At 38.5% G+C, this 57,671-nt stretch carries 44 protein-coding genes and 2 tRNA genes (2 of these 46 only partly in view); 30 read left to right on the plus strand and 16 right to left on the minus strand.

Annotation, left to right across the window (positions count from 1 at the left end; genetic code table 11):
* Both gltX and OZX61_RS01360 read right to left on the minus strand, forming a co-directional pair.
* Positions 1-126, minus strand: partial view of a glutamate--tRNA ligase gene (gltX, locus tag OZX61_RS01355; protein ID WP_277095066.1) — the beginning only. It extends 1,380 nt beyond the left edge of the window; the window shows 126 of its 1,506 coding nt (coding positions 1-126); the start codon lies at positions 124-126; the stop codon falls past the left edge of the window.
* Positions 127-222: 96 nt separating this feature from the next.
* Positions 223-546, minus strand: coding sequence for a hypothetical protein (locus OZX61_RS01360; protein WP_277095067.1), 324 nt, complete (start codon positions 544-546; stop codon positions 223-225).
* 371 nt (positions 547-917) lie between these two features.
* Between OZX61_RS01360 and rsmH the strand changes: the two genes are divergently transcribed.
* The 7 genes from rsmH to OZX61_RS01395 are packed head-to-tail and all read left to right on the plus strand — an operon-like array spanning position 918 to position 8,931.
* Positions 918-1,844: a 16S rRNA (cytosine(1402)-N(4))-methyltransferase RsmH gene (gene rsmH / locus OZX61_RS01365; RefSeq protein WP_277095068.1), complete on the plus strand. Its 927-nt coding sequence runs from the start codon at positions 918-920 to the stop codon at positions 1,842-1,844.
* Positions 1,841-2,179: a cell division protein FtsL gene (locus tag OZX61_RS01370; protein ID WP_277095069.1), complete on the plus strand. Its 339-nt coding sequence runs from the start codon at positions 1,841-1,843 to the stop codon at positions 2,177-2,179. Before rsmH ends, OZX61_RS01370 begins: the two co-directional genes overlap by 4 nt.
* Before the next feature lie 9 nt (positions 2,180-2,188).
* Complete coding sequence (gene ftsI / locus OZX61_RS01375; RefSeq protein WP_195771218.1) at positions 2,189-4,012, plus strand: penicillin-binding protein PBP3; 1,824 nt, start codon at positions 2,189-2,191, stop codon at positions 4,010-4,012.
* Between the two features lie 10 nt (positions 4,013-4,022).
* Positions 4,023-5,525, plus strand: coding sequence for a UDP-N-acetylmuramoyl-L-alanyl-D-glutamate--2,6-diaminopimelate ligase (locus OZX61_RS01380; RefSeq protein WP_277095070.1), 1,503 nt, complete (start codon positions 4,023-4,025; stop codon positions 5,523-5,525).
* The gene (gene murF / locus OZX61_RS01385) at positions 5,525-6,925 is read left to right on the plus strand and encodes a UDP-N-acetylmuramoyl-tripeptide--D-alanyl-D-alanine ligase (protein ID WP_277095071.1); all 1,401 of its coding nucleotides are present in this window, start codon (positions 5,525-5,527) and stop codon (positions 6,923-6,925) included. The genes OZX61_RS01380 and murF overlap by 1 nt, the downstream gene beginning before the upstream one ends.
* The gene (gene mraY, locus OZX61_RS01390; RefSeq protein ID WP_195771215.1) at positions 6,926-8,044 is read left to right on the plus strand and encodes a phospho-N-acetylmuramoyl-pentapeptide-transferase; all 1,119 of its coding nucleotides are present in this window, start codon (positions 6,926-6,928) and stop codon (positions 8,042-8,044) included.
* A gap of 44 nt (positions 8,045-8,088) precedes the next feature.
* The gene (locus OZX61_RS01395) at positions 8,089-8,931 is read left to right on the plus strand and encodes a putative RNA methyltransferase (protein ID WP_277095072.1); all 843 of its coding nucleotides are present in this window, start codon (positions 8,089-8,091) and stop codon (positions 8,929-8,931) included.
* A gap of 19 nt (positions 8,932-8,950) precedes the next feature.
* Here OZX61_RS01395 and OZX61_RS01400 read toward each other — a convergent pair whose 3' ends face one another.
* Positions 8,951-11,497 carry a PBP1A family penicillin-binding protein gene (locus OZX61_RS01400; protein ID WP_277095073.1) on the minus strand — a complete coding sequence of 849 codons (2,547 nt, stop codon included), beginning with the start codon at positions 11,495-11,497 and terminating at the stop codon, positions 8,951-8,953.
* A 171-nt stretch (positions 11,498-11,668) separates the two neighbouring features.
* Between OZX61_RS01400 and OZX61_RS01405 the strand changes: the two genes are divergently transcribed.
* The 18 genes from OZX61_RS01405 (at position 11,669) to OZX61_RS01490 (ending at position 32,868) form a co-directional block, all read left to right on the plus strand.
* Complete coding sequence (locus OZX61_RS01405; protein WP_195771213.1) at positions 11,669-12,727, plus strand: pilus assembly protein PilM; 1,059 nt, start codon at positions 11,669-11,671, stop codon at positions 12,725-12,727.
* Positions 12,727-13,362 carry a PilN domain-containing protein gene (locus tag OZX61_RS01410; RefSeq protein ID WP_195771212.1) on the plus strand — a complete coding sequence of 212 codons (636 nt, stop codon included), beginning with the start codon at positions 12,727-12,729 and terminating at the stop codon, positions 13,360-13,362. Before OZX61_RS01405 ends, OZX61_RS01410 begins: the two co-directional genes overlap by 1 nt.
* A gap of 3 nt (positions 13,363-13,365) precedes the next feature.
* The gene (gene pilO / locus OZX61_RS01415) at positions 13,366-14,076 is read left to right on the plus strand and encodes a type 4a pilus biogenesis protein PilO (RefSeq protein ID WP_277095074.1); all 711 of its coding nucleotides are present in this window, start codon (positions 13,366-13,368) and stop codon (positions 14,074-14,076) included.
* Positions 14,076-14,600: a pilus assembly protein PilP gene (locus tag OZX61_RS01420; RefSeq protein WP_277095075.1), complete on the plus strand. Its 525-nt coding sequence runs from the start codon at positions 14,076-14,078 to the stop codon at positions 14,598-14,600. Before pilO ends, OZX61_RS01420 begins: the two co-directional genes overlap by 1 nt.
* A 57-nt stretch (positions 14,601-14,657) precedes the next feature.
* Positions 14,658-16,760: a type IV pilus secretin PilQ gene (gene pilQ / locus OZX61_RS01425; RefSeq protein ID WP_195771209.1), complete on the plus strand. Its 2,103-nt coding sequence runs from the start codon at positions 14,658-14,660 to the stop codon at positions 16,758-16,760.
* A gap of 36 nt (positions 16,761-16,796) precedes the next feature.
* Positions 16,797-17,327, plus strand: a complete 531-nt coding sequence (gene aroK / locus OZX61_RS01430; RefSeq protein ID WP_195771208.1) for a shikimate kinase AroK — start codon at positions 16,797-16,799, stop codon at positions 17,325-17,327.
* Positions 17,328-17,356: 29 nt separating this feature from the next.
* Positions 17,357-18,445, plus strand: a complete 1,089-nt coding sequence (gene aroB / locus OZX61_RS01435) for a 3-dehydroquinate synthase (protein WP_277095076.1) — start codon at positions 17,357-17,359, stop codon at positions 18,443-18,445.
* A gap of 2 nt (positions 18,446-18,447) precedes the next feature.
* Positions 18,448-19,176, plus strand: a complete 729-nt coding sequence (locus tag OZX61_RS01440; RefSeq protein WP_277095077.1) for a hypothetical protein — start codon at positions 18,448-18,450, stop codon at positions 19,174-19,176.
* A 389-nt stretch (positions 19,177-19,565) separates the two neighbouring features.
* Positions 19,566-24,041, plus strand: coding sequence for a glutamate synthase large subunit (gltB, locus tag OZX61_RS01445; protein WP_277095078.1), 4,476 nt, complete (start codon positions 19,566-19,568; stop codon positions 24,039-24,041).
* 76 nt (positions 24,042-24,117) lie between these two features.
* Positions 24,118-25,539 carry a glutamate synthase subunit beta gene (locus OZX61_RS01450; protein ID WP_277095079.1) on the plus strand — a complete coding sequence of 474 codons (1,422 nt, stop codon included), beginning with the start codon at positions 24,118-24,120 and terminating at the stop codon, positions 25,537-25,539.
* A 356-nt stretch (positions 25,540-25,895) separates the two neighbouring features.
* Positions 25,896-26,372 carry a pilin gene (locus OZX61_RS01455; protein ID WP_277095080.1) on the plus strand — a complete coding sequence of 159 codons (477 nt, stop codon included), beginning with the start codon at positions 25,896-25,898 and terminating at the stop codon, positions 26,370-26,372.
* 63 nt (positions 26,373-26,435) lie between these two features.
* Positions 26,436-26,903, plus strand: coding sequence for a pilin (locus tag OZX61_RS01460; protein ID WP_277095081.1), 468 nt, complete (start codon positions 26,436-26,438; stop codon positions 26,901-26,903).
* Between the two features lie 388 nt (positions 26,904-27,291).
* Positions 27,292-27,368: transfer RNA gene (locus OZX61_RS01465), tRNA-Met, on the plus strand.
* A gap of 80 nt (positions 27,369-27,448) precedes the next feature.
* A tRNA-Met gene (locus tag OZX61_RS01470) sits at positions 27,449-27,525 on the plus strand.
* 210 nt (positions 27,526-27,735) lie between these two features.
* Complete coding sequence (gene rimP / locus OZX61_RS01475) at positions 27,736-28,248, plus strand: ribosome maturation factor RimP (RefSeq protein WP_277095082.1); 513 nt, start codon at positions 27,736-27,738, stop codon at positions 28,246-28,248.
* 30 nt (positions 28,249-28,278) lie between these two features.
* A complete protein-coding gene (nusA, locus tag OZX61_RS01480) occupies positions 28,279-29,763 on the plus strand; it encodes a transcription termination factor NusA (RefSeq protein WP_195771200.1) in 1,485 nt (494 codons plus the stop codon).
* A gap of 10 nt (positions 29,764-29,773) precedes the next feature.
* Positions 29,774-32,470: a translation initiation factor IF-2 gene (gene infB, locus OZX61_RS01485; protein ID WP_195771199.1), complete on the plus strand. Its 2,697-nt coding sequence runs from the start codon at positions 29,774-29,776 to the stop codon at positions 32,468-32,470.
* Positions 32,470-32,868 carry a ribosome-binding factor A gene (locus OZX61_RS01490; RefSeq protein WP_277095083.1) on the plus strand — a complete coding sequence of 133 codons (399 nt, stop codon included), beginning with the start codon at positions 32,470-32,472 and terminating at the stop codon, positions 32,866-32,868. Before infB ends, OZX61_RS01490 begins: the two co-directional genes overlap by 1 nt.
* A gap of 26 nt (positions 32,869-32,894) precedes the next feature.
* On the opposite strand, the gene OZX61_RS01495 is transcribed toward OZX61_RS01490, so the two are convergent.
* Genes OZX61_RS01495 through OZX61_RS01520 form a run of 6 tightly spaced genes read right to left on the minus strand, consistent with a single transcriptional unit; the run spans position 32,895 to position 39,151 of the window.
* A complete protein-coding gene (locus tag OZX61_RS01495) occupies positions 32,895-33,320 on the minus strand; it encodes a Na+/H+ antiporter subunit G (protein ID WP_195771197.1) in 426 nt (141 codons plus the stop codon).
* Between the two features lie 14 nt (positions 33,321-33,334).
* Positions 33,335-33,610: a monovalent cation/H+ antiporter subunit F gene (locus OZX61_RS01500; RefSeq protein ID WP_195771196.1), complete on the minus strand. Its 276-nt coding sequence runs from the start codon at positions 33,608-33,610 to the stop codon at positions 33,335-33,337.
* Positions 33,607-34,128, minus strand: coding sequence for a Na+/H+ antiporter subunit E (locus OZX61_RS01505; protein ID WP_195771195.1), 522 nt, complete (start codon positions 34,126-34,128; stop codon positions 33,607-33,609). Before OZX61_RS01505 ends, OZX61_RS01500 begins: the two co-directional genes overlap by 4 nt.
* Complete coding sequence (locus tag OZX61_RS01510) at positions 34,129-35,952, minus strand: monovalent cation/H+ antiporter subunit D (RefSeq protein ID WP_196337710.1); 1,824 nt, start codon at positions 35,950-35,952, stop codon at positions 34,129-34,131.
* Positions 35,949-36,320, minus strand: coding sequence for a Na+/H+ antiporter subunit C (locus OZX61_RS01515; protein ID WP_195771193.1), 372 nt, complete (start codon positions 36,318-36,320; stop codon positions 35,949-35,951). Before OZX61_RS01515 ends, OZX61_RS01510 begins: the two co-directional genes overlap by 4 nt.
* A gap of 5 nt (positions 36,321-36,325) precedes the next feature.
* Positions 36,326-39,151, minus strand: coding sequence for a monovalent cation/H+ antiporter subunit A (locus OZX61_RS01520; protein ID WP_277095084.1), 2,826 nt, complete (start codon positions 39,149-39,151; stop codon positions 36,326-36,328).
* Positions 39,152-40,005: 854 nt separating this feature from the next.
* Here OZX61_RS01520 and fbaA point away from each other — a divergent pair.
* Positions 40,006-41,085 carry a class II fructose-bisphosphate aldolase gene (gene fbaA / locus OZX61_RS01525; RefSeq protein WP_195771191.1) on the plus strand — a complete coding sequence of 360 codons (1,080 nt, stop codon included), beginning with the start codon at positions 40,006-40,008 and terminating at the stop codon, positions 41,083-41,085.
* Positions 41,086-41,123: 38 nt separating this feature from the next.
* Here the strand turns inward: fbaA and OZX61_RS01530 are convergent, their stop codons facing one another.
* The 6 genes from OZX61_RS01530 to OZX61_RS01555 all read right to left on the minus strand — a co-directional run bounded on the left by OZX61_RS01530 (position 41,124) and on the right by OZX61_RS01555 (position 47,565).
* Complete coding sequence (locus OZX61_RS01530; protein WP_195771190.1) at positions 41,124-42,602, minus strand: UvrD-helicase domain-containing protein; 1,479 nt, start codon at positions 42,600-42,602, stop codon at positions 41,124-41,126.
* Between the two features lies 1 nt (position 42,603).
* Positions 42,604-43,389, minus strand: coding sequence for a bifunctional phosphoribosyl-AMP cyclohydrolase/phosphoribosyl-ATP diphosphatase HisIE (gene hisIE, locus OZX61_RS01535; RefSeq protein WP_277095086.1), 786 nt, complete (start codon positions 43,387-43,389; stop codon positions 42,604-42,606).
* A gap of 95 nt (positions 43,390-43,484) precedes the next feature.
* On the minus strand, positions 43,485-45,104 hold the full coding sequence (locus OZX61_RS01540) for an AarF/UbiB family protein (protein ID WP_195771188.1): 1,620 nt from the start codon (positions 45,102-45,104) through the stop codon (positions 43,485-43,487).
* 3 nt (positions 45,105-45,107) lie between these two features.
* Positions 45,108-45,779, minus strand: coding sequence for a hypothetical protein (locus OZX61_RS01545; RefSeq protein WP_277095087.1), 672 nt, complete (start codon positions 45,777-45,779; stop codon positions 45,108-45,110).
* A 17-nt stretch (positions 45,780-45,796) separates the two neighbouring features.
* Entirely contained in the window at positions 45,797-46,723 is a 927-nt protein-coding gene (ubiE, locus tag OZX61_RS01550; protein ID WP_277095089.1) for a bifunctional demethylmenaquinone methyltransferase/2-methoxy-6-polyprenyl-1,4-benzoquinol methylase UbiE, read from the minus strand.
* Positions 46,724-46,860: 137 nt separating this feature from the next.
* Complete coding sequence (locus OZX61_RS01555; RefSeq protein ID WP_277095090.1) at positions 46,861-47,565, minus strand: hypothetical protein; 705 nt, start codon at positions 47,563-47,565, stop codon at positions 46,861-46,863.
* Between the two features lie 127 nt (positions 47,566-47,692).
* On the opposite strand from OZX61_RS01555, the gene OZX61_RS01560 reads away from it, so the two are divergent.
* Positions 47,693-49,108: a phosphate--AMP phosphotransferase gene (locus tag OZX61_RS01560; RefSeq protein WP_277095091.1), complete on the plus strand. Its 1,416-nt coding sequence runs from the start codon at positions 47,693-47,695 to the stop codon at positions 49,106-49,108.
* A gap of 15 nt (positions 49,109-49,123) precedes the next feature.
* Here OZX61_RS01560 and OZX61_RS01565 read toward each other — a convergent pair whose 3' ends face one another.
* Positions 49,124-49,633, minus strand: coding sequence for a hypothetical protein (locus OZX61_RS01565; RefSeq protein WP_195771183.1), 510 nt, complete (start codon positions 49,631-49,633; stop codon positions 49,124-49,126).
* A 218-nt stretch (positions 49,634-49,851) separates the two neighbouring features.
* On the opposite strand from OZX61_RS01565, the gene OZX61_RS01570 reads away from it, so the two are divergent.
* The 3 genes from OZX61_RS01570 to recD all read left to right on the plus strand — a co-directional run.
* A complete protein-coding gene (locus OZX61_RS01570; protein WP_277095092.1) occupies positions 49,852-53,526 on the plus strand; it encodes an exodeoxyribonuclease V subunit gamma in 3,675 nt (1,224 codons plus the stop codon).
* A 19-nt stretch (positions 53,527-53,545) separates the two neighbouring features.
* On the plus strand, positions 53,546-57,283 hold the full coding sequence (locus OZX61_RS01575) for a UvrD-helicase domain-containing protein (RefSeq protein WP_277095093.1): 3,738 nt from the start codon (positions 53,546-53,548) through the stop codon (positions 57,281-57,283).
* A 139-nt stretch (positions 57,284-57,422) separates the two neighbouring features.
* Positions 57,423-57,671, plus strand: partial view of an exodeoxyribonuclease V subunit alpha gene (gene recD, locus OZX61_RS01580; RefSeq protein ID WP_277095608.1) — the beginning only. It continues 1,488 nt past the right edge of the window; 249 of the gene's 1,737 nt are visible here — the first part of the coding sequence; it begins with the start codon at positions 57,423-57,425; the stop codon falls past the right edge of the window.

A 57,671-nucleotide genomic window follows, 5' to 3' on the forward strand; every position in this document is an offset into this window, starting at 1 on the left:
TTCTATACGGAGAATAAATTCGCCCCCATGTTGTTTTGCAAAACATAGATTAAATAAGGCGATATATGCAGTTCCGACATGTGGGAAACCAGTAGGGGATGGAGCAATACGTGTACGAACAGTCATAGTTACTTTAATTCAAATAAAAACCATTATAGCGTTAAGTGTAGCGTGAAAAATATATGTCGCAATCGCTGAATTTAACTTTGACTGTGGTTTTTCTTAGGAGTCGTGTGAAAAAAGACTTTGGAGAAAACGAGAAAAGCGGTCGTGTTGAGCTGCAAAGAAGTTTTGAGTGGGTTGTACATGTATTGTGGTTAAAATTTTAATGTCGTCTGAGTTCGAACTGAGCTGGTCGACAGCTTGACGTTGTTTATTTAGTGTTTGCTCAATGAGTGAAATATGAGACCTTTCAGTAAAATTTTGCTTGCTAATCAAATTTGAAGTGGGCTTGCTAGAATGCGCTTTTTCTATAGCATTGGCATAAACAGATGTTGTATTTATTCCAATACACAGGCTTAGTAAAACCAAGCGAAAAACCGTCATTTCTATACTCCCAATACATACAAAATTAATGTTCAGATCCGTTATTGTGACTTTATCGTGATCTTAGTTGTTACTATACCGTATTTTGATAAAAATGAGAGTCATTTTATTTTACAATATGTATACAGGGATAAAAATTATATCCACAGTTGTAATCAATACATCGATAAAACTATACGTTCATGCTGTACTTTGTATTTTCAAAAATAAAATTCTTTGGAATATTGGCTAAGTTTGTATAAAAAATAGATAAAAACATCATTATGCCTTCAATTGGGTTAATATTTTTCTACAAAAAGGTATTTGGTACTTGTGATAAAGCCATAGATAATGTGCAATTACATTTTTAAATCATTTGATGCTTGCTTTTTATGTCACATATTTCTGTACTGCTTAATGAAACCATAGATGCGCTACTTGCTGACCGCGATACAGGAGTATATGTAGATGCAACTTTTGGTCGAGGTGGTCATACAAAGCTTCTACTTTCTAAGTTAGACCAAAACAGTCGCGTTTATGCTTTTGATAAAGATCCTCAAGCTTTAGCTGTTGCTGCTGAGTTGGAGCAACAAGATTCTCGCTTTAAAATTATTCATGCAAGTTTTGCAGACATACAAGCTGAGTTAAATGCAATTGGTATTGAGCATGTAGATGGAATTATGGCCGATTTAGGCGTGTCTTCTCCACAGCTTGATGAAGCAGAGCGAGGGTTTAGCTTTATGCATAATGGGCCACTTGATATGCGTATGGATAATTCTAAAGGTCAAACAGCACGTGAATGGTTGCTTGAGGTTGAAGAAGAGAAGTTAGCAAATACGATTTATCAATATGGTGAAGAGCGTTATAGTCGCCGTATCGCACGTGCAATTAAGCAAGCAGGTGATATTACAACAACAGGTGAATTGGCTGAAATTGTAAAAAAAGCACATCCTAAATGGGAAAAAAATAAACACCCTGCAACACGTGCATTTCAAGCGATTCGAATTGCAATTAATAAAGAACTTGAAGATATTGAAGTTTTTTTACCTCAAGCAGTGGCGTTGATTCAACCACAAGGTCGTCTAGCTGTGATAAGCTTCCATTCGCTTGAAGATAGAATGATTAAACAGTTTATTCAAAAAGAATCGACATTGTCTGAAGATAGCGGTTGGGGGATGCCACAACAACAAGAAGATACAAGACGACTCAAAAAAGTTGCGCGTATTTGTGCGAGTCCTGAAGAAGTAAAAAGTAATCCAAGATCTAGAAGTGCATGGCTTCGTGTTGCAGAAGGGTTTGTAAATAAAGGCAAAAAATGAACTTAGAAGAAGCAATAGCACCTCAGCCTTCTCGGCTGAGCATTACTCATAAAAAAATCATTGCATATGTTGTTCTTATACTTCTTATTTTTGCCAGTGCAACAATGGTTGTATTTGAAGTATTTGAATATCGGCATGACTATAGACAAATGACAACCTATTTACGTGAAGAAGATGACTTAAATGCGGAATGGGGTAGGTTGCTGATTGAACAACAAACTTTTGGATCGACCTCCCAAATTGGAACGCGTGCAGTAACACAGTTAAGAATGTTTTCCCCACCTACTGCAGATACTGTTGTAATTTCTTTACCTTCTTTGGAGCAAAAAAAGTAAGGTTGCTCTATGGCTGAAAAACAAATGAAGCAAACACGTAAACTAAAACGTTCAATTACAGAAAAACCAACCGCTACATTTGATCAATGGCGTTTCTATTTAATTTGGGGTGTTATTCTATTCTGCTTTGTCGCATTGGTATGTCGTGCATTTTATGTTCAGATTATCAATAAAGAATTTTTGCAAAATAAAGCAAATGCTTTAATTCAGCGTGATCAGACCGTAGAACCTATGCGTGGGGTTATTAGTGATCGTAATGGAATTCCATTGGCGATTAGCTCCCCAATTATGAAAATTGTTCTTGATCCAAAAGATTATTTTGAAAATAAAAAATTATATGAATTGATGACAGCACCATCTGCAGATGGTAAGAAACGTAAACCAAAACAAAAGCTTCCAGATAAAGATTTTAATTTAGATGAGTTGGCTGATGCTGTTGGAATGGATCGTGCAACACTAAAAGCACGCATGAAGGCGCATCCAAATTCGCGTTATTTGGTATTGAAAACCGAAGTGCCTCCACCTGAAGCAGATATGATTTTACAGCGTAACTTTCAGGGGGTGTACACTGAAAAATCGTATAAAAGATATTATCCACAGCCTCAGCCAAATGCTCAAATTATTGGTTTAACCAATAATGATGGTAAAGGTGTAGAAGGCTTGGAAATGAAGCTAAATACACAGTTAACAGGGCAACCTGGGTTACAAACCAATATTCGAGATAAATTTGGTAACCGTGTACGCGATCCAGATATCATTCGACCTGTTCAAAATGGTCAAGATTTTACATTAAGTATTGACTCTCGGATCCAATACTTGATGTACCGTGAGTTAACCGCTGCAGGTGTTGCAAATAACGCACGTTCTGCAACAGCAATTGCTGTTGATGTAAAAACAGGTGAAATTTTAGGGCTTGCCAGTTGGCCATCATATAATCCGAATGATAAAGACGATCTAAATAATAAAGATGCGATGCGTAACCGTGGCGCAATTGATATGTTTGAACCTGGTTCGACCATGAAGCCATTTACTATTGCAGCTGCACTCGAAAGTGGAAAATATACGACCAATTCGATTATTGATACACATCCAGGTTCTATGCGGATAGGTTGGCATACAATTCGTGATACACATGACCATGGTGTGCTTACACTTGCAGGTGTCATTATAAAATCTTCGAATGTGGGTGCTGCAAAAATTGCATTGTCTTTACCAGCAACTACCTTACCAACGACTTTTAAGCGTTTTGGTTTTGGTTCTAAATCGGCAGTTCATTTTCCAGGTGAAAGTGCTGGTTTAATTTTGCCTCAAAAATATTTAAATGTTTCTGAAATTGGCACAATGGCATATGGTTATGGCTTAAATGCCACTGTATTACAACTAGCACAAGGGTATGCCATGTTGGCCAATCATGGTAAAGAGCTACCATTATCTTTGTATAAGCTAGATCAACCTGCCGAAGGCAAACAAGTACTAGAACCTAAAATTGCTGATGAAATTGTGAATATGCTTGAGCAAGTCACATTACCAGGAGGGACTGCACCTCAAGCACAAATTCCTGGATATCGTGTTGGAGGTAAAACTGGTACAGCGCATAAATTAAACCCAGACCGTAAGGGATACTCTAAAACGCAGTATCGTGCATTGTTCGCAGGTGTTGCACCGATTAGTAATCCACGCATTGCAATGGTGGTTGTAGTAGAAAATCCACAAGGTGCTTACTATGGTGGTTTAGTTGCGGCTCCAATTTTCTCAAGAATTATGCAAGAGTCTTTACGTCTACTTAATGTTCCTTTAGATAAGCCATTACAATCTACGAATGTTCGGCGATAAGTGAGTTTTTATGTCTATTACGTTGCAAGAAATTTATCCCGTTGAATCTCAGGAATCTTGGGTAAATCAACCTTTCGAAGGTTTTTGTTTAGATAGCCGATATATTCGTTCAGGGCAAATTTTTATTGCATTAAATAGCTATACTCAACCTGAGAAAACACTAGAATTTGCACAAGCTGCTTTAGCTCAGGGCGCCTTAGGTATTATTTCTGAGCAGCCATTAAATATCGAACACAGCATTTATTGCCCAGATGTTCGGTATTTAATGGGTGCATGGCAAAAGCAATACTTAGAAAAAGTACAACCGGTTCAATCTGCACAAATTCTTGCCGTAACAGGTACCAACGGTAAAACGACAATTGCACGTCTGATAGCAGAGCTACTAACCCTACAGCATAAGCGCTGCGCAGTGATGGGAACGGCAGGAAACGGAATCTTACCTCATCTTACACCATCCTCTCATACCACATTAGATGCTTTACATTTACAACGCGAACTTCACCACTATGCTGAACAGGGCGCGCAGTTTGTTGCATTAGAGGCGAGCTCACATGGATTGGTACAAGGCCGTTTAAATGGCTCGAATATTGAGGTTGCTGTTTATAGTAATCTCAGTCGAGATCACTTAGATTTTCATGGAACATTAGAAAGTTATGCACATGCAAAGGCTCAACTTTTTGCGTTTCAGAGTTTGAAAACAGCTGTCATTAATATTGACGATGAATATGCTCATGTGATGTATGAAGCTGCACGAATGAATCCAAGTCAGCCAAAAGTCTTAACATATTCAATGAAAACTGCTACGGCAGATTTTTATGTATCTGATATCTCATTTAGCTTGGAAGGTGCCAAATTTACCTTGCATACAGCAGAGCAGAACTATGCTGTAAATAGCCCATTGTTAGGTCATTTTAATATTGAAAACCTCATTGCTAGCTTAATTGCTGTATCTGAGATGGGTGAGTCGCTTGACGCATTAATAGATTGCTGTACGCAACTAGAAGGTGCACCAGGGCGAATGCAGGTGATTCGCGATGATGAGCGCATTTTTGTGGTTGACTATGCACATACACCAGATGCTTTAACACAAGTGCTTAAAAGTTTGAGACGTCATGTGCATGCTGAGCTTTGGGCAGTATTTGGTTGTGGTGGTGATAGAGATCGCGGTAAACGGATTTTAATGACACAAGCCGCCATAAGTGGTGCAGATCGTATTATCTTAACTTCAGACAATCCACGTACAGAAGATCCAGCACAAATTTTTGCAGATATGAAGCAAGGTTTGACCTTGTCTGAAACATTACAAGAAATTGATGATCGAAGAGAAGCGATTAAGTATGCTGTCAAATATGCTAAGACAGGCGATATTGTGGTCATAGCTGGTAAAGGACATGAAAACTATCAAGAAGTAAGTGGTGTAAGACATTGGTTTGATGATGTGGTTGAAGTGAGATCTGCAATAGAAGCACAACATATACAGCCAAATGCATACTCAGTAGGAGATCATCAGTAATGCATACGTCGACAACAAGCTCTGGAGAGCTTACACCATGGTCAGCAGATGATTTAGTACAAGCAACACATGGCTATTGGTATAAAAATAATAGACCCACGCAATTATTGAAGCGAATACTCACCGACTCTCGTCATGCCGAAAAAGGAGATATTTTTCTTGCATTGAAGGGTGAGCGTTTTGATGGGCATAGTTTTATTTCACAAGTAATTTCAAATGGTTGTACAGTTGCAATTGTTTCTGAACCTATAGATATAGAAAATCTTTGTCAGCTCGTTGTACCCGATACACGTATAGCACTTGGCCATTTGGGTGCATTTCGTCGTCAAAGTTGTCAGAACTTAAAAGTAATTGCACTGACTGGTAGTAGTGGCAAGACAACCACAAAAGAAATGTTAAACAGTATTTTAAGTGGTGTTGCACCTACACTTGTTACACGTGGCAATCTAAATAATGATTTAGGTGTACCCATGATGTTATTAGAGCTATTGCCTGAACATCGTTATGCCGTTATGGAACTTGGTGCAAATCATCAGGGTGAAATTGACTATACATCAAACTTAGTACGTCCTGATGTTGCTGGTATTTTAAATATTGGTACGGCTCACTTGGGTGAGTTCGGTGGTCGCGAAGGTATATGTCGTGCAAAATCTGAGATATATCGTCATTTATCTCAAAATGGTACTGCTATTGTGCCTGCAAAAGATGACTTCACCATCAATATTTTAAATACTACTCAGCATTTAAATACACTTAGCTTTGGTTTAGGTGGTGATATTTTTGCTACAGATATTCAATTAGAAGCACAGCGTTCAATTTTTTGTCTGCATACTCCTCAAGGCAAAGCAGATGTCAGTTTGCCGTTTGCTGGAGAGCATAATGTATTCAATGCATTGGCAGCAGTCGCATTCTCAATGGCATTAAATATTCCACTTCAACAGATTGTTAAAGGCCTTGAGCATGCAGTTGGTGCTCAAGGTCGTTTAAATTTTATTCAGCATCATCAATATACTTTTATTGATGACACATATAATGCAAACCCAAGTTCAATGCTTGCGGCTGCAGATGTACTGTTGAAGCAAGATGGCTTAAAAGTCATGGTGATAGGCGATATTGGTGAGTTAGGTAGTGAAGCAGAACGTGAACACGTTGCTTTAGGCCGAAAACTTGCTGAAAAAGAAATCGACTACATTGTGGCTGTGGGTCAGTATTCAAAAGCGATTAAGTCGGGTGCCTCGGCATCGGATAAAATAATAAATTTTGAGACGCAGGCACACGCGTTGCCTGCTTTAATTCACATGATTGAAAAACATCAACCTCAGTCTATGAACTTCTTGTTTAAAGGTTCTCGCTTTACCCATATGGAGACGTTGATGGCTGACTTGATGGAGAAGCTTTAAATGCTGTTATGGTTGTTTAAACAATTGGCAGGGTTTGATACATCCTTCCTTGTTGTTCGGTATCTGACATTGCGTGCCTTACTAAGTGTAATCACGTCATTGTTAATTGGTTTGGGTCTTGGCCCAATAATGATTCGAAAATTACGTGCACTTAAATATGGCCAAGCTGTAAGTAGTTTTGCCCCTGAAGGTCATGCGCAAAAAATGGGTACACCAACAATGGGTGGTGTGCTTATTCTTATGTCAATTGGTATTAGCACATTATTGTGGGCAGATTTGTCCAACCCATACGTATGGATTGTATTGGGTGTAATGGTCATTTTTGGCGCTGTTGGTTGGGCAGATGACTGGATTAAGATTCGCTACAAAGATAATGCTGGTTTACCTGCACGTAAAAAATTCTTTTGGACGTCAGTTGGTTCACTCGGTGCAGGTATTGCATTGTATTGGATTGCGAATTCACAGGGTAATCCGATTGTTACTCATAACATGTTAGACCTCCTTGTACCTTTCTTTAAAAATATTAGTATTCCACTGTCTGCTATTCCATTTGGTCTTGCATTTTTGGCTTTTACTTATTTAGTCATTAATGGTGCATCGAACGCCGTAAACCTAACAGATGGTTTAGATGGCCTTGCAATTATGCCTGTGGTTCTTGTAGCAGCAGGTTTGGGTGTCTTCTCTTATTTGTCTGGCGATATTCGTTTTGCGAGTTATTTACATATTCCTTATGTGAAATATACCTCTGAGCTTGTCGTGATTTGTTCTGCTATGGTGGGGGCAGGTTTGGCATTCTTATGGTATAACGCACACCCTGCACAAATTTTTATGGGCGATGTAGGCGCTTTAGCACTTGGTGCTATGCTTGGTACAATTGCGGTCATGGTAAGACAGGAAATTGTATTTGCGATTATGGGCGGTGTATTTGTTATGGAGGCAATTTCTGTTTTCTTACAAATTGGCTCACTCCGTATGCGTAATAAACGTGTTTTTTTAATGGCGCCTTTACATCATCATTATGAGAAAAAAGGTTGGAAAGAAACTCAAGTTGTGGTTCGTTTCTGGATCATTACGATTTTCTTAGTAGTTTTAGGTTTAATGACGTTAAAATTACGATAAGCTAAAAAGAAACAAAAAAGCTGGCAATTGACCAGCTTTTTTTTATGATGGAGTCTGAACAAGTGGAAGCAATTGCTAAACCTTATTTAATGTGTCCTGTTTGTCGGGAAGCACTTCTCTTGCAGGAAAAAACTTGGCAATGTGTTCAAAAACATAGTTTTGATGTGGCGAAACAAGGCTATGTAAATTTACATATAGTTCAGCACAAACATAGTAAAACACCAGGAGATACGCCTGAGTCTGTGACTGCAAGACGTGCTTTTTTATCAGAAGGCTATTATGCACCTTTAAAACAAGCGATTACTGTTTGTATAAAAAAGTATGGAGTAAAATACTTACTTGATATTGGTTGTGGTGAGGGGTATTACACCAGTTCGATGCAAGCATCGACGGATATTTGTGTAGGTGTAGATATTTCTAAAAGTGCAGTACAAAGCGCTGCAAAAACAAATAGATCGGTCACATGGATAGTAGGTACAGGCGCTGTTTTACCCGTGCTTGATACATCTATGGATATGTGCACAACACTTTTTAGCCCTATTCCAACTGATGAAATCTTAAGAGTTTTAAAGCCTGAAGGCTATTGCTTGGTGGCTGTTGCAGCATCTAAACATTTGTATGCAATGAGAGAGGCCTTGTTTGGTGAGGTGAATTTACATGATCCCGATAAAATTGAAAAACAACTTGAAGATCACTTTGAACTTGTTGAAAAAGAATGTATTCATGCTCCTTTAAACTTAAACCAACAGGCTTTAAAGAATTTAATTGCGATGACACCTTATGCGTATAAAGCAAAACAAGAGCGTCGTGAACAATTAGAATTACATACCTCTTTTGATGTGGTTGCGAGTTTTCAGCTATATCTATTTAAAAAGAAAGCCGCTTAATTAAGCGGCTTCCCTAATCTTATTGAACTTGATTAATAAGCTGTTCTAAATCATCTTTTTTACTTGATGGCGCTGGCGTAGGTGCAGGATTTGCGACCTTATTTGTCGAGTTGTTTTCATTTTCACTCTCTGGGATAAGACCGGAATCTTCAGGTAAGTTTTCAAAATCTTTATTGATTTTTGGTTTTGCAGGCACAACTGCGCGATAAATAGGATGAGCTAATGGTGGTGATGCTCGATCATCACTTTGAGAAAGACGCTGTTGAGGTGTCATATGCAGATCGGGATCGGAAGCATTTTTATCGAAGCTGACCCATGCATATGGTGTACCATTTAAAGCATTTTTCATGAAATTTGCCCAAATAGGAAGGGCAGCGACACCGCCGTATTCTCTCTTACCTAGCGTTGTTGGTTGGTCGAAGCCTACCCAAGTAACTGTTACTAGCTTTCCATTGAAACCTGAGAACCATGCGTCTCTTGCATCATTGGTTGTTCCTGTTTTACCACCTAAGTCATCTCGTCCCACTGAAAGAGCCGCACGACCTGTACCAATCTGAATAACATCGTGGAGTATATTCGCCATGTCATAAGCTGAACTTGATTTCAAAATTCTTTGTGCTTGACGGTAATCACTTTGGTTTTGATCCACTTGTTTTAGCTTTGGCACATTTTGGTTGTTTTGATGGTGAGTTGTAAATGCTTCATCATCTGGCGTACTTGAAATTTGTCCTGCTTTCTTTGCACTTTCCTCATCTATGCAGGGAATACATGCATAATCTGGATTAGCACGATAGATCGTTTTGCCGTAAGCATCATCAATATGATCAATGAAAAAAGGCTCAATTCGATAACCACCGTTAGCAAAGGTTGCATACCCTGTTGCCATTTGAATAGGTAATACTTCGGGAGTCCCTAATGCAATAGTATAGTTTCGAGGAATTTGGTTTTCTTGTAAGCCAAAATCCATAAGTAGTTGTCTAGCACGTTCAATACCGACGCTTTGTAGCAATCGTACAGATACTGTATTTCTAGAAAGATATAAAGCGGTACGTAAAGGAATCATACCTAAAAAACGACCATCTGAGTTTTTAGGTGACCATTTTCCAATGGTAATTGGATCATCATCTACCATCGTATTTGGTGTCATGCCACGTTCGAGTGCCAATGCATAAATAAATGGCTTGATTGTAGAACCTGGTTGTCTCCAGCCTTGTAATGCTCTGTTAAAGGTTGATTGATAGTAACTGTATCCGCCCACAATTGCTTCTACAGCCCCATTGTTTGGATTTAATGCAACAAGTTGACCTTGAACCTTTGGAATTTGAACAAGTGACCATAACGTTTGGTTAGCATTTGGGCGCAGTCGAACAATATCATTTATTTTAACAATTTGAGATGCTTTTGTTGGTGCAGGGCCAACACTATTTGCATTTTGGTACGGTCTTGCCCATGCCATGCCTTCCCAAGAAACAGTCATTTTCTTACCATCTTTTTGTTCAGCAACAAAACTGGTTTGGTTTACTTCAACCACTTTTGCAGGGTAAGTATTTGCATAAGCGAAAAATTGACTTAATGGCTTGTCGTGTGCTTCTGCACCACGCCATCCGTGACGGCGATCATATTCTTCTAAACCATTTTGAACTGCTTCTTCTGCATAAGCCTGACGTTTGCTATTAATTGTGGTATAAATCTTAAAACCGGCATCTACAGCTGCTGTACCAAATTTGCTTACAATTTCGGAACGAACTAACTCACCAATATATGGGAATTGTGTGGTAATACCTCGATCTGGCATATCTAAATTTAATGATTCTGCAACAGCAATTTGATATTCATGCTGGTTAATATAGCCAAGTTGTAACATTCGACCGAGAATCCAGTTTCTTCTTTCTAGAGCTCTCTCTGGATTTGCAACGGGATTGTATTTAGATGGTGCTTTAGGTAGACCTGCAATCATGGCCATTTGAGCCAAGCTAAGTTGATTTAAATTTTTGTTGTAATAAATTTTAGCTGCGGCGGCAATACCATAAGCATTTTTTCCGAGGAAGATTTTATTCACATAAAGTGATAAAATTTCTTCTTTGCTTAAATTTTGCTCGAGTTTTCGGGCAAGGAAGACTTCTGTAAGTTTTCTCTTTAATGTTCTTTCGGGACTAAGGTAATAATTTTTCGCAACCTGCATGGTAATTGTTGAACCACCAGTTTGCACGTCGGAGCCTGAGATACTCTCGCTAACTGCGCGTCCAAGGCCTTTTAAACTAATACCACTATGTTCGAAAAAGGAGGAATCTTCAGCAGCCAAGAATGCATGAATGAACTGGGGAGGAATTTGCTTGTATTCGATAGGTACTGAAAGCCTTCCACCATATTCACCAATGAGTTGATTATCGGAGGTATAAATTTGAATTGGTTTGAGTAAAGGGGCTTTTTTGATGCTACTCATATCAGGAAGAGATGGTGCAATGTAGAGATACATTCCATAAAAACCGACCGGAACTGCTATAATAATGATAACTAGTAGCAAAAAAAGTGGGTAAATTCGACCTGAGCAATATGAATTTTTCATAATATGTATTAGTTTTGATATATGAATTGGGCAGCAGAATGAAAGTATAGCTTAGAATGTTCGCATAAAAAGTACTATATACGTTATTATATTGGTTATCTTGCGAACAGTAGTTTTAAGTTATCGCGTTTGTTCTTATAAAAATAGATTGTTTTGATTGGGATATTTATTGTGCTTAGGTTAAATAGTAAACCGAAAAAGGGGTTAGTGGGAGTTGATATTAGTTCAACTTCTGTGAAGATTTTGGAACTTTCTGTGAAAGGCGGTCGCTATGAAGTTGTAAGCTATGCGATTGCACCCCTACCAGAAGGTGCCGTGGTAGAAAAAAATATTGTTAATCCGGAAGCTGTTTCGGAAGCAATTCAAGCTGCGATTGAGCAAGGTAATCCTCGCTCAGATGCGGCTGCGTTTGCAGTGCCAACTGCAAGTGTAATTTCTAAAGTCATAGAAATGGATCAGGATATGAATGATGATGAACGTGAAGTTCAAATTCGTTTAGATGCTGAGCAATATATTCCATTTGCATTAGACGAAGTCAGTTTAGATTTTGAAGTGTTATCTGTTGTACCAAACAAGACAAACAAAGTGAATGTTTTATTGGTTGCGACAAGAACAGAAAATGTAGATACGCGTAATGAGGCATTAATTTACGCTGGTCTTACACCTAAAGTAGCGGATGTTGAAAGCTTAACGGTTGAGCGTGCCTTTACTGTTTTTGAAAATACACTACCAATTGCAGCAAAAGTTATTGCACTTTTCGATATTGGTCACTCGATGATGACTTTGTCGATTCTAGATCATGGAAAAATTGTTTACACACGTGAGCATAATTTTGGTGGTCGTCAATTAACGCTCGACATTCAGGACCGATATGGACTGTCTTATGCAGAAGCAGGTCGTGCCAAAAAAGAAGATACTTTACCTGATGATTATGAATCGGAGGTATTGCACCCATTTATGGACTCGCTAGCACAACAAGCCATGCGTTCATTACAGCTTTTTTTCTCAGCATCGCCATATGATGAAATTGACCATGTCTTACTTGCCGGTGGAACAGCAAATCTAGAGGGTTTAGCAAAGTTTTTGCAAAGCACATTAGGTTATCGCGTGACGGTTGCTGATCCTTTCCTACAAATGACCTTTTCTCCTCAAGTTAATATTAAACAGATTAAACAAGATGCGCCGTCGTTAATGGTTGCTTGTGGTGCTGCGTTAAGGAGTTTTGATTAATGTCTAAAATTAACCTGTTACCTTGGCGAGATGAGCTTCGAGAAGCTCGGAAAAAAGCATTTGTCTTTATGTCAGTGGTTGCTGCTTTAATTGGGGTATTTATCGTTGCAGCAACATGGTTCTTCTTTGATCAAAGACTCACAGATCAAAACCAAGCGAATCAGATCATCGTAGATCATAATAATCAGCTTAATCAGAAGTTAAGTTCTTTAGATGGTCTTCAAGAGCGAAGAAAAGAAATTGTAGATCGTATGCATCTGATTCAAAATCTTCAATCTCAACGTCCTGTTATTGTACGCATTGTTGATGAATTACCACGAGTTATTCCTAAAAACGTATATTTAACTAAATTTACGAGAAATGGCGACAGCTTTACATTAGAAGGACGTGCTGAAAGTCCAAATGCAGTTGCGGAGTTAATGCGTCTGATGTCGGCATCTCCTTGGTATCGTAATGTGTTTATGAGTTCTTTCTTAGCAAATGATACAAAGTCAAATCCAACTACACCTGGTTCGGTTGTCCCACGTGACGAAGACAAGTATGGCATGTTCGTAGTGACGGCAAATCTAGGCGAGAAAGCAAAAGATATTAATGCATTAACGACAGTTGATGAAGACAGAGAAGAGGGGGAGTAAACCATGAGTCAAGAAAATGATTTGAATGATGTGTCAACACAACCCCCTAAGTCGAAGATGACACTTAAAAAGTTTACTCAGCAGTTTAACTCACTCGATCCAAATAACTATGGAAGCTGGCCAATTATTGTTAAGTTTACATGCTGGCTGTTCATTACATTTGTCATTTGCGTAGTGGGTTATTTTGTTCTTGTGAGCAGTGTTATCGATCAAATTTCGACAGCACGTGCACAAGAAGAGAATTTGCTGAATGAGTATCGTCAAAAAGAATCTACATTAAGAAACTTAGAGCGTTATGAGCAACAGCTCAAAACAATGCAAGACAGTTTTAATGAACAACTTCAACAATTACCAAAAGAGTCTGAGATTCCTGGGCTGGTTGAGGACATTAACGTTACTGGTGTAGAGTCTGGTTTAAAGTTTAAAAATATCCGTCTTGACCCAGAAATTCGACAGAACTTTTTCTTAGAGCAACCGATTTCGATTGAAGCGACTGGCGATTTCCATGCATTCGGTCAGTTTGCAAGTGATATTGCTTTATTGCCACGAATTGTCACTTTACAAGATTTTTCAATTACGGCACAGCCGAATAGCAATAAAAAATCTGAAATACCTGAGCTAAGCTATATTGTAAATGCAAAAACATACCGCTATTTAGGCAATGAGCTGAGTTCGTTAGGCAGTCAACCGAATTCAAGTACAGGGGCCAAATAATGCGTTATCAATTAACTTGCTTAACTTGCGTTTTGCTTCTTCTTTCTGGGTGTGGATCGAGAACGAGTGTTGTCAATCAAGAAATGGAGTCTATTAAAAATCAACCTCCATTACCTGTAGAAAAAGCACCAATATTTGAAACAACACCCTCTTTTCAATATGGGGCACAAAATTTACGTAGTCCTTTCCTACCAAGCTCTTTGTATACAGAGCTTAAGGTTATGGCAGGTAAACGTGTTTATCCGAATTTTTCTAGAGCACAACAACCGCTAGAAGTATATCCACTTGAGTCGTTAGCGATGAAAGGGACTTTACGCGGTGCAAATGGCAATGATATTGCGCTCATACAAGCACCTGATTCACAAATTTATCGTGTTCAGGTGGGTAATTATATGGGACTTAATCAAGGCCGAATTGTGAAAATATCTCCAACCAAGATTGATTTATTAGAAGTTATCTCTGATGGCAATGGCGGATATGTTGAGCGACCACGAGCTTTAGTTTTATTGGGTCAAACATCTTAATTTTTTGGGGATAATAATGAAAATTGTAATTCAATATTTTTTGGGGATGATCACAGCATGAACTCTATCTCTCGTCAACTTCTTTTAGGTACAGCAGTAGTTGCAATCATGCAAGCTGCACAGGCTGGTGTTGCTGTGACTAATGTTGTGCCAATGCAGTTAAATCAGGGTACTGAAGTACGTGTTATGTTTAATGGTTTGCCTCCGCAGCCAAAAGCATATCAAGTACAACAGGCATCTCAGCTTATTTTAGATTTTCCTGATACGGCAAATTCTACAACACAAAGTCAAATTCCATTCTCAAACGATCAGGTAAGTGCACTAAACTTATCGTCAGACAATGGGCGTACTCGTTTAAATGTTGACTTAAAACAAAATAGTAAGTTTTCTACACGTGTTGAAGGGAATACTTATATTTTAAAGATTGTACCTGCATCGCAAGTAAACGATGTTAAACCTGTATCTACAGTAGCATCGGCTGTACAAGGTGTTTCAAATATCAGTTTCCAAAGAAATGATAAGGGTGCGGGTCAGATCATCATAGATCTTTCAGATCCGAAAACACCCGTAGATGTGCAGCAACGTAATAATAAGATTATTGCACGATTTGCTGGAAATAAAATACCAATGTATTTGGCACGTCGTTTGAACGTGAATGATTTTGCTACGCCTGTTTCTGTTGTAGATAGCTATAACGATGGCAATAATGGAATTGTTGAAATTCAAGCAAACAATAGTTTTGACTATATGGCTTATCAGGCTGAAAATAAGTTAACTATTAATGTAAGTAAAAAGGTTGATCCAAGCCAAAGAGCAACTCAAGCACCTAAATATACAGGTAAAAAGATTTCTCTAGATTTCCAAGATATTGAAATTCGAAGAGTTCTCCAGTTGCTTGCAGATTTCTCGGGCGAGAATATCGTTGTTGCAGATAATGTTCAAGGAAGCATTACACTTCATTTAAAAGATGTTCCTGCTGATCAAGCACTTGCATTAATTCTTCAAACGAAAAACTTAGATCAGCGCCGTACAGGTAATGTTATTTGGATTGCAGCAACTGCTGACATGATTAAGTATGATGAAGAGCAAGCCAAATTATATTCACAATCAATTAAACTTGCTCCTTTACAGACTGAATATATTCAGTTGAATTATGCAAAAGCATCAGATATTCAAAAGCTGATTTCTGCAACTAAAAAGTCAGGAAATACAGATGGAAGAGAACCTACCGATGGTAATGATAATGGCGGTGGTTCGCTTCTAAGTCCAAGAGGTACAATTTCTGTAGATGATCGTACAAATACAATCATTGTAAATGATACTGCCAATAAAATTTCTCAAATCCAAGATTTATTGAAACAACTCGACATTCCTGTTAAACAGGTTATGGTTGAAGCACGTATTGTTCGTGCGTCTACAGATTTCTCTAAATCGATTGGTGTGAAATGGGGTTATACTGGGCGTAGTGGTGTTGTAACAGATGGAACCAATACACGTAGTACAGGTACATTAATTGGTAGTTCAATTTCAAATGTAAATACGCTTAGAACATCAAACACTCTTTCAAATAACTTAAGTGTTGATTTGGGCTCTACAATTGCAGGTTCTTCAAGCATTGCTTTTGGTATTTTAAACACAGCAGATTCATTACTTTCTTTAGAATTATCGGCATTACAGACCGATGGTTTAGGAGAGGTATTGTCTACACCTAAAGTCATGACTGGTGATAAACAAGAAGCAATTATTAAATCTGGTGCAAAAATTCCGTATGCAACTACAAGTGCCAATAGTGGAACGACGACAACATTCCAAGATGCAGTACTTGAGTTAAAAGTCACACCAAGTATTACACCTGATGGCAAAGTTCAAATGAAGTTAAATATTTCTAAAGATACTTTAGGTCTATTAACGAATGCAGGATATGCAATTGATACCAATACATTGCAAACGAATGTGTTAGTTAATAATGGTGAGACTGTTGTACTTGGTGGACTTTACGAGAATACAACGTCAAATAGTGTCAACAAGGTTCCATTACTTGGAGATATTCCGGGGTTAGGTAATTTGTTCAAGAACAGAACACGTTCAGAACAAAAAAGAGAGCTACTGATTTTCATTACACCACGAATTGTTAATGACACTGTTTCAAGAAATCATTAATATAAGCTTAATTGATGTAATGAAGTAGGTGGCTCCTTGCCAAAAAAAGCAATAACTACCCTACCAAATATATATTTGGTAGGGCCCATGGGGGCTGGGAAAACAACAGTTGGACGTCATTTGGCTGAAATTCTTGGACGAGAGTTTATAGACAGTGACCATGAAATAGAAAGAAAAACTGGTGCCTCCATTCCTTGGATATTTGAAAAAGAAGGCGAACTTGGATTTCGTCAACGAGAAGCTTGTGTTTTAGGTGAGTTAACTCAGCAAAAGCAGATTGTACTTGCCACAGGTGGTGGTGCTGTAACCCAACAAGTAAATCGACAATTTCTCAAACAGCGTGGTATTGTCATTTATTTATTTGCACCTGTAGAAATTCAATTGCAACGAACATACAGAGATAAAAATCGTCCACTATTACAAGTTGAAAATCCAGAGCAACGTTTGCATGATTTACTGACGATTCGAGATCCTCTATATAGAGAAGTTGCACATTTTGTTATAGATACCCATAGTGGTGCAGCAAAAGATCTAGCGTATCAAATTCTTGATGAAATTCTAGAGTAATTCCCTAATTTTAAAACTGGTTTAATTTTATGCAAACATTACATGTTGAACTTGGAGATCGCCGTTACCCTATATTTATTGGGAGTCAACTCAATATAGCAGATTTGTTGCAGCCATATGTTTTGGGTAAACAAGTCATGATTGTTACGAATGAAACGGTTGCTCCTTTATATCTAGATGTATATGAAAACGCATTAAATAAATTAGATAAAAAAACGGCACATTGTATTTTGCGTGATGGTGAAAAATTTAAAAATATTGAAAATTTAAATCTTATTTTTGATGCTTTATTATCTGCAGGTTTTAATCGTGATTGCACTGTCTTGGCTTTAGGAGGTGGAGTAATTGGTGATATGGCGGGTTTTGCAGCAGCAAGTTTTCAGCGTGGTGTGAACTTTGTTCAAGTACCAACAACGTTATTGTCACAAGTTGATTCGAGCGTAGGTGGAAAAACAGGAATTAATCATCCTTTAGGTAAAAATATGATTGGTGCATTTAAACAACCATCAGTCGTATTTGCGGATATGTCGCAGTTGGCATCATTACCACCACGCGAACTTTCAGCAGGTCTTGCAGAAATTATTAAATATGCACTATTGGGCGATGTCGAATTCTTATCTTGGTTAGAACAAAATATTCATCAACTTACTGCGGGAGATGAAAAAGCCTTGGCCGAGGCTGTTTATCGTTCTTGCGCACATAAAGCACGTATTGTTGCAAATGATGAGCATGAAAAGGGTGAGCGCGCACTGTTAAACCTAGGACATACATTTGGCCATGCAATTGAATCCTATTTAGGATATGGTGCATGGCTACACGGTGAAGCAGTTGCTGTTGGCATGGTTATGGCGGCCGATCTGTCTCATTTAATGGGCTGGATTTCGTCTGAAGATTTAGCACGTGTTAAGCAAATTATTCAAAATGCAAATTTACCGATTGCATGCCCGACCATACCGCTAAATGAATTTTTGGCTTACATGTCTCATGACAAAAAAGTATTAGATGGTAAAATTAGATTAATTCTAATGAAACAACTTGGTCAAGCTGTAATTACAGATGACTTTGATGTAGACGCAATGAAGCAAGCCATCTTAAATAATCAGAATAAAGGGCAATAAACATGTCTAAGCAGCAAAAAAAACAGCGTAGTTTCCTACCATGGGTTTCGCTTGGAATAGGCACTATTTGTTTATTTGCTGCACTATTTTTAAGTCTGACAGCAAAAGCATTACCTAAGTCAGAAAAGAATATTGAAGAAGAGGATATTCATCCACAGTTTCAATCTGAAAAAGTTGCTGCCATGACCAATTTGGGTGTGTTGGATGATCAAGTAAAACCACTACAGCAAACAACACGCGCCATTATTTCTGGTACACATGAAGCAGAATTTAGGGGAACTAAATTTATTCAACGTAATCCATACGGTTTTACATTAGAGTTACTGACAGTCGGTAAAGAAGAAGTGATTAGAGACTTCTTAAAGCAAAGGGAAGATCGCGATAAGTTTATTTATTTTAGGCTTTCTAACGAGAACCAACCAGACCGCTATATTTTGGCTTATGGTTTGTACCCGAATGAACCACAAGCCAATCGTGCACTACAAAATCTTAATTTGAATTTACCTCATTCGTTACATCCAGCAGTACAGCCATTATCAACCTATGCAAAACAAGTCAATGACATGGGTACAGATGAATTATCATCGGATGCAAAACTTTATGAAGTTAATCTAACGAATGCTCCTGTACCTCGAGCAACAAGTTTACCTAATCCGATTCAAACAGCTACAGATGTACTTGAGCGATCTTCTTCTACTGCTTCGGAGCCACAAGCTCTAAATGTGCACTAAAATGGTGATGTAAACACGCAATTTTTTTCTATTACATAAAATACAGTGCACCATCTTAAAAAATTAACATGAATAAATACAAGAAAATGACTTTCTACTCTCTAAAAATTACACCTTTTGGCACTTATTTTGCATGTATTGGTGCATAAGCTTGTTTATTTGTTCTCCATTTGGTGCAAAATTACCAAATATTATTCAAATAGCGCTTTTATTGCATCAAAAGTGTGCATTTATTCAGATGAACTCATATCTGATGAATCAAAATAAAGATAGCGATCCTGTCTAAAAGTCTAATTTATTTCTAAAAGATATAGGAATAAAGTAATACAGAAAATTTACTATGTGTCGCTCATTCAGGAGCATCAATTAAAGAAGGGTACGCTATGCACATGCCATCGCTAAAAACAGTAGCTCCCGCTCAAGGTTTATATCAGCCAGATGAGTTTAAGGATAATTGTGGTTTTGGCTTAATTGCCCATATGGAAGGCAATGAGAGTCATGACTTGGTAAAAACAGCCATTCATAGTTTAAGCTGTATGACCCACCGAGGAGGGATTGCCGCAGATGGCAAAACGGGAGATGGGTGTGGCTTATTACTTGCGATGCCAAAAGCATTTTTTAGACAAGAAGCCCCTAAAATTAGTGATATTACCCTGAGTGAAGTTTTTGCTGTAGGCACTGTATTTTTAAGTCTTGATGATGAAAAAGCACAGCTTGCGAAAGATACTTTAAGAAGAGAAATTGAAGAAGAAGGGCTACGTGTTATAGGGTGGCGTGTTGTTCCAACAAACAACGATGCATTAGGTGAAATTGCGTTAGAGTCTCTACCTCGATTTGAACAAGTTTTTGTGAATTGCCCAATGGGTGTGACAGAAGTTGAGTTTAACCGTAAATTATTTTTAGCACGTCGTCGTGCAGAACAAAAACAACAACACGACGCAGATTTTTATATTACTACCTTGTGCTCGACCGTCATTAGCTATAAAGGCTTAATGATGCCAGAGGCAATTGCAGACTTTTATACAGACCTTGCTAACCCTGCACTTGAGTCACATATTGTTGTATTTCATCAGCGTTTTTCTACCAACACATTACCACGTTGGCCTCTTGCACAACCGTTTCGTTATTTAGCACATAATGGTGAAATTAATACCATTACAGCAAACCGTAATTGGGCTGCTGCACGTACGCCAAAGCTTAAAAATCCATTATTACCAGGTTTAACTGAGCTTAATCCAATTGTGAACCGTAGTGGTTCGGACTCTTCAAGTTTAGACAATATGCTTGAGATCCTTGTGGGTGGAGGTATGGATTTATTCCGTGCTTTACGCATGCTTGTACCACCTGCATGGCAGAATGTTGAAAACTTAGATGCAGACTTGCGTGCTTTTTATGAGTTTAACTCTAAACATATGGAAGCATGGGATGGTCCTGCAGGTCTTGTAATTCAAGATGGTCGTCATGCAATTTGTATGCTCGATCGTAATGGTCTACGTCCAGCACGTTGGGTTATTACAAAAAATGGTTATATTACACTGGCTTCTGAAATTGGTGTTTGGGATTACAAGTCTGAAGATGTTATTTCTAAAGGACGTGTTGGCCCGGGTGAGATGCTCGTTATTGATACCTTTACAGGTAAAATGCTAGATACCACAGACGTAAATAATCATTTAAAACGTATGCGTCCGTATCGTCAGTGGTTACGTGAAAATGCTTTTCGTTTACAAGTGAGCCCACAGTTAGAAGAGCATTTGGCAGATAAAGGCCTAACAGGCGACCAACTCAAAGCTGCACAAAAAATGTTCATGGTAACGTTTGAAGAGCGAGATCAGGTACTCAGACCAATTGCTGAAAATGGTCAGGAGTCAGTTGGGTCTATGGGTGATGATACCCCAATGGCTGTCTTATCTAAACAGGTGCGCCATGTTTCTGACTACTTTAGACAACAGTTTGCGCAAGTGACCAATCCACCAATAGATCCATTACGTGAATCTATTGTCATGTCTTTAGAGACGTGTCTTGGGCGTGAGCAAAGTGTATTTGAGCAAGGCCCTGAACATGCTGACCGTCTCATTATTTCAAGTCCTGTACTTTCAAACTCTAAAATGCATCAACTGCGTACATTGGGTCGTACAGGTTATGAAATTGCTGAAATTGATCTGAACTATGAAGTAAGTGAAGGTCTACAACAAGCGATTACTCGTATTTGTGAAGCATCTGCACAAGCGATTCGTGATGGAAAAACTGTACTTATTCTGTCAGATAAAAAAATAAGAGAAGGCTATTTACCTGCCAATGCTGTAATGGTTACAGGTGCAGTACATCACTACTTAATTCAAACAGGGTTAAGAGCAGATGCAAATATTATTATTGAAACTGCTTTAGCGCGTGATCCGCATCAGTTTGCTGTGATTTTAGGGTTTGGTGCAACTGCAATTTACCCTTATTTAGCATACGATGTGATTCATGACCTTGTGGCGAAAGGTGAATTACTTGGCGATCCAATTCAAGCGCAGAACAACTTTAGAAAGGGTATAGATAAAGGTTTACTCAAAGTCTTGTCTAAAATGGGTATTTCAACAGTTGCTTCATATCGTGGTGGGCAGTTGTTTGAAGCTGTTGGTTTATCGAGTGAAGTGGTCGATCTGTGTTTTAAAGGCGTTGCAAGTCGTATTCAAGGAGCAACCTTTGCAGATCTAGAAGAAGATCAAAAGAAACTTGCTACTTTGGCATGGAAACATCGTCAACCGATTGATCAAGGTGGAATGCTTAAGTTTGTGTTCGGTAAAGAGTATCATGCATTTAACCCAGAAGTGATTAACTCGTTACATAAAGCAGTTCGTTCGGGTGACTATGCAGACTTTAAAGCATATGCAGAGCTTGTAAATACAAGACCAATTGCAACTATTCGAGATTTATTAAAGCTTAAAACAGATCATTCAATTGCTTTAGAAGATGTTGAACCAATTACATCGATTTTACCAAGATTTGACTCGGCAGGTATGTCTATTGGTGCATTATCACCAGAAGCACATGAAGCTATTGCAATTGCGATGAATACGATGGGTGGTCGCTCTAACTCAGGTGAGGGTGGTGAAGATCCTGCACGTTATGGCACGATTAAAAACTCTAAAATTAAGCAAATTGCTTCAGGACGTTTTGGGGTTACACCTGAGTATTTGGTCTCTGCTGAAGTGCTACAAATTAAGGTTGCACAAGGTGCAAAACCAGGTGAGGGTGGACAATTACCGGGTGGTAAAGTCAACGGTTTGATTGCACGGTTACGTTATGCTGTACCGGGTGTAACACTTATTTCACCACCGCCGCACCACGATATTTATTCGATTGAAGATTTATCTCAGCTTATTTTTGACTTAAAACAAGTTAATCCAAAAGCGATGGTATCTGTGAAACTGGTATCTGAGCCGGGTGTAGGGACAATCGCAGCAGGTGTGGCAAAAGCCTATGCAGACTTTATTACCATTTCAGGGTATGACGGTGGTACGGCAGCATCGCCACTTTCCTCTATTCATCATGCAGGTTCTCCATGGGAGTTAGGACTCGCAGAAGCGCATCAAGCACTTCGTGTCAATGACTTGCGTGGCAAAGTACGTGTGCAAACTGATGGTGGCTTAAAAACTGGTTTAGATGTTGTGAAAGCAGCCATTCTAGGTGCAGAAAGTTTTGGTTTCGGCTCAACACCAATGATTGCTTTAGGATGTAAGTATCTACGTATTTGTCACTTAAATAACTGTGCTACAGGTGTTGCAACACAGCAAGAAGGCTTGCGTAAAGAACATTACATTGGTGAGCCTGAAATGCTCATTAACTTTTTCCAATTTATTGCAGAAGAAACGAGAGAATGGCTTGCTGCACTGGGTGTGAGTTCGTTAAAAGACTTAATTGGACGTGTTGATTTACTGGAAGTGCTTCCGGGTGAAACTCAAAAGCATGCACATTTAGATCTTTCACCGCTTTTACAATCACATGCTTTTGCAGAAGGCAAAGCACAGTATTGCCAAGTAGAAGGGAATGCACCTTTTGATAAAGGCATACTCGCAGAGAAAATGGTTTCTGAAATTCTGCCTGCGATTGAAAGTAGTTCTGGTGGCGAGTATCAGTTTAAAATAGGTAACTGTGATCGTTCTATTGGTGCGCGTCTGTCAGGTGAAATTGCACGCCGTCATGGCAACTTAAATATGGAAAGTACACCTGTTGTTGTTAACTTAAAAGGTACAGCAGGACAGTCGCTTGGTGTTTGGAATGCAGGTGGCCTACATATTAAGTTAGAAGGCGATGCCAATGACTATGTTGGTAAAGGCATGGCAGGTGGTCGAATTTCTATATTCCCGCCAAAAGGCTCTCAGTTCCAAAGCCAAGAAACGGCAATTATTGGTAATACCTGTCTCTATGGTGCAACAGGCGGTAAGGTCTTTGCTGCGGGTACAGCAGGAGAGCGTTTTGCGGTGAGAAACTCAGGCGCATTTGCTGTCATTGAGGGTGCAGGTAACCACTGCTGTGAGTATATGACAGGCGGTATTGTCACTGTTCTTGGAAAAGTGGGGCATAACTTCGGTGCAGGTATGACTGGCGGTTTTGCCTATGTACTTGACTTGGATAATGACTTTGTCGATCGTTATAACCATGAATTAATTGATTTAACGCGTATTTCTACAGAGTCTATGGAAGAGCATCAAGAAAACTTATTGCGTATTCTTGATGAGCATATTAAAGAAACTGGAAGTGCTTGGGCATATAAAATTCGTAATGAGTTTGACTTTTATAGTCGTAAATTCTGGTTAGTTAAACCAAAAGCTGCAAATTTACTGACCTTGCTTAAAACAACCCAAGCAGATCCGCAATAAATTAGGCCTTTATGTGAAATGAATAGGTAGGTGTGAATGGTATTTCTTCATTCACACGGACCCCATGGAGAAGAAAATGGCACAGCGCCTTAGTAATGACTTCCAGTTTTTAGATGTTGCCCGTCACGACCCACAAAAAAAAGCAATAGATGTACGTAAAGCAGAGTTCGTGGAAATTTATCAACCTTTTCATAAGGAAGAGGTGCAAGATCAAACTCACCGTTGTTTAGGGTGTGGTAACCCTTACTGTGAATGGAAGTGCCCAGTACATAACTATATTCCTAACTGGCTGAAACTTATTTCAGAGGGTCGTATTTTTCAGGCGGCAGAGTTATGTCATCAGACCAATACATTACCTGAAGTATGTGGTCGTGTATGCCCACAAGACCGTTTATGTGAGGGTGCTTGTACCTTAAATGATGGTTTTGGTGCAGTAACTATTGGAAATGCAGAAAAGTATATTAATGATACGGCATTTGCTTTGGGTTGGCGACCAGATATGTCTGATGTGAAATGGACAGATAAAAAGGTTGCAATTATTGGTGCAGGGCCTGCAGGGCTAGGTTGTGCAGATATCTTAGTTCGTAATGGTGTTAAGCCTACTGTTTTTGATAAACGTCCAGAAATTGGTGGTTTACTTACATTTGGTATTCCTGAATTTAAAATGGAAAAAGATGTAATGAAGCGCCGTCGTGAAATTTTCACAGGTATGGGCGTTGAATTTAAGCTGAACACCAATATCGGTACAGATGTAACAATTGAAGACCTTCTAAAAGACTACGACGCTGTCTTTATGGGAATGGGTACTTATACTTATATGAAGGGCGGTTTTCTTGGTGAGGACTTGAAGGGTGTACATGATGCACTTGACTTCCTGATAGCTAACGTTAACCGTTGTCAAAACTGGGAGAAAGACCCAAACGAATATATTTCGATGGAAGGCAAAAAGGTCATTGTTCTTGGTGGTGGTGATACCGCAATGGACTGTAACCGAACCTCTATACGTCAAGGTGCAGAACAAGTCATTTGTGCTTACCGTCGTGATGAGGAGAACATGCCAGGGTCACGTAGAGAAGTCCGCAATGCACGTGAAGAAGGCGTAGAATTTCTATTTAATCGACAACCAATTGAAGTAGTGGGTGAAAATGGTCAAGTGACAGGTGTTAAATTTGTCACTACACAATTGGGCGAGCCTGATCATCGTGGACGCTGTAGCCCAGAGCCTATACCAGGGTCTGAAGAAATTGTCCCTGCAGATGCAGTTCTACTGGCTTTTGGTTTTCGTCCAAGCCCTGAATCTTGGTTTAAAGATGTAGATATTCAATTAGATGGCTCAGGACGTGTTTTGGCTTTTGAGGAACAAAAATTTAAATTTCAAACATCACATCCGCAGATTTTTGCAGGTGGAGATATGGTAAGAGGCTCAGATCTTGTTGTTACTGCAATTTGGGAGGGAAGACAAGCTGCTGAGGGAATATTAGATTATTTAGAAGTTTAATAAAAAAACCGAGCGATATTGCTCGGTTTTTTTATATAAAGTATTTTTTTTATAGTTTATTAAGCAAAAGATCTATTTTTTATAAAAATGAAAGAAAGCCAGTTGTATTATGTGAATATAATCGAATATTTTTAATTAAAATGCGCTTCAAGTAATGTAATAAAGTGACAAATTTTGTCAAATTATTGCCTTAATTGACCAATTTTTTTTAGAAAAAGAAAAATAAACTTGCTTAAATGGATGAAAATTGTATTAAAATAGGTTTGGCACAGTAGTTGCTGTAATATAGATGTTAGGTAAACCTGTTAGCATACATGCTTCAGTTTACAATTTTATAAACACATTGGGGTAATATTATGAATGCTCAAAAGGGTTTCACTCTTATTGAATTAATGATCGTTGTTGCGATTATTGGTATTTTGGCAGCAATTGCAATTCCGCAATATCAAAACTACATTGCACGTTCGCAAGTAAGCCGTGTTGTTGCTGAATCAGGTAGTTTAAAAACAGCAATTGAAGCTTGTTTGTTGAATGGACAAACTACAGTAGGTGATGGTGCTGGTCAGTGTAGCCTAGGTGCTACAGGATCTAACTTAATGGTTAGTCCTAATAGAACTGATGGTACAGGTATACCGGTAGTTCCAGCTACACTAACAAATACAACTACTATTACAGCTACCTTTGGTAACAATGCTGCTACAACGCTTACAGCACAGAATGCAAACCAAGTTCGTTGGACACGCGATGCAAATGGTACATGGACTTGTTCAACAAATGTAGATGCACGATTCCGTCCTGCAGGTTGTGTAACAGCATTAACAAACGGTGGATAATAAAATTTAATCTTATAATAAAAGTACACCTACTTAGGTGTACTTTTTTTTTGGGGGGTAAACATGCAAAAAGGATTTACACTTATTGAGGTTTTAATTGCTATAGCAATTGTTGCACTTATATCTGCAATTGCACTTGTGCAATATCAAATCTATGTTTCAAAAACACAAGTAAATACTGTTATGCAAGAAACTGCTAGCCTTAAAAATCCTATTGATATTTGTCTTTTAGAAGGTCAATTAGAATTAGAAAGAAATAATGAAGGTTGTCATTTACCTATTATTGCCTCTAGCTTACTTACAGGAAATCGTCCAGATGAGCAAAGCAGTGCTCCCAATACAGGGTCACCACAAATTACTTTTCCATTGGTTGCAAATCAGCAGATTGTAGGTACGTTTGGAAATCGGGTAAGTAATCGATTAAGTGGTAGAAGGCTTGTTTGGTTTAGAGATGCAAACAGTGGAACATGGACTTGTCGAACAGATGTAGATGTGAGTTATCGTCCAAATATGTGTTCACAAGATTTATAATATAAAAAACACAAACCCGAGCAAGCTCGGGTTTATAGAGTAACATCCTCATTTACATCCATTGTGTCGATCTTTCCGTGATCTATTCAACCTGTATCCGTACTTGCTTAAATCCTATAAGCACTTTCCGTTGTTGATAAAGCCATAATAAGTATATTCATTCATTGAATATATACGTTTTAACGGCTTCCCTTGTAAGTTAAAGCTTACATTAATGAGAGCATTTGATCTTTTTCAAGCAAATAAAAGTATCTTTGTTTAAAAAATGAGTCATTGTTTTTTTAATAAAGAAAACCTCTTGCCTAAATTTATTTTCCTCTATACAATGCGCTCCATCAAGTTAATTAAATACTTGGTGCTTACTTTAAACCAGAAAGTAAGTTGTCGGTGCGGGATGGAGCAGTCTGGTAGCTCGTCGGGCTCATAACCCGAAGGTCGTTGGTTCAAATCCAGCTCCCGCTACCAATTTAATGAAAATTGCAAATTCATTAAGCTAATTTAAACTTGAATTTTTCGCTTAAATTAGATATATTATTGCACACTATTGCGGGATGGAGCAGTCTGGTAGCTCGTCGGGCTCATAACCCGAAGGTCGTTGGTTCAAATCCAGCTCCCGCTACCAAGATTCTTGCTAAAAGGGCTCACAAATAGGTGGGCCTTTTTGCACAGTGGGCAATGCTTTTCTGTGTTAAAAGGGCGGATGTGGATTCTCGCCCTTTTTTTATTGGCTATCGTGTAGTGTCGACATCAATTGGTCAAAAAGACATGCTTCACTACAAGAGGTTTGGTCGGCAAAGGCCGGTTGTTGTATTGCACAAAATGACGAGAGTACATGAAATTATCAAATAAAACGCAAGAGCTACAAGACATGATTGCCCCAGCAGTAGCTGCTTGTAATGTTCATCTATGGGGTATTGAATTTTTGCCTCAAGGTAAACGTTCAATGTTACGTATCTACATTGATAAACCCGTAACCAATGCTTCTGAGACAGGTGAAACAGAAGAAAATGGTCGTGGTATCAGTGTCGAAGATTGTGTTCGAGTAACCCAGCAAGTGGGTGCGATCTTAGATGTACATGATCCAATCTCAGGAGAGTTCTCTCTTGAAGTTTCATCACCAGGGTGGGATCGCCCTTTCTTTGAACTATCTCAAATGCCAGCCTATATTGGACAACAAGTTGCATTACGTTTAATTAGCGCTGTAGATAATCGTCGTAAATTTCAGGCAAAACTTGTTGCAGTCAATCTTGATGATGAGATGATTCAAGTGGAAGTAGAAAAACAGCAAGTGTTGGACATCGATAGTCACAATATCGATAAAGCAAATTTGGTTTATCAAGACTAAACTTAAGAAAATTTGAAATATAGGTGACTTATGGGTCGTGAGATTCTTACCGTTGCAGAAACGGTTAGTAATGAAAAAGGCGTGAGCCGCGAAGCCATCTTTGAAGCATTAGAGCAGGCACTCGTTGCTGCAACTAAGAAAAAGTTCTATGAGGGTACAAACTCAGAAGAAGCACGCTTACGTGTACAAATTGACCGTAAAACGGGTGAATATAGTACATTTCGTCAATGGGAAGTGGTTGCAGATGAAGACCACGAAATGCCTGCTTGCCAAGATGCGATTTCTGATGTAGATCCTGCTAAATGGTCAATTGGCGATATTCGTGAGCTTGAAGTTGAATCTATTGAATTTGGTCGTATTGCTGCACAAATTGCAAAGCAAGTCATTGTTCAGAAAATACGTGAGGCTGAACGTGCACTTGTTGCAGATGCTTATGCGTCTAAAGTAGGTGAGCTCATTTACGGTGAAGTGAAGAAGCAAACAAAAGATGGTTTTATCATTGACTTAGGTGACAATGCTGAAGCTTATCTTGCGCGTGATGAAATGATTCCTAAAGAGTTACTTCGTCCAAAACAGCGTGTTAACGCTATTTTATATGAAGTTAACCGCGAAGGACGTGGTGCACAGTTATTGCTTTCTCGTGCAAAACCAGAAATGCTTATTGCTTTAATGCAAAAAGAGATTCCTGAAATTTCTGAAGAAATTATCGAGATTAAAGCAGCGACGCGTCAACCTGGCGTACGTGCTAAGATTGCTGTAAAAACAAATGATCATCGTATTGACCCTGTAGGTGCTTGTATTGGGATGCGTGGTACGCGTATTCAGGCAGTTCAACAGGAACTCAATAATGAACGTATTGATGTTGTAGTATGGTCTGATGATCCTGCACAATATATCGCAAGTGCGTTAGAACCAGCAGATGTATCTGGTATTGTTATCGATGAAGATGCAAAAACTGCAGATATTATTTTTGCAACAAGCGATCAATTGGCAAGAGCAATTGGCTCACAAGGTCAAAATGTTCGCTTAGCATCTGAGTTGACAGGCTATAAACTAGATATGATGCTTGAAGATGAGTATCGCTCACGCCAACAAAACGAAGCACAACAATATTTAGATATGTTTGTAACACGTTTAGATATTGAAGAAGATCTAGCAATGGCACTTGTGGAAATGGGCTTTACTTCCCTTGATGAAATTGCATATGTTCCTGCAGAGACATTTAATGAAATTGAATTAGATGCAGAAACAGTAGAGCTTTTACAAAGTCGTGCAAAAGAAGTTGCTTTGGCAGATGCCTTACAGCAACAAGAAAATATTCAAGAGCCAAGCTCAGAATTATTAAATATGGAAGGCATGACGCAAGAAATTGCATATGCACTTGCTAATCGTGGTGTGATTACAATTGATGATCTTGCTGATCAAGCAACTGATGATATTGCAGATATCGAAGGACTTGGTACAAAACAAGCAGGTCAATTGATTATGAAAGCCAGAGAATCATGGTTTAACTAGGAGGTAATAAATGACGGACAAGTCTATAAAAGAGTTGGCGCAAAGCGTGGGACGTCCTGTTGAGAAGCTCCTAGAGCAAGTGAAAGATGCAGGATTGCCACAGCGAAAAGCTGATGATGTCTTGACTACTGAACAGCAAAACACTCTCGTAGATCATCTGAAAAAAGTGCATGGTCAGACTGAGAGCAATGCAGGAAAAATTACTTTGAAACGTAAAACAACCGGTACAGCAAAAGTTGCAAGTACATCTGGTAAAGCGAAAACGATTAACGTTGAAGTACGTAAAAAGCATACTTTTACAAAACCAGATCCTAAGCAACTTGCTGCTGAAGCAAAGGCAAAAGCTGAGGCTGAAGCAAAGGTAAAAGTTGAAGCTGAAGCAAAAGTAAAAGCAGACGAAGCTACAAAATCGAAAGCAGAAAGCAAAGCAAACGCAACATTAGAAGCAATGCGTGCTGCACAGCAAAAAGATAAAGGAACAGATGCACCGAAAGCTGCAGCTGTTGTCGTAAGAAAGCGTGGCGGTGGAATGGTTAAACCAAATACCAAGCCATCTAAAAATGCAGAACAGAAAAAAGCGCTACAAGCTCAAGAAGCTCAACTGAGAGCTACTGAGGAAGCGACACGTCGTAAAGCTGCTGAAGAGGCGCAACAACGTACGCTTGAGCAAATGCGTCAAATGGCATCAAAATATTCAAATGATGACAGCACTGCAAAAATTCGCGTTGTCGATGATTCACCATTAGCGGCAGGCCTTGTTGGTCAAGCTTATGAAGAATCATTCAAGAAAGAAGACCGCGAAATTAAACGTGGTGGTGGTGCAAAAGATGGCCGTAAGAAAGGTCGTAACAATCAAGAAGAGCAAAACTTCAGCAAAAATAACCATCATAAACGTGGCTTAAAGACAAGCCAAGGCAACAAACATGGTTTTGAAAAACCTGTTAAAAAGCAAGTTTATGATGTTGAAATTGGTGAAACCATTGTTGTTGCTGACTTAGCACAAAAAATGGCAATTAAAGTTCGCGAAGTAATTAAAACGCTTATGAAAATGGGCGAACTCGTGAACCAGAACCAAGCAATTGATCGTGATACAGCGTCTTTAGTTGTTGAAGAAATGGGTCACAACCCAGTGTTGGTTTCTGATAATGCTGCTGAAGATAACTTAATTGAACAAGCTGAGCAAAAGCGTGGTGAATTAACGACACGTCCGCCAGTAGTTACAATTATGGGCCATGTTGACCATGGTAAAACATCATTACTTGACCGTATTCGTCGTGCTAAAGTGGCTTCAGGTGAGGCAGGTGGTATTACACAGCATATTGGTGCTTACCACGTTGAAACAGAGAAAGGAATTATTACTTTCTTAGACACACCTGGACATGCTGCGTTTACATCAATGCGTTCTCGCGGTGCAAAAGCAACAGATATCGTGGTACTTGTTGTTGCTGCTGATGATGGTGTAATGCCACAAACAGCAGAAGCTATTGATCATGCGCGCGCTGCAGGTACACCAATCATTGTTGCAATGAACAAGATGGATAAAGAGTCAGCTGACCCTGATCGTGTGTTAAATGAGTTAACAGCAAAAGAAATCGTTCCTGAACAATGGGGCGGTGATGTTGCTGTAGCAAAAGTATCTGCACATACAGGTGAAGGTATTGATGACTTACTTGACCAAATCTTGCTTCAAGCAGAGGTTATGGAACTTCAAGCATCTGCTGAAGGTGCTGCACAAGGTGTTGTGATTGAAGCACGTGTAGATAAAGGCCGTGGTGCTGTTACTTCTATTCTTGTACAAAATGGTACATTGAATGTTGGTGATTTAATCCTTGCTGGTTCATCTTACGGTCGTGTTCGTGCGATGTCTGACGAAAATGGTAAGCGTATTAAGTCGGCAGGTCCTTCAATTCCAGTAGAAGTTTTAGGTTTACCTGAAGCACCAATGGCTGGTGATGAAGTACTTGTTGTAAATGATGAGAAAAAAGCACGTGAAGTTGCAGATGCACGTGCAGACCGTGAGCGTCAAAAACGTCTTGAGCGCGCAAGTGCAATGCGTTTAGAAAACTTAATGTCTTCTATGGGCAAAAAAGATGTTCCTACAGTAAATATTGTTCTAAAAACTGATGTTCGTGGTTCGTTAGAAGCATTACAAGTTGCGTTATATGAACTTGCAACAGATGAAGTAAAAGTACGTGTAATTGGTTCTGGTGTCGGCGCGATTACCGAGTCAGATGTAACACTTGCAGAATCTTCTGATGCTGTTTTACTAGGCTTTAACGTTCGTGCAGATGCAACAGCACGTCAGAAAGCAGATCAGGACGAAATTGACATTCGTTACTATAGCGTTATCTATCAATTGATTGATGATGTAAAAGCTGCAATGAGTGGTAAGTTAGCACCTGAGCATCGTGAAACAATTCTTGGTGTGGCACAAGTGCGTGAAGTATTCCACTCAAGCAAGTTTGGTGCAGCAGCAGGTTGTATGGTTATGGAAGGTACAATTCATCGTAATAAACCAATCCGTGTATTACGTGATGATGTAGTAATTTTCCAAGGTGAACTTGAATCTTTACGTCGTTATAAAGAAGTTGTTGAGGACGTACGTGCAGGTATGGAATGTGGTCTTGCAGTTCGAGGCTATAAAGATATTAAAGCACTGGATAAAATTGAAGTTTACGACGTACAAATTATCAAACGGAGTCTTTAATGGCAGGTAGTCAGCGTCTTAAGCGTATGGCCGATACAGTTCAGCGAGAACTCGCTGAACTGATTCGTCAAGAGCTTAAAGATCCTCGTTTAGGTGGTTATGTAACCATTTCTGCTGTGAAAGTAAGTCCTGACTTAGGTTATGCAGAAGTCTATGTCACCGTCATGGGGCGTGATTTACAAGACGATCAAACTGAAGAAGCGCATAAAGAGACACTGAGTGTTTTAAACAAAGCATCAGGTTTCTTACGCCAAGAGTTGAGTCGTCGTTTAAAAACACGTGTAACGCCACGTTTGCGTTTTCATTATGATAAGACCAATGCTCATGGTAACTACATGTTTGGCTTAATTGAAGAAGCAGTAAAAGATTTACCAGAACGAAAAAAAGATGAAGATTAAAAAAAGCCACCTTCGGGTGGCTTTTTTTAATCTTGATTTTTCTGTGAAATCGTATGGATTGCACTATCTTTTTTAATTTTACCTTTAGGAACAAAGCGATACTTTGACCAAGGTAGTGGGCGTTCAATACTTTCTGGAACTTCACCACTCAACGAGCGTAATTTTAGATGTAAAGCTGCTTGTGCCATAAGGTTGGCAGATACAGGGGCAGTAATAAATGCTAGAAAAGTAAGTAAAAGTTCAGAAAAGCCCAAATGTCCTTGAAAGTAACCGTATACAATTGAGGCAATTAAAAAACTTCCGAGACCCAAAGTACTAGATTTTGTAGGTGCATGTAATCGAGTGAATAAATCTGGAAGTCGAATCATTCCTATGCTTCCTACCAACATAAAAAAGCTACCAAGTAGGAGAAAAAAAGAAACAATGATCTCCATAAAGAGTTGTGCAGACATAAGAAGCTTTCCTTTTAATCAATTACATGACCGCTAGTGAAGTAACGTGCAAGAGCCATTGTTGAAATAAAGCTAAGCATGGCAATAAGTAATGCACCCTCAAATAAATATGTGGTTGTCCAATAAATGCCTAATACAATAATAAGTGCACTTGTATTTAAGAATAACGTATCTAGCGCCAATAGCCGATCGACAATTGATGGGCCAATAATCATACGAATTAGGCACAGTGACATTGAGATAGTGATACATAATAAGCAAATCCCAAGAACATATGGCAGGATAATCATGTATTTTCTCCTGACTGAGCCGAAAATATTTTAATGAGTAACTGTTCGTAGCGTTTTTTTATCTCTTTAATTTCAGCATCTGTATCTGTTGAATTTAAGGCATGTACAAGAATGTCACCACGTTTTTGGTCAATACCTGCGCTTACCGTACCAGGAGTCGTGGTAATAATCATTGCGAGCAATGCATTGACTTGTTCATTTTGCGTGGCTAAAGGAATACGGAACCATTTGGGCTTTAAATTCTTCTTAGGTCCTAATACCAGTTTTGCAACTACAAAATTGGAAATCACAATATCTATTAGTAGAGTAAAGAGTAAACGGATGGCAGAAGGCCAATGAATACTTGGCGTCCTTGTAATAAAAGGAGCAACCATTCTTGGAACAACTACTGCCAGTATAATTGCTAAGAGAATATCACTCGTTGCAAGGCTATGATTTAATAATAACCACGTAGCCGCAGAGATAACTGAAAAAAATGGATGCGGAAACCAACGAGAGAAACGAGTTTTTCTTTTCATTTATGGCTCCACAGATTGTAATTTAGCGCCAGTATTTCGAGTTGGAATACTGGTTGATTGATTAAGCTGCTGTTGTTGTATTTCAATCTGCTGTTGTTTGTAGAGTGAAATATGCTCACCATGAAGAGAGTTCGGTGAAATAATATATGGGATAAAGTGAGCATTCGGATCTGGATTCTCACCTGCATACTTAGTTTCGGCAATATATTTAGGATCAAAAGGTTCAACACTAATAAACTCACCACGCATATTTTTGTATAAAATTTCTTTTTGGTATAAATCGCTTTGTGTGAGCATAAATGCTGTTTTAAATAAGTACTGTTGTATAGGATGAGCATAAACAACATAACCAATCAGTACTGCAATTAATAAGTAAATTGTCTTATCATTTCGACTAGGCGCATGGTCTGGGAGTGCTTGATAAGAGAGATAATCTTCTCTTTTTGGATTGGTTTCGGGCTCACTTGCTTGCCAAAATAAAATGAATCCCACACGTATAAAAGCAATAATGCTCAGCAAACTTACGATTAATACACTACCAATAATCCACATTTGATAAGCACTATTTTGCGTTGCTTGTAAAATAAAAACTTTACCAAAGAAACCACTAAATGGTGGTAAGCCGGCCATCATTAATGCAACAATGAAGAAACATATTGAAATGAGAGCATTTTGTTTCATTCGTGGTGCGACATGTAAATGGTCTTTAAAAATGCCACGTTGAGCTGTAATCCAGCCACAGAGTAAATAAAATGCTGCACCAATGAGAGTACTGTGAAACAAGTAATATAAGCTAGCTGCCCACGCTTCAGGTTTATGAAGCCCTAAGCCAATACAAATTGTCCCTAAAGATGAAAGGATCATAAAGCCTACGAAACGTCTCAAACGCACGGCACCTAAAGCGCCAATCACACCGTAAAGAGATGTTGTGAGGCCAATAATGAGTAAAATATCGAAAAGAGGAGATGGATTGTCGAGAAGTAATATCGAGTTAACACGTAATATGGCATAGATGCCAACTTTGGTCATGAGCGTGAATAACGCAGCAACTGGAGTACTGGCAACAGCATAGGTTTTTGGTAGCCAAAAACCCAGTGGAAACACAGCAGCTTTAATTGCAAAAACAGTAAAAAGTAAATAAATTCCTGCAGTGGCAAGATGAAGCTGATCTGGTTGTAACTTATGCATTAGACGCGCAACATCGACCATGTTTAAGCTACCAACATTGGCATAAATGAGTCCAAGACCAATGAGGAAAAGCGCACTTGCAAACAAGTTAATAATGACATAGTGGATACCAAGCTGAAATCTTGCTTTCCCTTGTCCATATGTCAGCAATACATAGGAAGCCATTAGCAGTATTTCAAAGAAGACAAATAAGTTGAATAAATCTCCTGTTAAAAAAGCACCGCACAGTCCCATAAGTAGAAATTGAATAAGTGCATGGAAATAGCGACCTCGGCTATCCCAATCTTTACTTGCAAACCATACGATAGGCAAAGCTAAAATATAAGTAAGTAAAACCATGAATGCAGACAGTCGGTCAAGTACTAGAATAATACCGAAAGGTGCACGCCACTCCCCAAGTTGATAAATCATCATATGATCTGTAGCTGCTTGGCTAACGTAGAGTATCGCTGTACCTAAACCTGCGAGTGTTGCGATATAGCTTATTACTCTTCTGATAGATTGGCGTTTATCATTTTGAAGATTATCTGCGTTTGAACTACCTAAAAGTAAAAGAATAAAGCCAGCAAAAGCAGGAATAAGAATACTTAGAATAGGTGTTTGTAGTTGCCAAAAATTTGATATTTGATCCATCATGGGGCTTTATCCTCATTAGGATCATTGGCTAGTTCTGTAATTTCTTTGGAGTCGACATGGTCTGTACCTGATTCATAACGACTTCTTAAAGCAAGTTGGATAATAAAAGCAGTTGTTGCAAAGCCAATCACGATGGCAGTAAGCACCAAAGCTTGAGGTAGTGGATCTGTGATAGACGTTGCTTCGGTTAAAATAGCCGGAGAGTTAATTTTTATTCTACCTGTGGCAAATAGGAATAGATTGACGGCATAGCCGATCATTGCTAAACCAAGTACAACGGGGAAGGTTCTTGCACGTAGTAATAGATAGACTCCTGTTGCTGCCAAGAGCCCAATTGCCGAAGCAAGTAATAGTTCAAGACTAATCATAAAATTTACTCCTTGGGTACAACAGGGCCAGACATAGACGAGTGTCTTGAATCACCTAAAACAGAAATCATGAGCATGGTCGAACCAAGCACAGCAAAATATACGCCTAAATCAAATAGTGCTGCAGAGGTCAGATGCATTGATCCTAAGAGTGGAGGGTTTACATATATATGTGCACTGGTCAAAAATGGTCTTGTCCATAACCATGCAGCAAGTCCTGTCACGCCTGCAATTGTTAAACCAATACCAATCCATTTCTCATAACGTCTTCCTGAGTTTGCACGCAGTAGTCGTTCTGCACGGTCTTGGCCAAGCGCGATATATTGCATAATTAGAGCCATTGCAGTGATGAGCCCCGCAATGAAACCACCGCCTGGATAATTATGTCCACGGAGGAAAATATAAAGGCTGACAATAAGAGCAACAGGGAGTACCCACGACGTACTTGTTCTTACCAAAAGAGGTGAGGGGGTAAATCGATAGGTCAGTCCTTTGGTTGTTGTTGTTCCATGTGCACGCATGCCATCCATAAGACATAGTGTGCCAATACCTGCGATGCCAAGAACAGTAATTTCGCCGAAGGTATCAAAGCCACGGAAATCCACTAAGATGACATTGACAATATTTGAGCCACCACCTAAAGGTAAAGATTGTTGGACGAAGAACCATGAAATTGAGTCATGATCACGTGTAAGAATTAACCATGCAATCCAGCCTATTCCTAACCCCACTGATGTAGCGATGATAGCATCACGCCAACGTCGTGTTTGCGATGACTCGTAAGGGGTTAGCTGTGGTAAAAGTGATAAACTCATGAGTAAAAGAACAGTAGAAACAACATCTACAGTAATTTGCGTTAGTGCTAAATCTGGTGCGGACAGTGTAATAAAAACAATAGAAACAACGAGACCAATTGCTCCCATGATGAGTACTGCTTTAACACGCTCATGATGGAACCAAAGTAGCATCCAACAACCTGTAAATAGTAATGCCCAAAGTACCACAGCGATTGGAGAAGCATGTGTAAGTACACGTGTGCCCGTAGATATTGGCGTTGAAATTAAAGGAATTGCAACTAATGCCACCGCAAAGATAATAATCCAAAATAAGTAGCCTTGTAGACGACCTGTTTCAGTGGCTAATTTAATTTTCTTTGCAGTTTTTTCGGCAAAATTTAAGATTCCTTCAAAGATGATCTTACCTTGGAAATTTCCTAAGTAAGACTCTAGTTCAATATTTTTAATTTTTCCATGACGTGCGAGTAAAGCATAAAACCCAATTCCACCAAAAAGTGCAATTAAACTCATGACAAATGGTAGGTTGAAGCCATGCCAGATAGAAAGATGTGGTGAAGGAATATTGTGCTGTAAGGCTGCTTCGCTTACAGCTATAACAGTGTGCTCTGCAAAAAAGGCTGGGGCAACACCAACCAAGATACATAAGATTGCAAGTAGTAGGATCGGTGCACGCATACCAAATGGCGGTTCATGTGCATCTTTATTTGGAATGTCTTCACCTAGCTTGCCATTAAAAAATACGCCATGAATCATTCGTACTGAATAAGCAACAGCGAATATACCTGCGCATGTGGTCGCAATAATAGCAAGAAGTGCATTTGTTCCACTAAATGTTTGCGCAATTTCTGTAAAGAACATTTCTTTAGAAATAAAACCATTGGTCAGTGGTACACCTGCCATTGCCGAGGCTGTAATAAAAGTAAGTGTGCCTGTAAATGGAAGTAACTGCCAGATACCTTGTAGCTTACGTAGACTACGGGTTCCCATTTCATGGTCAATAACACCAGCAATCATAAATAATGCTGCTTTAAATGTTGCATGGTTGATAATATGAAAAATTGCAGCAGCAACAGCAAGTGGCGAGCCAATGCCTAGTAGACACATAATTAGACCCAAGTGACTAATGGTCGAGTAGGCCAATAGACCTTTTAAATCTTCTTTAAAGACGGCAAAAAAGGCACCAATGCAGAAAGTAATTAATCCAACTACGGTAACTAATTGATGGAAAAGAGCATATCCTACGAAGATAGGTAAAAGCCGTGCGACCATGAATATTCCAGCTTTCACCATTGTCGCAGAGTGAAGGTAAGCAGAAACTGGAGTGGGCGCTGCCATTGCGTTAGGTAGCCAGAAGTGAAAAGGAAATTGAGCACTTTTGGTAAATGCACCTAATAAAATAAGTAATAGTGCAGGTGTAAAAAGAGGACTTTGTTGTAAGACACTCCCCATATCGAGGATTTGGTCTATTTGATAAGTACCAGCAATTTGTCCAAGGAGGATGAATCCTCCTAGCATAGCTAAGCCACCCATGCCTGTAATGGTAAATGCCATACGTGAACCACGTTGGGCTGCATCGTACTGTTGCCAATAAGAAACCAGTAGGAAAGAAGAAATACTGGTTAGTTCCCAAAATACCATTAAAACAATCAGGTTATTTGACAGAGATATACCTAGCATGGCAGCCATAAATAGCATGAGAAAACAATACAGCTTGCTTAAGCTACTTTTTTCGCTTAAATAATAATAGGCATAAATGAAAATGAGTGTGCCAATACCACTAATGAGCAATGCAAACAGTAACCCTAAGCTGTCGAGCCTAAAACTCCAATTGATACCCATTTCAGGCAACCATTGCCATTCTTGTAGTAAGGTTTGACCATTGAATATCATATTTGCTTGGGTAAGCAATAATGTAAAACAAGTGAGGCTAATACCAACAGCTATTAGCATTTTTATCAGTCGTGGGATTTGATGCAAACTTGCACTGAGTACAGTACCCAAGAGCAAAGGTAAAAGTATGATAATCGCTAGCACACTTGTGTCCTTTTTATGATATAGGCCGACCGTAATCACCTAGGTTAGTTTTTTTAAACTTCAAAGGAAAACAAGGAATTATCCAATATTCAAAGTTTAACGCGGAGGTATCTTTTGAAAACTTACAATATTTTCAGGGATAAAGTCGTAGAAAAATACAGTAAAATTTTAAGATATATTGTAATCAATAAATAAACCAATATCTGACCTTTTAACATTAAAAAACAGCATATTTTCTTTAAATATTAATATTTTCTTAAATGATAAACGATTTCTATTCTTTCACCTAGTTAGAAGCAAAATTGTTTGTTAAAAATCATGAAAATTGAAAAAAATTTATGCAGGGCAGAATAAATCTGCTATCTTGTTTTTTGCTCTATTTTTATGATGTCACTGTATCTTAAGTCGTATATCGCAGGTCTGGCTTTGTCTGTAGAGTAACTTAGGGAAAATACGAAGTCAGTATGAAGTATCATATTGTCTAAATAAGTAAGCAGATACTTTTACTATAGTGTTAGGTTCAGTTATATTTAAACTCGTATAAGAATCTAGGCAAGTAGGATATTGCTGAGAATAGAATAGGATGTTTTAGGGCAGAGCAATATTTACAGAGTACGCAGCAATAGCAACGCACTTCAATGATTGTAATATTTCAAGTCACATTCATGTTCTTTTCTCTTCAACCTTCAGTAGTTTAGTATGCTTAATGAAAGCTTGATCAATGATTGAAATAGCGAGAGCTATGAAACTCATTATAGAAATATATACGATTGTGTGAATCAGGTTATACTGAAATCACACGCTTTTTGTAATCCGAATGAATCCATCTGATTGATGAAATAGGAAAACATGATATGTCTAAAATTTTTGATTTTGTGAAACCGGGTGTTATCACTGGTGATGACGTTCAGAAAGTGTTTGCTGTTGCAAAAGAAAATGCATTTGCACTTCCTGCGGTAAACTGTGTAGGTACCGATTCAATCAATGCTGCACTTGAAGCTGCTGCAAAAGTCAAAAGTCCAATCATCATTCAGTTTTCTAATGGTGGGGCAACATTCATTGCTGGTAAAGGCTTAAAAACAGAACAGCCACATGGTGCTGCTATTTTAGGTGCGATTTCTGGCGCACATCACGTACACCTTCTGGCAGAGCATTATGGTGTACCTGTTATTCTACATACAGACCACTGTGCTAAAAAATTATTACCATGGATTGATGGTTTGTTAGATGCGGGTGAAAAGCACTTTGCAGCAACAGGTAAACCATTATTTTCTTCACACATGATTGACTTATCTGAAGAATCACTAGAAGAAAATATTGAAATCTGTGCAAAATATTTAGAACGTATGTCAAAAATTGGTATGACGTTAGAAATTGAATTGGGTTGTACTGGTGGCGAAGAAGATGGCGTAGACAATAGCCATATGGATGCTTCTGCACTATATACACAGCCTGAAGATGTTGACTATGCTTATGAAAAACTTAATGCAATTAGTCCACGTTTTAGTATTGCTGCTTCATTTGGTAATGTTCACGGTGTATACAAACCAGGTAACGTGAAATTAACACCAACTATTTTACGTGATTCACAAGAGTACGTAAGTAAAAAGCATAATCTAGAGCACAACTCACTCGACTTTGTATTCCATGGTGGTTCTGGTTCTTCTGCTGAAGAAATTAAAGAATCGATCAGCTATGGCGTGATTAAAATGAACATTGATACAGATACTCAGTGGGCAACATGGGATGGTGTTTTACAGTTCTATAAAAAGAACGAAGCTTACCTACAAGCGCAGTTGGGCAATCCTGAAGGTGCAGATAAACCAAATAAAAAATACTATGACCCTCGTGTTTGGTTACGTGCAGGTCAAACATCTATGGTGACACGTCTAGAACAGGCGTTTAGAGAATTAAACAGTATTGACCGTAACTAAAATGAAATTTAAATAAAAAAGGAGCGAAAGCTCCTTTTTTATTTTCTTGGTTTTTTGTTTTTAATCTGCTGAATTAGATCATAAATATAGTGAATATTTAAACTTGATTTTGCACGTGTGCATGCAACGTAAAGCAAACGAAGTTCTTCATCACTAATTTTATAGTCGTGCTGATTGAGTTTAAATTGGTAGTCATCTTCAAGATGAACACGATCCCACTCAAGCCCTTTTGCTTTGTGTGCTGTTGAAATGACATAGTCAGCTTCATCAATGGGCGTAATTTGAGTGAGTGCTTTTTTTAATGGGCCTGAACCATGTTCATCGACCAATCTAACTAAGGGTTTGATATCACTCCCTTCATGCGTTTCACAGTATTCATGTACATCATGCCATGAGTTAAACCATGCAAGTTCAGGCACATCTGTGACGCGTTTTCCTTGCTTGAGCATACTTGCTGCATCGATAAAACGTCCTAAACGAGCATGATCTGCTTGTAAGGTAACTTTGTCATGATTTACTAAACCTGCAAGCAACAGCTCCATTGCACGTGCATTGGTACGACATAAAATAGCATCACGTTGTTTGGTATGTGGTTTATTGACCACTTTTGAAACTTGATTGGGGTTACCAAGTAGAGGGACAGTTTCATCTAAGCCACTTAACAATAAATTCGCAACTTGAGCAATCTCATCACCAAAACGAAATGAGGTTGTTAAGCGAGAAGATGGTAAGGGAAGCTTTTGCATGGCATTGACTGCACCACGCCATGCATAAATTTGTTGATGTGCATCTCCAACATAAATAACCTGCGTTTGTTGCTGTTTGAGCAAAATACCAAGCATGAGAGGGTCGGCATCTTGTGCTTCATCAAATAAAACATAATCTGCAGGAATAATTGGATTAGACAATGCCCATAATTTTAGATAAATGTCGTGCCCAATACCTGCTTGATGTTCAGGGTGGATTGACTCAAGCCAACGTCGCTCTAAAAAAGGGTATAAATGTTTTTGTAATGCATCAATATCGTCTGTATGTAGCCAATTGGGTGCCTGAATATGACGAGGTGCTGGATATTGTGAGTTTGTTGAACAGAAATACCCGACAGCATTTACGACAAGACCTGCCAAACGACTCGGCATAATCGTATATTTTTCATAGCGACCACCCATTAAACGTCTAAGCGTAATCGGTTCTAGACGATACTCTTTAGCTAAAAAACTAGGACTCAAACGAGGCAGACGTAGTTTATCGGTTACTGCACGTGGCACGCTACGAAATGCTAAGGAGTGAAATGTTCTACTGTCGACTTGTCGATCAAACTTTTTTTGTGCTTCACTTGCAATCGCCTTATTGAATGCTAAATACATACCACGCCGTTGAGGCATGGCATGGCTAATCATTTGTAAAGTTGTCGTTTTACCTGTACCAGCATAAGCAACCACTTTAAATGATTCACCAAGCAATGCATGTTCAATGGCAGTATTTTGTTCGTTAGTAGGCTTAGGTGTTGTGGTCATCTTAATGAGTACGATTTGCCTTTTCTACAAGACCAGAAAGGCCTTGGCGTCGTGCAAGCTCATTTAAAATATCTTGTGGATTTAAGTTGAAGTAGCCCAACATGACAATGCTATGAAACCATAGGTCTGCAACTTCATAGACAAAGTCATTTTTATTATTTTGATTTTTTTCTAAATCGAACTCTTTTGCAGCCAGTACAGTTTCAAAGCTTTCTTCGCCCACTTTTTCTAAAATTTTATTTAAACCCTTATGATATAGCTTGGCAACATATGAGCTGTCTGGGTCAGCTTTTTGGCGCTCGACCATCATTTGACCTAAATAATCTAAAATTTCTACTGTTTCTGCTTGGGTCGTTGAACTTTCCATCGCAAGTGTATGGGCATTTTTTTCAGAGGTAGTCGCATAAATTTCTTTAGGGTCTTTGAGTGGATGGTCTACTGTTTCCCAACCATTTTCTGTCAGTTTTCTATAAAAACATGACTCTCGACCTGTATGGCATGCAATACCACCTTTTTGTTCAACTTGTAAAATAATGACATCTGCATCGCAGTCTAAACGAATTTCGTGAACAACCTGAAAGTGGCCTGAAGTTTCACCTTTATGCCATAATTTTTGGCGTGACCGAGAGAAGTAAATAGCTTGTTTCTTTTCTGCAGTCATTTCAAGTGATGTACGATTCATCCACGCAACCATAAGTACGCGACCAGTTTGATGATGCTGTGCAATAGCAGGAATTAAACCTTGTTCATTAAACTTTACCTCATCAAGCCATTGCACGTTATTCATGGAAATCACCAAAATTAAACTAAAAAAGAAATACGGTCTATCACAGACACGTGCTTATAGTTTACGTGAAATTGTTCCATTTCTAAACGCTTTTCTTAGCGAACTAGACGCCACATCACCAATAAAGTACTGATAATAATGAGTGGTACAGAAATAAACCACGGTGCAATAATCGCAATAGAAAGTACAATTAAAAGTACACTACCAAAAATCCAGTTTCTTTTTTGTTGATATTCAAGCTGTAAGCGCAGTTGTTGTATTTCACGTAACTGCTTATCTTGCCATGTAGATTGATTTTTCAATCCATTCAGGCTATCTACAATTAGACTCGGTAAATCTTGTGCACCGAGTAAGAGATCGGGGATTTGTTTGCCAAATTGTCGAATGTTATAAATTGGATCCATATTTGCTTTGACCCATTTTGTTAAGATAGGTTTTGCAAGTTTCCAAATATCTAACTCAGGATAGAGATCTGTTCCTAAACCTTCAATATGTACCAATGTTTTGAGAAGTAACATGAGTTGAGGTGGTATTTCTAATCTAAAGCGACGAGCAATGTCCATAATTTGCAGTAAGATACCTGCAAAGTCGAGTTCATGCATTGGTTGTGAAATCATAGGGCCGACGGTACGACGCATCTCGCGCGCAAGCGCATCTTGATTTGTACCCGGTGGAATCCAACCTGCTTGATGTACGACTTGAATAAGTTGCATGAAGTTACCGTTCATCACGGCAAGCAGCATGCGCGCAACAGTCATTTGATCTTGTTTGGACAGTTCACCCATAATTGCACAGTCAAGCGCAATATATCTTGGATTTTTAGGATTAATTGTTTCTACAAAGACATTACCCGGATGCATGTCTGCATGGAAAAAGTTATCTCGAAAGACTTGTGTGAAAAAGACAGTAAGTCCTTTCTCGGCTAAATCTGCACGATCCATTCCTAAGCGGTCAAAGGTTTCTGTATCTGATATAGGGACACCTGTGATGCGTTCTGCAATCATTGCATCGGTACTGTCCATATAGACTTCAGGAACATACATCATACTAGAGCCAGTAAAGTATTGACGCATACGGCGAGTATTACTGGCTTCTAATGAAAGATCGAGTTCATTTAGTATGGTTTGACGGTACTCTTGAATAATTTCAAGCAGATGAATAGCACGTGCCGCTTCAATTCGACTTTCTAAGTGTTGTCCAATCCATGTGAGTACTTCAAAGTCTTGAATGAGTTGAGGACGTATATCTGGACGCGTTACTTTAACGACAACTTCTCGGTCATCGTGTAAAGCGGCTGTGTGAACCTGTGCAATGGATGCTGCCGCAAGAGGTTGGTCATCAAATCGTTTAAATAATGTGTTTAAATCTGCTTTAAATGCTGACTGAATACGATCTTTGGCAATCTGAACAGAAAAGGGTTTCACTTGATCTTGCAACATAACCAATTGTTGTAAGATTTCAGGTGGAATGAGATCTCGACGGGTAGAGAGTAGTTGCCCCATTTTAATTGCGAGGGGGCCCATATCCTCTAGCGCTTCTTTCAGTTTAAGTGGATTATCTAAATGTCTACTTGACCATGCAGCAGGGTGTAAACGAATGAGTTTTAGTAAAGGGCGTGCTTTGGGTGGAATATCTTCCGCAGAGATTAAAGTATCTAATCGATAGTGGGCAGCAATACGCCATACTTCGAATAAGCGAGAAATATGCGGAATCATAACTTAATCACCCGTATGGTTTAAATGGAGCTTTTTTTGAAGCAGTTTAATTTTTGCATCGAGGCGATCAATATTTTGTTGTAGTTGTCGCGTACCCTGATTAAGATCATCCATCTCCCATCTGGCAGCAAAGAGTTTACTGTCTTCCTTGATGATGTCTTCTAAAAAGAAGATTTGGCTTTGAATTGAACGCTGAATGTATTTAGGAACCACTTGAAGTGTGCCACCAATTCCACTAGACAAATTCACACCAATCCATGGCGACATAGATGTTGCAATATCAGGTTTCATGTGTTGCAGAATGTCCTGAATTTTTTGCAATAAATGATAATCTCCTTGTAAAGGAATATTGCCTACATCTTGGTTTAGTAAAAGCTTTGCGAGTTCGACAAGATTTTTAACATGGAGTGTGGCAGTGGCTTCTACGACATGTTGCTTCTTATCAAAAGGCCGTTGTTTAAATAAAGAGGGTGCAGATGTATGTCCTGTGACCGTAGGCTCAAGTCGAATTTTCTCAGCATCGAAAAGTACATCTATAGAAATTTGAGGCGAGTCAATAATGACACGTAGCCTTTGGCCTTCTAGTGAATTTAATTGAATGCGTGTAAGTGTATCGAGGTCAACCCACTGGTTGACCATTTTCTCTGCTGTACTTAGAGCCAGTACTGACCACATGACAAATACCTTGAATTTTAAAGCTTAAAGCCACGGTGAACAGCGACAATTCCCGCCGTCAGGTTATGATAGTCGCAGTTTTGGAAACCTGCATTTTCCATCATTGCTTTGAGAGTCTTTTGGTCTGGGTGCATACGAATAGATTCCGCAAGATATTTGTAGCTTTCAGAATCGTTTGCAATAATTTTTCCCATTAAAGGAAGTGCTGTAAATGAGTAGGCATCATATAATTTTGAAAAAGGTTCAAAGATTGGTTTTGAAAACTCAAGAATGAGTAAGCGACCACCGGGTTTTAGCACACGTAACATTGACTCAAGCGCTGCTTCTTTGTTGGTAACGTTACGTAAACCGAAGCTAATAGTTACAAGGTCAAAACTATTGTCTTCAAAAGGTTCCAAAGATTCAGCATTTGCTAAAACAAAGTCGACATTTGTACAACCTGCATCAATAAGACGATCACGCCCTACATTTAGCATAGATTCATTAATATCAGACAGAACGACATGCCCTTGTGGCCCAACTTCACGACTAAATACTTTTGCAAGATCGCCTGTTCCACCTGCAATATCTAAAACGTGTTGACCACGGCGTACACCAGACATTTGGATTGCAAAGCGTTTCCATAGACGGTGAATACCAAATGACATTAAGTCATTCATGAGGTCATATTTTTTTGCAACAGAATGAAAAACATGAGCGACTTTTTGCTCTTTTTCTTCTGTGCGTACAGTTTCAAAACCAAAATGTGTGGTTTCTCCAACCTGTTCATTTTTATTTGCACCTTTTGGAAGCGTATATTTATTGTCGCTTTTAGAAGGTTCGATCGCATCTTTTTGACCTTGAGGAGTACCTTCAGGTAGTGGCGAAGATAAAAATGGACTCACTTTGTCTGACTGAGTAGCCGTATTTGATGTTGTTGTAGGCGTTTGGTTTTCATTCGACATGGAGTCTCTCCTGATCACGAAGAATAGTTAGAAGCTGTATTAAACAAGGAATCTTTGTTTAATGTGCTGTAATGCATAGATAGGTCAATAATATACAGAAAAAATCTGTTGTTGTGGCATTTTATCTTACGAACAGCTTAAGCAAATGGTGATGGATGCCCTGTATGTAATTTTTCAATGACTTGTCGTTCTTTATTCGTAAACGTTTTTACAAAATTTGCCGCTGAGTTTAATGGTTTTAGTGCAATAAACCCTTCATGCATAAAACGATATAGCGTATCGAAGCGATGTTTATATGCGAGAGGTTTACCCATTTTAAAGGCGGTTTGCAACATAAAAGAACGTAAATGACTGTCGAGGTAGCACCCTAGTTTATCTGTCATTTCGAGCTGTTTTAGCCGCTCTTTTTCCTGTTTTACTTGAATATAGCATTGTTGCATCATGCTGTTATTTAATGGTGTCTGTGGGTCATAATGTTTTAGGAGCTCTTCTGCAACTTCTTCATCGAGCTGTACAGCTAAAATAGAAAGCTCTATTCCGTGTGTCCCTGTTTGAATCGCAGTACTTGGAATAAGTCTTTCTATTTTATGTGCGTGCTGAATTAAACGAGAAACTTGTTCTGCAATAAGGTCGAAGTCGGGTCCGCCATAGAGGCGTTGAACAAAGTAATGTCCCATCAGCTCATGGTTTTTCTGAGAAAAAAACTGCTGATGTGCTTTGCATAATCTATTTTTTTGCCATTGTTGCACATCTTGTAAACGTTTTTTTAATGCAGGATTATTATGGTATTTAAGTTGTTGATACCGCAATACGAGATCATCAAGTACAGCAAGTTTTGTCATATGAATATAAAACAACAAGAGAAAACATATTCATCATAAATTGACTTGATTAAAAATAATATATTTATCGCGTAAAAATACGGTATAAACTGAGTACATGTAAAAATAAAAATAACAGGATATTCTTATGATGAATCCAATGAAGGTAAACGAAGATGAATTGTCACTTGCTTTAATTGAGGCGCAATATGCATTTAAAAAAGCACGTGGCACAAGAAATGGAAAAAGTTTACTTATTTTAGTCAGTGGTGTAGAGCTTGCCGGCAAAGGCGAAGCAGTAAAACAGTTAAGAGAGTGGATGGATCCACGCTATTTACGTGTAAAAGCGGACACACCACATTTACTTAATCACGAAGAACCTTTTTGGCAACCGTATACTTCATCTATACCTCGAGAAGGTCAAATAGTTGTACTTTTTGGTAATTGGTATAGTGACTTATTAACCACAGCTATGCATATTAATCACCCATTTGATGAAAGTACATTCGATGGTTATGTGCAACAAATGCAGGCATTTGAAGAAGATTTAAAAAATAATGCTGTAGATGTCATGAAGTTTTGGTTTGATGCTTCATGGAGTAACTTGCAAAAAAGATTAAAGCACATCGACTTATCTGAAAAGCTATTACATCGGTTACATGGCGTAGACTGGCAAAAGAAAAAGCAATACGAAAGTGTACAGCAACTACGTCAACGCTTTACACAAGACTGGATTGTGATTGATGAAGAAGATGAGGCGGTTCGTAGCCGTAAGTTTGCAGTGCATATATTAAAACACCTTAAACATGATGCACTGTCTTGGACGGGAAATGCAGAGCTTTGGACGCAGTCAGCACTGAATGAAAAACTTACGCACGTGGAACAAAAAACGCTCGATCATACGTTATATAAAAAACGCTTAAAAAAGTTAACCAAACAAGTGGCTCATTTACTACGTGAAGATCAACGGCGTATTGTGATTATGTTTGAAGGTATGGATGCTGCAGGCAAAGGGGGAGCAATTAAGCGAATTGTAAAGAAACTTGATCCACGAGAATATGAAATTCATGCAATTTCTGCACCTGAAGAATATGAGTTAAGACACCCTTATTTATGGCGTTTTTGGACAAAAACCAATCAAGATAAAATTACGATTTTTGACCGCTCTTGGTACGGGCGTGTACTGGTCGAGCGTGTAGAAAAATTTGCAGATGATATCGAGTGGCAACGTGCTTATGGAGAGATTAATCGTTTTGAACACGATCTGGTAAGTAACAATACGGTTTTAATTAAGTTTTGGTTGTCTATTGATAAAGACGAGCAAGAAAAAAGGTTTAAGGCTAGAGAAAATACACCCCATAAACGCTTTAAAATTACAGATGAAGATTGGCGTAATCGTGAAAAGTGGGATGACTACTTGCAAGCTGCTTCAGATATGTTTGCTAATACTGACACAGCATTTGCACCGTGGCATATTATTTCTACCGATGATAAACGTCATGCACGCTTACAGGTACTAGAAGCGATTGTTCAGCAAATGAAGGTGGGGTATTCACCTTCATAAGCAATGAGTGAACAGTTATGCACTGACTGTTTTGGGTTGAGATTTTTCTTGAATACTTTTAGCAAGTTTATAACCATCTTCAATATGTGTTTCTGCAATTTTTTTGAAGACAATATAGCCTAGACTTGCTGAAACAATTTGACCACCTAGTGGGATGAACTTGGTAACTTGCTTGGTAAGCATACGGCTAATAAAACCATTAATCGATTTCTTTACGCCTGTGCGTGCGACCATAAGGCCTGTAAACTCTACACCACGCTTACGTAGCTCATCCCATTTGACTTCCTTCGTCTTTGGGTTAAATACACTGACATATTCTTTCGATAGTCCAAAGCGTTGGTTCATTTCAGGAATAAGTGCGGTAAGTAAACCAACATCAATCATTACGTCAAAAAATGGAATGGGTACAATTGCAGCCCCAGCCGAAATATAAGCACGTTTTTTTATCAGTTCTAAACATTCGCGCTTTGCTTGTTCTAAATCTAAATGTGGATCAATATATTCGGGTACATTATCAATATTCATATCATAATACCTTTAAAATTGTTGTTGCCGAGGAAAGTGACAAGTAAGCTTAATATTTATATAAATTTGGCTTGATAAAATAAGGTTACATTTAATGCAGTGATCTTCGCAAGTCTTTACGTATATAAAAAAAGTAATTGGTACGTAAAGTAACCTGAACTACTTTAGATAAATAGAGTGGTGTAATATGCTTCCTCTCAAAAGGAGGAATATAAGAAATGGGTATTCATGTATTTCAGAGTCAGCAGCTTGAAGTGCTTGCACAGATGCTACTTCAGCAACAATCTAAAGTCACGAATGATCCATTTCGCGTGTTAGAAACACAACACTTTATTGTGCCCAATCAGGCGATTGAGCAGTGGTTAAAGCAATATATTGCAGAGCAACAAGGCATTAGTGCAAATCAGATTTATCATCAACGTATTCAGACTTTTCAGTGGTATGTTTATCAGCAAGTGATGACCGATAAGGATCAGGTTCGTCAGGCAAATATTCCTCGACTCGTAATGAAATGGCGTATTTATGAAGCTTTACGTCCTTTTATTTCTTCGGCCCAGCTCGAATTATCAGAAGAGCATGCATTATTTGGCATTGTGTCACGTATTTTTGACAGTGCGATACATTTAACCGACCCGACACAACGACAAATTAAAAAGCAAAGTATGTTGTATTGGGTTGCAGAGCATGTATCTCGTTTATTTAGCCATTATATGTTGTATCGTGGCTATTGCCTTGAAGGGCATGCAGAGGGAAAGTGCAGTTGTAATCAAAATTGGCTAGATGCTTGGGGACGTAACCAAGCCATTGATATTGAAAAATTAATCTCACCTCAGTCAAAAAACATTTCTTTATATAACTTAGAACAAGCTGAGTCTTTAGAGGCATGGCAACGTTGGTTATGGCATGAAGTATTTCATGACGATTTTTTAAAAATTAAAGAAATTGATACGCAATTTTGGCAAATTTTGGAAGCGACAAAAACAACGGCATTGAAGCAATTGCCGCGAAAAGTGACTATTTTTACTCTCTTAGATTTACCCCCCAATCAGTTACAGTTTTTGCGTCGTTTGGGACAGTATATTGACGTTACGATTTATCATTATAATCCTTCGCAGGAGTACTGGGCAGACAGTGTCGATCCTCAGTGGAAGAAAACATATGATGCTCAAGCAATACAGCGTTTTAGAGAAAAGAATGAGCGATTAAAGAAAAAGTTGACAGATGAGGACATTGAAGCATTTATTCAAACCTTTAATGTAACGTTTAATGCAGAAGCAAGGGAGTCTAGACACCCGCTATTAACTCGATTTGGTAAGCAGGCGCGTGATCATTTTTCACTGTTAGCAGGTTTGTCATCAGGTGAGGAGGGAGTCTGGCAAGATCTATTCTTTGATCACTATCAGGATACCTTACTTGGAAAAATACAATCTGATATTTTATTCCTTATGGAACCTGAAACACATGCCTATCCATTAGATTCAGCAGATCAGTCGATACAAGTACATGTATGTCATTCAAATTTAAGACAGCTTGAAGTTTTAAAAGATCAGTTGATGCATTGGTTATCTCAAGCCACAAAAGAAGCACCACGCCGTTTAGATGATATTTTAGTAGTTGCACCTGATCTGGGTATGCTTGAACCGATGATTCGTAGTGTATTTGCACCACCGCCACGATCACAAGGCCAGCGTCAAGAAAGTTATTTACCGATTAAAATTGTAGGTGTACCGCAGTTCGACTTAACCAATGCATGGTTGGCGGTCATTGGTCGAATTCAACTTCCACAAGGACGCTTTAGGTATAGCGACTTTGCAGATTGGCTGAGTTTATTACCCACGCAACACTATTATGGCTTAGATCATGAACAAGTGACACGAATGCTTGCACTTCTTGAGGGTGCAGGTTTTAAACGTGGTTTGGATGATGCGCATTTAAAGCGTTTTCTTTTAGAAGATGATCAAGATTATCGTTTTACGTTTAAGTTTGCGTTAGACCGTTTAGCAATGGGAATTGCTGTACCTGAGCATACCTTGGTATTAAAAACACTCAGTTATCGTGATGTACAACCTGAAGACTTTCTGCTTATTGGTCATTTAATTCAGATTTATAAAGACTTGAACCATCGTCGTGATTGGCTCATTTGTCATGAAAAAGGCGAGCATTATAGTGTTGAGTATTGGTTAACTGTACTTGCTGATGAAATTGCTCAATTTCAGCAACAGGGTGAAGATATTTTACGTACCGTTGCAGAGTTGATTCAAAAGCATATTCGTATGCTCACCCTTTCAGTCACGTATGAAAAGCGTAATCAGCAAGAAAAAATGGGACAGTTAGATGACCTTACTTTACCACTTGCCTATGTCATTTCTGAAATTGAACAAGGTTTAGAAAGTCAGCTAGAAAATGCTGAACCGAGTGGTCATATTACATTTAGCGAAATTGGTCAGATTCGTCCTATTCCTTATAAATTAATCGTTGTACTAGGTTTAGATAGTGGTATTTTCCCAAGCCGTCATCAACATGTGCCATTCGATCTAATGCAGGTGCTACGTCCAATTTTAGGTGATCGTTCACGTTTAGAAGATGATCAAGGTGCATTTTTAGATGCATTGCTCTTAGCAAAAGATAACTTTTGGTTGTTTTATAATGGTTTTGATGAAAAGAGTGGTGAGCTCATGCAACCCTCAAGTGTATTGCAAGAGTTCGTAGACCATTTGGCTCTTATTACTCAAGATGTATTAACCCAAGAAGTTTCGGTCGAAAAATCTAAGTATTTAAAAGACATGAATGTGCCGATGCAACTGGCATCTCTATATCACATTCATGCATTACAACCTTTTGATACTATTAATTTTGTAGATTCAGGGGCAATACACTATGAGGATCAATGGTTTGCCGTCGCTAAACAGTTACAGCATTTTTCAGGAAAAAGACAGCCTTGGATAGATCAGCCTTATCAAGTGAATGATCCTGACATGAGCATATTTGACAGTATGCAATGGATTAATGATGTCACTTTTCCAGCCCAACTTTACTTAAAAACATTAGGTATCGAAAATACGAAAAGTGTTGTAGAAAATATTGATGAAGAGCCATTGCTATTAGATGGTTTAGCACGATATGAAGTCAGACGTTTTTTTCAAGCTCAAGATATGCTTGTCGAAAATATGCAGGTGTTATTAGATCAATTGCCTGTGGGCAAAGTGCAAGAGAGTGCTTGGCAACAATCGCAACAAGAGTATCGTACTTTATTGGAGCGCTTGCATTGCTATGCAGATCATCCTACACCTACGACGCAACAAACGTTATGTCTTTCAGATCATTTATATTTACGTATTACTGTTCCAAAACAAAATGCAGAAACTCAATGGGTTGAGTTACAAATCTCTAGTGCTCGTGCTGAACGGCGTGCAAAAGCGTGGCTTAATTATTTATTATGGTTACGTTATCTAAATTTGCATGAGCAGGGGAAAGAGTATCGTTATATTGTTGTCTTTAGCGATCAAACTATTATTTATGAAGGTGTTAGCTCAAATCAGGCAAGGGAGTTTTTAAACCATTGGTGCCAGTTATGGCAACAGGCAATGACCACTCCAGTTGTACTACCTGCCGCACTTTTAATGAAGCCAAGTGAAAAGAATAAGCCTTTAGATTGTACAGAAGACAATGGTTTAGATGAGAAAATATGGCAGACATTGTCTAAACATTGGAATGACCCACAAAAATATAGCGAGGTTTTTTCAGCAAGTGACGATAAAGCATCGAAATATCATCAAGATTGGCAATTTATTTTACAAGAACAAGATGCAAGTCTGCTATTAGAAAGTCATTGCCGTGAATGGGCATATCGTTTATATGCGCCAATTTATGACTATTTAACTGTTGATGAATAACTGAAAGGAAAAGAGAGTTGTGAAACGAGTTGCACCAGAAGTATCTTTTCAACCGATTCAAGATATTCAGTTTCAAGGGTTACATTGGATTGAAGCATCGGCAGGTTCAGGAAAAACATTTACACTTTCGAGCTTAATTGTACGAATTCTGCTAGAAAAATACTTACCTAAGCAAGTTGTTGCAACGACATTTACACGCGCTGCTGCGGCTGAGCTGAAACAGCGTATTCGAGCTCGAATCATTGAAATGCATGCTTTCTTTAAAGAGAGAATTGCTTTTGATGACCAAGCTAATATTGTCTACTTAGAAACACTTAAAGCTGAGCAAGCCGATCCATTAAAAATTATTTTATTGGAAAATTTTTCGACACAAGTGAGTTATGCATGTAGCCGATTACAATTGGTTTTGGAACAGCTTGATGAGTTATTTGTAGGAACGCTCGATAGTTTTAGTCAAAAATTACTTAGAGAGTTTGCATTTGAAAGTGGTAAAATTGAACGTGTAGACATTACAGACCAATCGAAGCAATATACGCAGCAGCTCATTCATGATGTATTACGTGAGTGGTTACAGCAACAGTCGCAACAGCAAGTTGACTGGTTTTATATGAGTGGTCGTTTAAAGCCAACTCAGCATTATATAAAAATAGTTGAAGATGCCCTCAATTTTACCAGTGCATATTTTAAACCTGTAGAACCTCCAAAAATACAAATAGAAAAATTCTTAGTATTGAGAGAAAAATTACGTGATGTGAACTTTACTCATTTAACACCTTATTATTTGGCGGAAGGCCAGTTTTTTTCTACAGTAAATAAAAAAATATTTACTAAAGATAGTTTTACGGTTTTATTTGAGCAAACTATTCCTAATGCTATAGAGCGTATTTTAAAAGAAGATGGGCGTTACTTTTTTTTAAAAGAGTTTACAGAGGCTCGGGCAGCACTGGAAAAGTTTTTAAAAAATATTCAAGACAGTAAAGTTTTTACAAAGAAGTGTTCGGAACAAGACGCAACACAGTTTTATACCGATACCGTGCTACTCAAACTTTTAGATGTTTTAGTGCATGTACAGCAAATGGAAAATGCACTGGTTGAAACAGAGGGTTATCTTAAATACTATTTATGTGAACAAGTTAAACTTCGTTTACCTGCATTGTTACAACAGCAAGGTGAGACTACTTTTTCACAGCAAATAAAAACATTATCTGAAGCACTACAGGGGGCGCAAGGCGAGCATTTCGCTGCTTTTGTACAGACAAGCTATCCACTTATTTTAGTCGACGAATTTCAAGATACGAACCAAGAGCAAGACAATATGCTTGCCAGTATTTGGCGTTCACCTACAAGGTATGAAAAAAGCTGCATGATTATGGTGGGGGATCGTAAGCAGGCCATTTACGGATTTCGTGGTGGTGATATGCTGACATTCATTGGTGCTTACCATGATGTTGTGGCAAAAAAAGGCTCTTTTTATCGTTTAAAATACAATCATAGAACGATAAAACCTTTGGTTGAGGCGGTAGATGCATTATTTTTACAAAATGCCGATTTTGGTGAGCAAGTGATTTATGAACCTGTAGAAGCAGGCACACGACCGCATCCACAACTTATTGAAGGTGAAGTACACAATCCAAAACCACTGCGCTGGTTACATATAGAAGGTGACATTCAGGCTGAAATACAAGTTGCATGGAAAATATCTACACTATTACAACAAGGCCAACAAGGAGCGTTATATCTAGCGAAAGATGAGATCAATACTCCAATTATTGCAGATGATATTGCCGTATTATCTAAAAATCATGATGGCTTAGATAAAGTTCAGTTTGAGCTAGAGCGTTTAGGTATACGAGTAAATCGACCTTCTAAAAGAAGTGTTTTTGATGGTTTACTGGCACAGGATGTTGCTGCTGTCTTAACAGCGATGATGAATCCTTATGATGAAAAGAAAGTAAAGCGTGCTTTGCTCAGTCGAATGTTGGGTTATACGCTTAAAAATTTAAATGAATATGAACATCAAGCGGATGGCCTAGGGCAATTTATTTCAGTATTTAGTGAAATTCGTGAGATTTGGTTTGAACGACATTTTTTAGCAGCGTGGCAGTATTGCTTACGATATTTTGATGTCTGGCGTAATTTAGTTCGCTTTGAGAGCCGAGATAATGAGAGAAGTGTTGTCAATTTAAGGCACTTGTCTGACCTTTTAAGTCAGCATAGTGGAAAGTATCAAGGGCCTAAAAACTTATTTAACTGGTATTTGAAACAAGTTGCTTCACCGAGTGACCGAGAGTGGGAGTTAGAGCGGAGCTTATCTACAGATGCTGGTATCCAGCTCATGACGATTCACCAATCGAAAGGGCTAGAGTTTAAAATTGTTTTTTTACTCAATGCCAATGGATCATTTCGTGAAATTAATAAAACACTGAATTTTTCCACAACCGAGCGTTTAAGTGAAAAAACGAATCAATTGGAACAACAACGCGTCATTGCAATAGATGATAAAAATGCATTAACTGAGGAAGAGTTACAACAACACCAGTCACGTGCGCAAGCAGAACAAAACCGATTGTGGTATGTTGCTTTGACTCGAGCCAGTCATCGTATTTATGCTGTACTTAATAAAGGAAAATCTGAAACAACGACTGGGATTAACTACTGGAGAGTTCAACCTGCATTATTTACACACCCTGCAACGACAGATGAACCTCTGTTAGAGAGTAAGCCACGACCTTATAAAGAAGATCGCGAATTAACAGTACAGTTATATGCGATGGCACAACCTCAGCTTAAGCTTTATCCAAGATTGAAGACCAGCTTTTCTGCTCTGGCACAGCATTTAACCAAGCAACAAGCATTAGACGTTTTAGCGAATTATATCAGTGATGAAACTGCTGCTGAGGATGAGGTCTTAATTGCTGAACCCATAAACGATGTTAATACTGATGTACATGATGAAGAAAGAATTACATGGATTGCACGAAATTTTCCAATGGGCACACATGCAGGTAATTTCTTACATGAGATTTTTGAACATATTCATTTTCAAGATGAAAACTCATGGGATCTAGAAATTTATCGTCGTTTTAAGAATGATTATAGTGGTCTTAAAAAACAAGTTTTTGAAAAGTATCAAATGCTTTTTAGTGAGCAATTAAGTGAACAGTTTTTAGAAGAGCGTTTAATTGCAGATGTAAAATCATGGTTAAGTGATATTTTAGCGACACCATTTGGAGATGGAATACAATTAGGACAATTGACATCGGAGATGTATCTTTCTGAGTTTCCCTTCTACTTAGCATTGTCAGATCAGGTCTTTGCAAGTCAGCGTATCCATCAATTGTTTCAAGAGTACGATGTCTTTATTCCAACATTAAATCCTGCTGAGTCTGCAAGATTTTTAAATGGGTCAATCGATTTGGTCTATCAATTTGAAGGTAAATATTATATTGCCGACTATAAAAGTAACTTTCTTGGTGAAACCATTCAATGTTATACCCAGCATGAAATTGCTAAGAACATGTCTCAAAGTAGTTACTGGTTACAAGCAAGTTTATATTTAGTGGCATTGCATCGTTATTTGAAAGAGCGATTAGTAGGTTATGAAATTGAAAGCCATTTGGGTGGGGCAACCTATTTGTATTTACGAGGCATGACAGCAAATAAAGACATGGGTGTATGCCACTGGCAACCCAATGCGGAGTTTATTGAGCGCTTAGATGCAATACTTGGGTATTATGCTGTACAGAAGTTGGCTTAAATAAATTATAAATCTTTGAAAAACAAAATGTTGAATTGTGGATAATCGTGAGTATAACTCTGTTGATATCTGTGTGAATAAGTTTGAGGATAACTGTGTGAGTAAGTCATTGGATAAGTTAGAAAAATATGATGAATGGATGATACTGTGGGCAGAATATCTTACCCAAGCGTCGTATTTCGATGAGCCTGATGACAAAGAATACGCACAAGAAATGATCCAAAATATTTTGCTCTCTAATACACAAGGCAATAGTTGTTTGTCTACAGATATCGCCTCTTTAGAGAGGTTGCGTAGTCTAGTGGCTTTTCAAGAGAAAAGCCATACTTGTCCTTTTGTTTTTGACGGTGAAGCAGTCTATTTGTACAGATACTATGCGTTAGAACAA

The sequence above is a fragment of the Acinetobacter sp. ESL0695 genome, assembly GCF_029392135.1.
GTDB lineage: Bacteria > Pseudomonadota > Gammaproteobacteria > Pseudomonadales > Moraxellaceae > Acinetobacter > Acinetobacter pollinis.

What these genes read in the sequence shown, in the direction of transcription:
- OZX61_RS01360 (WP_277095067.1), bottom strand. Translation starts at nt 546, where the DNA reads ATGACGGTTTTTCGCTTGGTTTTACTAAGCCTGTGTATTGGAATAAAT.
- rsmH (WP_277095068.1), top strand. Translation starts at nt 918, where the DNA reads ATGTCACATATTTCTGTACTGCTTAATGAAACCATAGATGCGCTACTT.
- OZX61_RS01370 (WP_277095069.1), top strand. Translation starts at nt 1,841, where the DNA reads ATGAACTTAGAAGAAGCAATAGCACCTCAGCCTTCTCGGCTGAGCATT.
- ftsI (WP_195771218.1), top strand. Translation starts at nt 2,189, where the DNA reads ATGGCTGAAAAACAAATGAAGCAAACACGTAAACTAAAACGTTCAATT.
- OZX61_RS01380 (WP_277095070.1), top strand. Translation starts at nt 4,023, where the DNA reads ATGTCTATTACGTTGCAAGAAATTTATCCCGTTGAATCTCAGGAATCT.
- murF (WP_277095071.1), top strand. Translation starts at nt 5,525, where the DNA reads ATGCATACGTCGACAACAAGCTCTGGAGAGCTTACACCATGGTCAGCA.
- mraY (WP_195771215.1), top strand. Translation starts at nt 6,926, where the DNA reads ATGCTGTTATGGTTGTTTAAACAATTGGCAGGGTTTGATACATCCTTC.
- OZX61_RS01395 (WP_277095072.1), top strand. Translation starts at nt 8,089, where the DNA reads ATGATGGAGTCTGAACAAGTGGAAGCAATTGCTAAACCTTATTTAATG.
- OZX61_RS01400 (WP_277095073.1), bottom strand. Translation starts at nt 11,497, where the DNA reads ATGAAAAATTCATATTGCTCAGGTCGAATTTACCCACTTTTTTTGCTA.
- OZX61_RS01410 (WP_195771212.1), top strand. Translation starts at nt 12,727, where the DNA reads ATGTCTAAAATTAACCTGTTACCTTGGCGAGATGAGCTTCGAGAAGCT.
- pilO (WP_277095074.1), top strand. Translation starts at nt 13,366, where the DNA reads ATGAGTCAAGAAAATGATTTGAATGATGTGTCAACACAACCCCCTAAG.
- OZX61_RS01420 (WP_277095075.1), top strand. Translation starts at nt 14,076, where the DNA reads ATGCGTTATCAATTAACTTGCTTAACTTGCGTTTTGCTTCTTCTTTCT.
- pilQ (WP_195771209.1), top strand. Translation starts at nt 14,658, where the DNA reads ATGAACTCTATCTCTCGTCAACTTCTTTTAGGTACAGCAGTAGTTGCA.
- aroB (WP_277095076.1), top strand. Translation starts at nt 17,357, where the DNA reads ATGCAAACATTACATGTTGAACTTGGAGATCGCCGTTACCCTATATTT.
- OZX61_RS01440 (WP_277095077.1), top strand. Translation starts at nt 18,448, where the DNA reads ATGTCTAAGCAGCAAAAAAAACAGCGTAGTTTCCTACCATGGGTTTCG.
- gltB (WP_277095078.1), top strand. Translation starts at nt 19,566, where the DNA reads ATGCCATCGCTAAAAACAGTAGCTCCCGCTCAAGGTTTATATCAGCCA.
- OZX61_RS01450 (WP_277095079.1), top strand. Translation starts at nt 24,118, where the DNA reads ATGGCACAGCGCCTTAGTAATGACTTCCAGTTTTTAGATGTTGCCCGT.
- OZX61_RS01455 (WP_277095080.1), top strand. Translation starts at nt 25,896, where the DNA reads ATGAATGCTCAAAAGGGTTTCACTCTTATTGAATTAATGATCGTTGTT.
- OZX61_RS01460 (WP_277095081.1), top strand. Translation starts at nt 26,436, where the DNA reads ATGCAAAAAGGATTTACACTTATTGAGGTTTTAATTGCTATAGCAATT.
- rimP (WP_277095082.1), top strand. Translation starts at nt 27,736, where the DNA reads ATGAAATTATCAAATAAAACGCAAGAGCTACAAGACATGATTGCCCCA.
- nusA (WP_195771200.1), top strand. Translation starts at nt 28,279, where the DNA reads ATGGGTCGTGAGATTCTTACCGTTGCAGAAACGGTTAGTAATGAAAAA.
- infB (WP_195771199.1), top strand. Translation starts at nt 29,774, where the DNA reads ATGACGGACAAGTCTATAAAAGAGTTGGCGCAAAGCGTGGGACGTCCT.
- OZX61_RS01490 (WP_277095083.1), top strand. Translation starts at nt 32,470, where the DNA reads ATGGCAGGTAGTCAGCGTCTTAAGCGTATGGCCGATACAGTTCAGCGA.
- OZX61_RS01495 (WP_195771197.1), bottom strand. Translation starts at nt 33,320, where the DNA reads ATGTCTGCACAACTCTTTATGGAGATCATTGTTTCTTTTTTTCTCCTA.
- OZX61_RS01500 (WP_195771196.1), bottom strand. Translation starts at nt 33,610, where the DNA reads ATGATTATCCTGCCATATGTTCTTGGGATTTGCTTATTATGTATCACT.
- OZX61_RS01505 (WP_195771195.1), bottom strand. Translation starts at nt 34,128, where the DNA reads ATGAAAAGAAAAACTCGTTTCTCTCGTTGGTTTCCGCATCCATTTTTT.
- OZX61_RS01510 (WP_196337710.1), bottom strand. Translation starts at nt 35,952, where the DNA reads ATGATGGATCAAATATCAAATTTTTGGCAACTACAAACACCTATTCTA.
- OZX61_RS01515 (WP_195771193.1), bottom strand. Translation starts at nt 36,320, where the DNA reads ATGATTAGTCTTGAACTATTACTTGCTTCGGCAATTGGGCTCTTGGCA.
- fbaA (WP_195771191.1), top strand. Translation starts at nt 40,006, where the DNA reads ATGTCTAAAATTTTTGATTTTGTGAAACCGGGTGTTATCACTGGTGAT.
- OZX61_RS01530 (WP_195771190.1), bottom strand. Translation starts at nt 42,602, where the DNA reads ATGACCACAACACCTAAGCCTACTAACGAACAAAATACTGCCATTGAA.
- hisIE (WP_277095086.1), bottom strand. Translation starts at nt 43,389, where the DNA reads ATGAATAACGTGCAATGGCTTGATGAGGTAAAGTTTAATGAACAAGGT.
- OZX61_RS01540 (WP_195771188.1), bottom strand. Translation starts at nt 45,104, where the DNA reads ATGATTCCGCATATTTCTCGCTTATTCGAAGTATGGCGTATTGCTGCC.
- OZX61_RS01545 (WP_277095087.1), bottom strand. Translation starts at nt 45,779, where the DNA reads ATGTGGTCAGTACTGGCTCTAAGTACAGCAGAGAAAATGGTCAACCAG.
- ubiE (WP_277095089.1), bottom strand. Translation starts at nt 46,723, where the DNA reads ATGTCGAATGAAAACCAAACGCCTACAACAACATCAAATACGGCTACT.
- OZX61_RS01555 (WP_277095090.1), bottom strand. Translation starts at nt 47,565, where the DNA reads ATGACAAAACTTGCTGTACTTGATGATCTCGTATTGCGGTATCAACAA.
- OZX61_RS01560 (WP_277095091.1), top strand. Translation starts at nt 47,693, where the DNA reads ATGATGAATCCAATGAAGGTAAACGAAGATGAATTGTCACTTGCTTTA.
- OZX61_RS01565 (WP_195771183.1), bottom strand. Translation starts at nt 49,633, where the DNA reads ATGAATATTGATAATGTACCCGAATATATTGATCCACATTTAGATTTA.
- OZX61_RS01570 (WP_277095092.1), top strand. Translation starts at nt 49,852, where the DNA reads ATGGGTATTCATGTATTTCAGAGTCAGCAGCTTGAAGTGCTTGCACAG.